The sequence below is a fragment of the Sphingomonas faeni genome (assembly GCF_040407565.1).
Lineage (GTDB): Bacteria > Pseudomonadota > Alphaproteobacteria > Sphingomonadales > Sphingomonadaceae > Sphingomonas > Sphingomonas faeni_F.
On the sequence record NZ_JAPZPR010000009.1, the window covers coordinates 1 to 57671 of the forward strand.

The window sequence follows — 57671 nt, forward strand, 5'->3', positions numbered from 1 at the left end:
ATTCCTTGCGCCAGCGGTAATAGGTTTGCTCGCTGACCGCGATCCGCCGACACGCCTCGGCGGTCGTCCCGCCCTGGCCCAGGACGATTTCAACTTCACGCAGCTTCCCGATGATCTCTTCCGGCTTGTGCTTTTTCGCAGGCATTCGTCGTCCCTTCCTTGATCCAGACTCTCATAGTCGATGGACCGCTCAGAAGGGGGCAGCTCACCGCTTACAGGACTCGAACCTGTGACCCCCGCATTACGAAGGCTAGTGACGAAACGAGAAAGATCGTGCTTTTACATATGATTATCACCCAATAGATCCTGCCCTGACGGCGGCACCCAGCCGCTTCCCAGTTTGGCATGAGACCGCGGATCAGCCGCTTCCTAGCGAAAGCGCTTTGGCTTGGGAAAAGCTGGAAAGCCGACCTGCGCTATACCTGCGTAGGAGGGCTGAAAGGTCGCTTCTGTCCGATCGTTATCGCCCCTGGAATGTCGGAGATGGGGAGGATAGCGGACCGTCCGCTTACCGGATGATGAGGAACATTTGTTGCAGCATGGACGACAGGTCCCTATCCCGGTCGGGCCGCACCGGAAGCTCCATTCGATCCCGAACGACGCTCGTAAGATAGTCGGCGATTTGCTCCACCGGCGCATCGGCTTTCAGCATTTCGAGCACCCGAGGCGCATACATGTCGTACTCGTCCGCAGCCTCTTTGATACCCCGCACGCCGATCGGGTCCCAAGCCCAGTGCAGGGCAACTTGGATCATTCGTAAGCTGATATCGTCGTTCATCACGCTATCCTACGATCTACGCCGAATGTCAGGAAGGGGAGGTTAGCGGACACTCCCTGAGCAGCCCACAAGGTCGAAGAAGTCCTTCCAGCCGAATGTTTTGTCCCCCGCCCCCGCCGAGTCTGGGAAAAGCATGTGAGACGGTGCAGCGTCGCCCGTTCGTGGAACGCGGTCGATCAAGTTGTAGGCGGCATCGAAGCCGATGTACTGCCTGTTCCCTTGGGGGCGAGGACCTTCGTCCTGATCGGGCGATTGCCACCCCTTCGCTGTAACATCCTCCGTTGAAGCTATGCTCTGAAGCCCGTCGGTTCCACCGTTCCATGGCAGCCACCACGACGTCTCTCCCGACCGTTGATCGTGTACCGCCAGCGCGAGATTGCTTGGCCAGTCTGGCCCGCTGTCGACCTGACGATAATGAGCCGTCCACCTAGAGTGGTGTCGCATCACATATTGAGCGTGCTCAACGGGGCACGGGGTGACCGACGATGCAGCAAGCGCAAATAGTCCAAGCATCACCACATGCCTCCCCGTTATCGCTTACCACCTAGCCTCGATCGGAATGTCCGCAAATAGGCGGAAGCGGAATGGCGTAAGCGGAATGGCGTAAGCGGAATGGTCACTTGGGAGAGGAAGGCGGACAGGCTGTTTTCGGGAAATGCCTCATAGTTAGCGGACGCTCTGCTCTATTCACCGCTCGTAGACATCGCCTTCGTAACGAGGTGCAAGACCGATGCCTCGTGCCCTCCTTTTCAGCCAACTTTCAATGCACGGATAGGACCCGAGATCGTCGTCAGTATAGAGATACCTGTACGAGAATGCGCTTTCCCCGACGCGGAATCGCCGAAACCCGCACTTTCTCGCTGCCGCTTTCACCAAACTCAACTGAACATGGGTTCCTGCGGCCAGCGGCATCTGGGGCGCTGCTTGCAGAGTTGACGAAGAGACTGCGACAAAAGCGACAAATCCGGATGTCGACTGGCGTAGCGCTCTTGTGATGGTCATCATCCACATAAACTAGCGGCTGCTTTCGGGGAGCGCCACCGGGCAACTGAATGTCCATAAATGGGCGAAAGCGGAATGGCCGCTTTGGGAGGTTAGCTGCCGTTCGATGGTGGCGCGACTGCACCAGCATCAACACGGACGGCAATTTTCACCGTCTTGAACCCGGCCCGAATTGCTGAGCGCTGCGCGAGCTTAACGCACTTTCGCGGAGTATTTGCGGCATGAGAAATGAAAATTCCCCGCCTGCTGTCAAACCTCTCGGCTAAGTCACGTTCAAACTGTCGAGCCGTTAATCCAACATCTCCTGTCCAAAACCAGCACTCGCCTTCTCTGTAGTTGACGGATGCGCCATAGAAGCCCGCGTCACCTCGTTGTTCTTCAAGCGGCAATGCGCTCCAACTTAACGCCATGATGAATGGTAAAATGGTGGATATTCCCATCCCTGCAGGTTGCGCTCGGTTGGCGATGTCCGCAAGTGGGCGAAAGCGGAATGGCCGCAATGGGCAGGAATGCGGATCGTCTGCTTTAGCGGAGGAATTTTCGTAAGCGGAAATTCGTTCAGGCAGAAGCTGCCGGCTCGAACGCCCGCCGGTGGCGCTCGGTAGCGCGTTCGCCTTTTGGTGTAAGCCAACGTAACTACACCTTCGGTCCCGGAGCTGAAAATGAAATCGAACGGTTACCGAAAGTAGCTAGCGACTCGCTGGGGTGACAAAAATGCTGCTGAGTCAGAAGTTAAGCTAGACACTTCGACTGCCAATTAATTGAGATTATCAGGAGCGTGGGCTCCGGATTGTCTGATCAGGAAGATTATAATGCCCTGGCGGCATCCGCTTTAATAGTTCGTGGGTGTCAGACGCGTTCGCAGCCTTACCGAATAGATACCCTTGCGCATACTGGCATCCGAGAGCCTTGAGAGTGTCCTGCACTGAGGCTGTTTCGACGCCTTCCGCGACCACACTCAGCTTCAAACCTTCTGCCAGCCTTATAATCCCAGCTACCATTCGGTACGCGGCTTCATCGGAGTCCGCGTTGTGAACAAAAGAACGATCAATCTTTAGCTTGTCAAATGGCAGCATGCGGAGGTGTTGGATAGAAGAGAACCCTGTTCCAAAGTCGTCAAGGGCGAGACCCACGCCTTGATTCTTTAAAGATTCGATAATTCGTCGCGCGGCAGTCGCATCCGCGATCAAGGTGTTTTCAGTAATTTCAAAGCAGATCCGTCTCGCGGGAAAACCCTGCCGCGTAAGAACGGCCAGAATTTTTTCCGCGAGCCCCGGATCGCGAAACTGGACCGGCGACAGGTTGATAGCAATGGTCAATTCCGGCGACCAACTCTCTGCGTCTATGCAAGCCTGCTCGAGAAGTTGCAGCATCAATTCGTCAATGAGCCCGCATTCCTCCATTATCGGAATAAAGCGGCTGGGTTCGCCCATCGTACCGTTAGCACGTCTCCACCTAGCCAACATCTCAAACCCGACGATTCGGCCAGACGGTAGATCCACGATTGGCTGGTAGAAAGGTTGGAAGGCGTCGGGACCGAAATCTACGCGGATCTCCCGCTCAAGTTCTGCACGAGCAACGAGCGCCAGCCCCATGCTGGGAGCGTACATGCGGTGGCGCGATCGACCACGCGACTTCGCATCATACATAGCAATATCCGCGTGTTGTAGCAGTTCTTCGCGGCTCGCGGCATCGTTGGGGAGACACGAGACTCCGATGCTGGCGCTAATATGATGCGAGAACCGGCCGATAGAAAACGGTGCCGCGATTTCCCGAACCAGCTGATCCGCAATCGTGTTCGCTACGCCGTTGGAACTCTCGTCAGATTGAAGCGTGATGGCAAACTCATCACCACCTAGTCGGTAGACTTCGCCAGTCTGTTCGACGATCGAACCGAGCCGACGCGCAACCGCTTTCAGTAGGTGATCTCCTGCGCCATGACCGTAAGTATCGTTCACCCCTTTAAACAGATCTAGATCGAGCAGGAGTAGATACAGTTCCCCACGGGGTTCATGGGCAGAGAGAAACGAATCGATCCTCTCGCTGAGGGCCCGCCGGTTGGCTAAGCCGGTCAACGGATCTCGATAAGCAAGCTTCTGCGCAGCGAGTTCTGCCGCTTGCGCGCGCTTTTGCTCTGCTAGCATGTCAGATCTCGACTGAAGAACCTGTTTGAAGCCAGCGTGGTTGGTAGCCAATGTGCGCAATATCAGTATTGCGACAATAAGAAAGTTAGCGCCTATGCTAAAAAGTGACCACTGGGACGCCATAAAAAGACGGATCGTAACCGGTAGAACGCCAAATAGCAGCACGAGATAGCCTGCGCTAGGCAAAGCTTGCAGGCAAAAGCAGCAACTTATTGCTCCTACAAAAACGTACAGCGAGATCGAGACGCTACGGATCGGTTCTGATTCAGAGAATAGCAGCGAGCCCCACGTGCCAAATACTATGCTAAGGAGCGTCGCTGTAATTATGGTGCCGCGCATATAGCGTCGGATTTGTTCAGGCTGGGCAACAAAGGATCGACGGCGCACCCATAGAAACGCCCTGACCATAATCGCTAACGACAGCAGGATCGGTATGCCGAAGCTCATTCCGAACGGAACGTCACGGAATGACTCGATGCCTAAAAACAGCACGTTAATGAACATTAGCGCGTACATCAGCGGAATCTGACGGCGTAGCGTGGTATATTGCTCGAGCAAAAACGCATCGGATTGCGGCAGCCGGCGCGATTTGAGTTCAGACAGCCAATTGAACATAACTAAAGGTTCCTTGGCAGCAGTCCTTATCCGCAGTGTGTTCACAACAGGTTGAGAGTGACCGCTGACTATCGCTTTACGGCCGGTGCGTGAGTTTCCAATTCCGTGAACCTGCCGACGGCTTGGGGCTCTCGGGAAGATCCAACTTAACCGATGACTGCTATCAGGTGCCCGAATCGTCAGTTCGAGCGGCCGCTTATGGGCGTAAGCGGAATGACCGGAATGGGAAGGATAACGGACTGGCGGCTTTTGGCGTTGGACGGCATGAAAGCTGCCACTGTGACGAGGAGCGCCGGATGACTATCGATAAGAGCGCCCTGTTCGAAGCCACGAAGGCTCTATGGCCCCAAATCGTGAGGGTATCTGACAACTCGAACGCCACTAACGAGATATATCAGGCGAACGAGAAGGCAGTTCCGCAGGGAGACGACTGGCGGCAACTGGCCCTTTGGGCATTTCATCAGGCCTTAGGAGTGCTTGAAAAGCGAGCGCTGGCGAAGGGTCTGCCGCTTTATCCCCATGAGGTCGCCTTTGATGAGTTCGACACCCGGATGCGAGCCAACCTAAACGGCGTGGACTGCTGGTTGGACGAGCGAGCAGAATACGAGAGTAGCTGAACGGATGACCGTTCTCGGGCAACGGCAACGTTCCCCAGAAAGGCAGAAAATGGGCGAAAGCGGAATGTCTGGACTGGGAAGGAAAGCGGACGGGCGGCTTTCGGGCGACGTGTCCTCGATAGGTGCCGTTCGATCGGGTACGGTCATGCGACGTAAGGTTCGCCGGTCTGCCGATCAAATATCCGAAAAGCCCTTGAACCCAGCCCGCGCCGACAAAGGCGCAGCTCAACTAGGGCTCCCTGGATCGACAAGCGTAATGCCACCGTTGTCCATGCAAACGGCAAGCCGATATCGGCGATCTCCACCGCGTATCTCAGATTCGATAGTTCGGCCATCATTGCACCTTAGGATTCGATGTCCAACCTAACCCGACAGACGCGTTGGAGATGGCCGTGGCATAAAGCGAATATTCGCCGCTTGGAAAGTGTCTGGGACGGGGAGGGAAGCGAACCGGCCGCGCTGCAGGCCACGCCCCTTAAAACCGACCACTGAACGGGTATCCCAGATGCATCAGTATTTTACATTGCCAGAGCCCTAGGTTTCCTGCCGTTCTTCAGCTGATGCGAAGGCCGTGAATTTCGCATCATAAGTGAGCAGGACGTGTGCTTTAGCTACCCTTTCCGCCCCCGGTGGGGGGAGCGACTTGGCCGTTTGGCAGGAGCGCAACATCTCCACGACCAGTGCGTATGATCACACCTTCGCTTTTAGTGACAACGACATCATTAGGCTGGGCGGGAAGCGGGATACGTCGAACAAGCCGTGAAGCCTTCAAATCCAGTTCCCACAATTCACCTTTGTCCAAGCCAAGGTGTCGTAAGCCCGAGAGAACGTATAAGTAGCCCCGAGAAGTAAAGCCACCAATGACATTGCCCTGGGCCAACATGATCCGCTTGCCGGGTCTGGCAATATACAGGGCCCCGCCCCACTCACCGTTATTAGTACCAACTAACCAACCGTCATGCCAGCGGGCGAGGAGAGTGACCGTTCCACCGCCGTCTGCAAAGGGGATTACGGCGGCTTTGGGTACGGGGCCTTTGGGACCGGGCAAAACGAGACGACGTGCACCTTTGCCTACCGTCGGTAAGGGAACCAAAGGCGAATCTACAATCAGTTCCGGGCCACTTAAACTTCCACGCCAGGTCAGTTGGTCGCTTGGGGCTGGCTGATAGCTCTGGGCTGAGACGGTAGCCGTTGCAGCGATTAGAACAAAAAAGGCATGAAGCAGCGGAGCGACGGTCATGTCAGCATCATCTCTTATTCGCTCCGCGTGTGCAATTCGATAACGCCATACTGCTCAGCACCTCCATTCCATTTGATGCAAAACGTTTGATTTTTTGCATCATCGATAGTGGCGATGAACGAATATCCGCTTTCGAGCCTGCGAGCTGCCGATTGGAACAGCCGGGTGTGGGCGTGAGCAGACGTAAGATTTACGCAGGCAAATCGATTTTTACGGGCTGGGTTGTGACCTGCGTAGGGGTGAGCAGGAATACCGCTGCGCTTACTAAGCCGACAACGCCCGAGACATACTTTCGATTACGGATGTCGATTACAGCCTTAGTCAGGCAGTAGATCGCCGCCGCTAGAGCTGCGAATGTCCAAAGGAAGAAAGTCCACATGAGCCCACGCTAGAAGAGGCGATGAGCAGCGGCAACGGGCGGCGACGGAAAGGTAGTTGTAATCCGACGTCGGTGGAGAACGGTCTTTCAATCTAGCTACGCAGTGGTGATCGTATGGTAAGCATTGCGGTGAAGTCCGGGTCTTCCACGGCCTCATTCTCGTCAGCTAATTGGTAGATGCCGGGGCTCGCCGCCTCGATAGCCTCAAGCGCCGGGGCGATCACAAATTCCTCGTTATTGGCTTGCCGGATCACGATGCCAGCGCGACTATCGACAGATAACACGGTTCCAAAGAGTTGTTGTCGCCGGAGCAATCGGTCCTCGTGATCGACATACGTCAGACCGACTAGCAGCGTGCATCCGACTAGGTCGCTCGCAAAATCGCTGTCCCAGTCGTCGCCGCCGTCTAAGCTCTCGAATTCTTCCATGCCCAACCATGCCGGCTTGGTGGAATATCCGCCAGTGCCCTCTGCCACGATGATCTCGGACGGTACAATCGCTTTTATCAAAGCGGCAAACAAAGCTGCCCCGCCTCGAAAACCATCGGTTGATACGAGGCGCTATATACGTGCTCTGCAACTTCCCGTCGTGCGTCCGCAGCTCATCCGCTCGTGTGGCACCGTAAGCCCCACAAGCGCCCAACCTGGGGCCCGCTCGATCAGGTCCGCGATCCATTCGGCGGTGATCACGTTTGCCACCGTTGTCGGGCGGATAGAACTCTGAACCAGCGCCGCCTGGCGACGGCATATTGCGCCGAACAACGAACCGGGCTTAGGCTTTCGTGATGGAAAACACTGCACCGTCGCTCGACTTGTTCACCCGCCTGGAGATCGCGCTGGAAGAGCGCAACGAAGCCGCGGACGCCTTCGACATGTTCAAGCAGGACGCCGTCATGGCACATGCACCGGCGCCGGGTGACGAGCCAGCCGTCACCAGCGAAGACGCTGCAGACGCGGCTGCTGGGGAAGTCGATGAATTTAGCGCCGAAGTCAGGGGCCTGTTGAACGGTGCATCGGACGCGGACCTAGCCAGCGCCTACGAGCCGTCGGGCGGCGAGGTTGGACATCCGGTGGCCGAAGCGCTGCTCGGCGAGATCAAGCGTCGCGGTCTCGGGATCTGACCGATGTGTAATCGTGCTCGGTTCGACGGCGAGCCGGAGACCATCACAGAACGGTTCGGTGCGGAATGGCTTGCCGACAAGCCGATGGACAACCGGTTCGATCCGAAGGAACTGCGCCCGTTCGGTCGGGCGTACGTCGTCCGGAACGAAGCTGATCGTCGCGGGCTCGATGTGATGGAATGGGACGTCCTTGCGGGACAAGCGAAACAAGCGGGTCGCAAAGTTGCACAGACCAACGTGCGCACTCTCCATCTGCCGCAATGGCGGTCGCTCGTCAGCGATCCGGCAAACCGCTGCCTGATCCCGCTGACGGAGTTTTGTGAATGGGCGCGCGAGTCCACCGACCTCGGCGACGGCAAGAAGCCGATCAAGGGGGAGATGTGGTTCGGGGTGACCGACCAACCCGTGTTCGCGATCGCGGGCTTCTGGCGACAGGTCGGCGATGGGCGCTACTTCGCAATGGTCACCTGCGACGCGAACGAACTGGTGGCGCCGATACATCCCAAGGCGATGATCACGATCCTGCAGGCTAGTGACCACGAGCGGTGGCTGACCGGAAGTTATGACGACGTGCTGGCGCTGCAGCGGCCCTACCCAGCGGACCGGATGACGGTGCGGGGGCCAGTGTTTCCGACACGCACGACGACCCCTCTGCTGATTTAAAGATGGTCAGGCAGGAGGGCTCACGTTTTCGCCAAACCGGGCTGAGCCGGGTCAATCTCCACCTCCGTGTCGCTGGGTTCGAAGCGGATCGTCCAACGGGGATACCCTTCCGGCGAAACTTCAATATCGGGTAAGCCGATCGGATCGGTACCTGTTTCCACCCAGCCCGCCCCGTGGCACCGATCGCATGCCGTTCGTTTGCACCGAAAGCTGACGAGATCAAACTCGGTATTCCACTGCCCGCGGCCCTTGCAGAGCGGGCACATGGCATCGAGGCCGCCATTACGCGGTTGAAGGGGCACGACGTCGAACGCGTGGGGACTGTTGGGTCCCTCGTAGAGAAAGATGTTGCTGACGTGATTCATGGCCGCCTCCTCGTTCTGAACTTAGGCGAACGCAAGACGTCAAAACCTCCAAACACATCTCGCTCGACCGGTCGGCGACGCCGCCGTTATGCCGGTACGGAGCTCGAATTTAGTCGACAGTCAGAACGCGAAGTTCCGCTACGCGCGCCGTCGTTACGCAGTGAGTAAGAAGTCCTCTGTCGTACATTGAATGCCTGGAGGCGTCTGATCGTCAGGTTGCCAAGATAGTTTATCGGCACAATCGGTTGGTATACGTAAAAGACCTCCGCAACCATTACAGCTGTACCGCTCGACGCAGAGATTTGATTAGTCGATGGCCCCATGCCCGATAGAAATGACTTAGTTTCTACGGCCCCATGATCGTCGTTCGCGGTGCTCCCAATGTCAGTGACGGCCGCGCCATTCAGGTCCAGTGGCAAGCCGTAGCTTGAAGAAACTTTTAGAGCGCCCGCACATCTCTGCCAGCGGATCCACTGGCGGTAGCCGTTTGGGTTAGTAGGGGTGCTGGTCCCAGCTCCACCGGCGACATTGGTTCGCTGCTCAAGATCTGATAGAATAACACGTCCGTTTTCGGCAAAGTCAATTGGCTCGCCGATCTTCTTCGCACCGATCATGAGCTCGTTGATGTCGGCTTCGTCGATCGAGGTTCGGATTCTTCCAGCGTTGTCGGCAACCGTCATCGCGATCTGTGAAAGCCGCAGATTAGCGCCCACGTAATTAGCGAGTTCGAGGCCACCCAACCCTAAGAGAAGCAGAACCGGCGTAACGATGGCGAATTCAGTGAGCGCGACCGCACGTTGATCATGAACGACGCGACCAAAGGTTCGCACTACGTCGGGCGTCACGAACATATCACTGCAGGGTCCGCCTGAGATGCGTAAGGCTGATTCTTCATCATGGCAGTACCGGTGACCGTCTCGGTTGCCGACCAACCGATCAGTCTCCGCATCGGAACGATTTCCGGATACGTGACGGTAGCCGTGTAGTACACGATGTCATCAGATCCCCCGGTTCCGTTTAATCCAGAATCGGCGTCCCAAACACCGTTGCCATTCTCATCTTCGAAGCAATCGCCCTTGTTGTAGGCGCCGATCGGCACCGTATCGGTCGTGATGGGTTCCGGCTTACCTACTTTGGAGAATGCATCGTAGCTTATTGAGATGACGTTGACCGTCGCGCCTGGAAGAATAGTTCTCATGCGCGTTGTCACCGACGTTTTGATCGTTGCGACAGTAGTCACGGTTCCTACGGTAACCTGCCGGGCGGACTGGTCTAGTGCGTCGGCAAGCTGAATGCTCATGTATTCCCGAAAGCCAAGATCAAACAGCGCCATCATCATAATGGTCAAAGGCATCAGTACTATCGCGAATTCGACGATCGTGGCGCCGCGCCGATCTTGACGTATATGCTTAAAGTTGCCGATTTTCAACGCTCTCACTGCACACATTCCGACATACTGACCGACGCAGTGCACAATACGTGCATAATCGCATCGCCGCCATCAGTAACGGTAGAAGCACAAGGAACGAAATCCCAAGAGGAGATTGTATCGAAAGGCATCTTAGTCCACATATCATTAAATCATTAATAAACTATCACCTCGAAACAGCACCGATCGTCCGCTGAGCCAGCAGTGTTTCGCGATACGTCTAAATTAGCATTCCAGCGTGCATTGCGTCACAAGGCTTATCGATGCACGAAGGAATTACTAACTCTCTAGAGAATTGAAAGCGTACCGCTGTCGAACCCTATCAAAATCTAGGGAAATATTTCCATCATCTATAAAAGCGAACTTTTGACGTATATTTGAGATATGAGTTCTGCATATATTGATCGACCTATCAGTCACATCGTGCCCAAGAAGCGCGAGTATGTCAGCGGTACTGAATCCCGCAATGCCGGCATCAATTATGGCTTTAACAATTTTAGCCTCGGCTATCGTGAAGTTGACGGTCGCACTTTTTGAACGGATGAATTGGCCTGATGCCTCTAGCAAAAGGTTGTTGAAAGGCTGCGATTGCAATCGGCAGTGAACGATTTTGGTCATTCCATCACCCCGCAAATGCTCCTCGTCGTTTACTGGAATGTTGCGTACCGACACCGTCACTGGGTCAACCGAAGAGCGCCAATGTTCTTACCAATCTCGACGAACTTTGCCAGCAGAGCGTCCGAATTGGCGGACGTCGATGCTTGGCCCGCATTGCTAGCGCAATTAGTTAAGCTCGTATCAAGTTGCTGCGCGAAGCCCACCACCCATACCGAGTAGCCCATCGTCTTCGCTTTTGAGCATAGCAAGTTAAATCGCTGCTTGTGGCGTGCAAGCTGATCATTTTCATTTGAATTACCACCCCCCGGCGTCACTCTTGCGTCGAGTTGTTCTACACCGTACCCTGAATAAAGGCTCGAATATCCGGTATCGAAAAGGCCATCAGTCATGAATATAATATACTTTTTAACCGGCATATTGTTGTACGTATCTGGGTTGTTGCTTCCAAATATACCTCGGGACGAAGCCCAACGGGCGCCCCACATCATACCGAAGTCATGATACGTCCCCCCATCCGGCGTTAACGTATTTAGATAGCTTGAGAGCGCATCACGCGTCCATGTAGTCATGGTCGCCGCCGGAGCCGGACAGGCAACCTGAGGCTTGCGAACTTCCGAATTCCCGCCCCAATCGTAGGGAAGATACTCCACCTCCGGCCAGTAGGGCCTCCAACGCGTATCTTCGGAATTCGGTATGCGATCTATATCCAAGTCGTACGCGCTCGGATCAATACTCGTTGCATCGGCAGCCATCTGCGATGTCTGCCGCTCCTCCGTGCAGCCAGCCCAAGCAGCGGAATATCGGCTAGATGTGTAATAATCTGCAACAGGCGTCCTCCCGCTATTAAACTTGCTGACATCGGATGTTCCTACCTTCGCGTTCGCGTCCCCGTCGCGTCCCGCAATCCGGACGAGCTGACCATTTACATACGGACCAACGTCTATTTTTCGGGAGCCATACGTAAAGTATTCGCAGATCCCACTCCCGGCGTCCCACGTTCCAAATCTTGCGTTGCACGTCTGCTGATTAGTGTAGGCATATGTCTGATTTCGAGTTTGATACGTCGCTTGCGAAACCATATAGGACGTGTTCGCTGCTCGAATCGATGCACCGACATTTACAGTACTAGCGTATGGTACGACGCCATAGCGTAGCCGCATACCAGCTGCCTGAAGGTTAGTCTGCACCGTTGCAAGCTGATCGTAAAGTGCCAGAACAGCCTTCCGAAGGCCTACGATCTTTGTGTCGGCATCGGTGGATGTTGCCTTTTCACGCATTGACCCGGTCGTGTCGAGAACTAAGACGACGTCGGTACTAACAAAGTCTTGCTTTGCGTTGCAGGTCACGCGGATTGGAATAGACGAGAACCCGAAGATCTTCATGATCGTGGTTGGTGACATCGTTTCAGCACTGAGGACGACAGTCTGGCTTGAGCCGCTCGTACTGCCGATAACCGGGGTGAAGGAGGTCGTCCCAAATGTTCCCTGCGGATAATTGAAGTTGAAGAATTTCAGCGTCTCTGCGGTAACGGCGCTGTCGATAGAACCGCTGGTCATAGCTCGACGACCTGCGAGAACTGCCGCATCGCAGGCGTTCTGAAGCGTTGTTCTAGCCGCGTACGCGCGACCCATATCAACGCCCGAGCCGATAACGGCCAACAAAACCAGAATGTAGAAGGCTGTTAGCGTGAGGACGTTGCCGCGGACGTCCCTGCGGATTTTGCGAATCGCACATAAGACCGGGTTCGAATGCGGAGGATTGATCATGGCGTATCAGGGTACCTTTGCCGCCGTCGAATGCAGCACCTCAAGCACGTAAGCAAAGATGGTTGCGGCAAGGTAAACGATAGAGAGAACAGGGTGCACCCTGTCCGCTGTTCTATCCAAACCCGCTACGTTCAACACCTCGAACCTGCGTTAAGCCCTCACTGTCGGTACCTGAGCGATGTCTGTCGTCCATGCCGGCGACCGCATCTCCGACCGCATTTTCCTCTCGCGCTTGAACCCCTGCGCCGCCGTGACCGCTGTCCATGTGCCGAACTTGCCATTGATCGGGTCTGACCTGCTCCCCGTTTTCAGGCCACTGATAACTTAGCTTCGGTGTTGACGCCCCCCCCCCTGTTTTTTAGTCCACTTTGAGCGAGAGTTTTCCGGCCTTGTGAGGGTCCCCCGGTTTCTCATCCAACCTGAAGGTGAGTTTCCGGCGTTCGCCGATCAAATCTGCGTGAGCGGCTCGACCACGATATCCTCAGATATTGGAGGAAACAGACGGAGAACACGGCAGCCCGATTTTGCAAAAATGACGGTCGCACTCACGGTGTCACCGGTTCGGCAGCAGGACCGCATGCCGATCTTTTATGGCTTGATACACCGGACTTTGCATGACGCCGCGTTCCGTCCAAACGGTATCATGCTTAATTTCAATCGAACCGTTACCAGTGCCAAATTTCGACGCAACGTTTTGACACATAGAAATCCAGATTGGCTCGATCATCTTAGTGTTCCCACCCATTACAGCTTCTGTAGTACCCAAAAATTCCCAACGAGAAAATCGTTCAACCGCCGCCGTCTCAAATACCCAGATATTATCCGTTGGGGGCTTAACGTGCGCATGTATGAGGTCGGCCTGACTCGGTTTAAAGTCGGATATTCTACCGATCCAAAATGATCTGCGCCCGGCTAAAAAATGATGTTGATTTACGAAGACTGCGTAATCGCAAAGTTTGTCGATCAGCTGAGCCTCGAACTTCCGAGCGTCCTCAGCGACATCTACCGCACGATTTTCAACCCAGCGAACGATATCATCGATTATGTCGTTTGATCTCGACGGGTCACGGCGATTTATGCGGTTGCGCGCTTCCCGTAGCTTTTTCCCGTCATTCGTCAAATACACACGGGCCATCCTGCGGACGGCGCGATCCTCTGGCGATTCATAATTCCGCTTGAGCGTTTGCGCAGTGAAGGAGTGAGCGGTCGCCGGCACGGGCAGCCCCACACTATCGATGTGCAGTGGCGGAAGTGTGAAGTTAGCAAAGTCGTCAAACCCCACCCGTGAGAACGGCTTTATTCTCGCTACCCCTGTGAAAGCTAACGTGGGACGAGTTTTCCAGGTTTTTGCCTCGGGCACGACACTCGCACCGCCACTCCCCAATAGGTCATGCATCATCGCAAGCAACCCACTACCATTCGGCAACACGCGGTTATGCGGAACGGTTATGAAAACCCTAAAATAGTTAAGGTGCCAGGGGCCTGCGCCGTCTCTAACGGGTAGTTCCGAAAAGTTCTCCACGTCTTTTACTCTCCAAAGCCTTAACGTTGGCCGTTGCTAGCTAGAGGCTGGACGACACCAACGCTCGACACAAGCCATGTGGGTAATAATGAACGTTCGAGGACGCTGATAGCTACCTGCTGGCGTTATGCCCCCAAATCGGAATGGGGAGGCCGAAAACCTCCCCTGTCCGTTAGTGTCTTTCCGCAGAAATATGATACGGAACAGAGCCAATTCGGTTTACGCGGTTTCACGCGCAAGACAGTCTTTTCGAACAACGCTGGACATGCGCCTGCCATTGGAGTCAGCGCTGACCACGCCCGCATAAATGGGCACCTCGTCGAGAATGTCCATACCCAATCAACGAATTATCAAAAGGCGCCGGAGGGCGGCCGAACCACTTGCCTTACGCGGCGGCGGCCGGCGCTATTTCCCGGGGACTCCGCGCTACTTAAGCTGTGACGAACTAGATAGTTTTCAAGCGACGCGATCTAGAGACGCAGACGCTGAGCAGTATCGCGCCTGCCTAAGCAACACCTCCAATTAATCTAACGCTCCGAAAGCGTTAAATCGGCCACAAGGTAGCGCTTTGCCAAGCCAATAACAGGGGAAGAGTAGTTTGACACAATTTGCACCTCCTGCAATGGTGACGAAATGGTGTTCGGCATATTTTGTGCCGCGCGCTATCTGTTTGCGTTAAGTCTATACCTGTCGATTAACCAACTACGGGAATTTGCTGCAGGATCAGGCGGCCGTGATCTTGGTAGCCCGGGATTAGCGCCACCGACCTGTCAGGCATTTGCCGCAAGGAGAACAGTTTATGAAGCGTCTCGCAATCATTCTACCAACCGTCGCCCTGCTGTCGGCGTGTAATTCGAGCCCGACCGTCAAGGGCGAGAATGCTTCCGTTGCCGAAGTCGCCGCTGCTACCAAGGATGCGGTAAAGCTTGAACCCGGCAAGTGGGAGACGACGGTTGCGATCTTGTCGGTTGAAGGCCCTGGCCTGCCGCCCGGCATGGCGGACGCGATGAAGCAGCAGGCGAAGTCCCAGAAGGTGCAGACCTGCCTGACACCGGAACAGGCTGCTAAGCCCCCGCAGGACATGCTCGGCGCGGCTAAAAACTGCACGTATGAGAAGTTCAAAATGGGCGGCGGCAAAATCGACGGCACGTTGGTGTGTAAGAACATGCCGGGCATGCCGTCCGGTGAGATGCGCGCCACAACGTCGGGGAAGTTCGCTAGCACGAGCTATGACGTTGTCAGCGAGGCAACGATGGATATGCCGGCTATGGGCGGCGCCCAGAAGGGTGGCAAGGTCATTACAAAGACCCAGGTTTCCGGCAAACGTCTCGGGGAATGCGACGCACCAAAGGCCGGATAATGTTCTGGGACCGATCGACGTATGTCGTTTGAGACCAGGTTTTCGCCATAGCGACGATCAGCACGGGTTCGAAGTGCAGGTCCGCTTGAGATAATCTTGAATCCAACGACGCGAAGGTTGATCGGTCCTCGACACCAGATCGGATAGCGCCCGAGCGCGTAGAATGCGCTAAAACGTTCACAGCCTCGGTCGCAGGGCCATCCTTTGCAGTACCTAGGGAGCGCAACAGCGAACTCCTCGTAAGCAGCGCGGCGCTTTTCTGTGTGCGGCATTAATTTTGACCGCGTCGTAGCGAACACTGGGCCCGCTGGCTCGAAAATTGCTGCCTCAGGGCGAGGCTTGAGCGTCTTGCCAACGTGCAAGCACAGGCAACGAGGAACAGCTATCCCTCCTGCAGTGCGTTTGTTACCGCTCCAAGGCTTCCCTTAACGACGATGTAGTTGCCCTTCTCGAAGTTAACGGCGCTGGCATCATTCCCACCCCTGAAACGGCGCACGTAGTTCACACGATCCACGTTCACGACGATCGGATCACCCTCAAGGGTTTGAAATTCCACATAGCCGTTCATTCGTATCCCCCGATTAAGTGTTCGACGCCGTAGCGTCCGGGGATCTCGCGACGATAAGCGAGGCAATCTCGGCTTCGTCGATCGTCCGGTTTTCCCATGTGTCCTCGACCGCGATTAATTTCTCGTCGTCGCGCATTGCGATCATCTCGGCGGCGGTGGCAAGGGCCTCGTCGAAACTGTTCCGGTGAACACCCAGCGTAGACATCTCGCCGTCTTTACGGATTACGTAGCGCATGGCGATAACTCCTAGTGAGTTATCTCCCTAACCCGGCTGCCCCAAAATCACCATGCACTAGTCATGATCGGTAGCGACAGCCGCCGAGGACCAAGCTGCTCGGTCATGCCCCCGCTGATCGATTGGGCGTGACCGTATCGGATCAAGTCCTCACTTCGAGAATGCTTTTGGACTTATCGGCAGTTGATTGCCGGTCTTTGCGCCAGTGCGCTGTCCAGACCCGACCAAACTCCATACCTGCTTGGGCGAGGGTAAGGCGGTGAAGGACTGGAAGGCTGATACCGTCCCTTCGACGTCCTCCAGCGAAACCGAATAAACTCCGGTTTTGTTGATCTGCCCCATAATGGACGGATATACGCTGACGACACGACCGGCGTCATACAACGCGAGCACGTAGCTGCTGGAAGCGCCGTCCGATCGATACATTCCGTATTCCGTGCGCGCGTCCCCGTCGCGACACCAAGTCGTATGAACCGCAGGCTCCGACTTCGTCTCCGTCTTTTTCTTAGCCGCTAGACTGCTACCCATCAGGGACATCAGCAGATCGGCCCCGTCCGGCTTGGCAAGCTTCGCTTTACCGAACGTCAGGGGTGTCGCGCATACTTTCAACGGCGCGGCGGCGGGCGCTTCGGTGCCAACGTCGGTCGGCCAACGAATGGCGGCGATCACCTGCTGAAGACGAGCGTCCAGTTGCACCGCCGTCAAAGCCTTCGCGCTCATACGAACGCTGACGATCCAATCACCGACCGGCACTACCGCCAGCGCCGTGCTGCGGTATTGACCCGCAGGAGTCGCATAGACCTGACGCAACGACGACGCAGCCTTGGCGCCACCCACGGCGAAAGCGACCGGATCGGCGGTGGCGGGCGATGCGTTCTTGAAGATTTCTCGTGTTTCGAGGGCCGTTTGCGATCGGTCGAACCAGAGACTGACGTCGGCTATCGCGGGGTGAAACAGGTAGATGGTTGCAAAGGCGCTCTTATCTGGCGTGTCATACTGCGCGGCGACGTCGTGCTCAGTCTGCGTCGTATCGGTGAGCGCGGTACGCGACATTCCAGCCAGTTGTGGCATCAGGATCAATCCTGTTTCGGCGTGCTTCCAGCCCTTGTCCGGCGGCACCGCTAAGTCCCGGGCCGATACCGGCATTGCGAGCCCCAACGCGACAGCCACCACCAACCATTTCATGCGCGCCCTCCCCCTGTAGATCGTGATCATGATCGACACTTTCGAGGACGACAAGCACCACCTGAAGCTCGTGCGGCCTCGCGCCCTGCTCCAAGATCATAGCGGCAGGGGCAGTTGTCCCGTCTCGACATTCAGCGGCTGGTACAGCGCGCTGTAGACGTGTTCTGCAACCTCGCGTCGTGCGTCGGCCCTCAAGCGCTCCTGCGGCACCGTGAGCCCCGCCAGAGCCCAGCCTGGAGCCTGCTCGATCAGGTCTGCGATGCGTTCGGCGGTGATCACGCTCGCCATCAACCGAACGTCATTGCATGGGGCGATAGGCCGCGCTTAGCGAACTCCGCTTCGATCGGTCCCAGCAGGCTTTCGGGACCGTCCTCCATGCACTGGAAGTAGACCGTCTGCATCTCGGCTGGCCGCAGCTCGGGCAAGATCTCCGCGATCAGATGGTGCGTCTGAGACAGCGGTTCAGCGTCATTGCGCATCGACTCGAGTGCGTTCTTCATGGGAACAAAAGTGGAACAAGACAGCGATGGAGTCAATATGAGGGTGGTCGCGACCGTCGGATAATAAACGAGTTTATGGTCGATAATAAGGTCATGGGGTCGGAAATCCTCAGGATCGTTTTACAGAAGCGGCCTTTTTGGCAGCGGCGACGATATCCTTCGGTGCATTCATAGGCGGCTTGTACCGATCAATTAACGCCCACTTCAGCTCCTCAATTTCCTCACGGGCGATCGGAGAATTCATGATGATGATGTAAGCTTCGACGCTATTGCCCGCGGCCCTGACCGACTTCATCCCGTACGACGTGTTGCCTGTTTGATCTTTGAGACGTGCTCGAGCCAAACCAGCGCGTAGCCCGCCGGATATTTGAACCGCAGCACCAATGTACATTACGCGACCCCCCTCTCTAGCAGCAAATATACCCCGTTCCGATCTCAGTTGGGATTGGAGGCTATTGAAACCATTGGGAACATAATCCCAACTATTGTCCCATTCTTGTACAGACTTCCCACCTATGATTTGATCGGTCGATTCTAAGGTTTCATCGTTATTCATCTGCGATCATCCCTAGACGGATTGGACATGCTTGAGCATTCTTAGCGCGACATCGGGTGGTGACGGCTACAACTACCTCTACCGCTTGAGAAACGCTCGGCAAATTCCAACAACGTCAGTCGCCCAAAAAAAAATTATATGAAAGTGGCCCGCCCCACGGACCAGCCGAAGCCAGTGCGTGGAGCGGAGCAAGATAGAGGCGACAGCAAATTACATGGATGTCGCCGAGCTTAGATTAAGCCTCGCGGCGCCCGCATCTACAGCAGCCAACAAGGTATCGTTCGCTAGATGAGAGTAGCGGGCAGTGCTTGAAACGTTCGCATGACCCAGAACCTTGCCGACAGCGTATAGATCTATTCCTGCACCTACCATCGCTGACGCTGCGGAATGACGAAGGTCGTGTAAATGGAGTTTATCAAGCCCAGCTGCCTTTCGCGCCGACTGAAAGGCATGCTTGATTGTTGTCAGATGTCGAGAAGAATTGCGCGGGTTTGGAAACAGGAATGTCGCCCCGTCTAGTCTCGACAGCGTTCCAATAACGTCAAGCGCCGCTCGACTCAGCGGCACGTGCCGTGCCCGCCCTGATTTCGAGGTTGGAACAAACAGCGTTCGCCGTTCGACGTCGAGATCTTGCCACCGGGACGCCAGCAATTCTGAAACTCGCATACCTGTCAGGAGCAACAGCTCGAGAATAGCTGGCAGCTGCGGATTTTTGGTCTTGGCAGCCGCAGCGAGAAGCCGCCCCGCCTGATCCGCATCGAGGTATACCTGTCGCGAATTATTCAGTGGAGGCAGCCGAACGCCACTACACGGATTACGCTCGCAGCCCGGAATGCCCCACTGCGCGCCGAGAGCGAAACTGCGTCCCATTATAGCTTTAAGCTTGACCACCGTGGCAGGCGCCAAGCCTTCGGCGCGTTTCGCAGCAAGCCAGCTCGCAACGGCCCGGCCGTCAATGTCAGCAATGCGCATCTTACCCCATTTCGGCAAGATGTGCAGCCGCATGTAGCCATCGGTCGTATCATAGGACCGCTGCGTAAGTTTGGCATCTGACAAATGTTGAGCAGCCAAGTCCGCATAGACCGGAACCGCTTTAACAGCTGCCTTTGCCGCGCCAGGATCACCGCCCATTACTACCTCTGATCGAAGCTTCTGAGCCGTCTTTTTTGCAGCGGCGAAAGTGATGTCCTCGTACCGGCCAATCTTGTGCTGCTTCTGCCGCCCAGCAGCATCTTCATAACGGAGGTAGTAAGTGCGCCCGCCAGTGGAGCGGCATTCAAGCACGAATCCAGTCACAGTTTGATCGTACCAGTCGGTCTTCTTTTTGCCCTCTTCGCACTGGGCGGTGAGAGCAAACACGTGATCGAGTTTTGCCTTGGGCATTTGGATATCCTTCTAAAAGGGTGACTGAGTCGCGCCGCCATAGCGGCCCGAGGGCACGCACGACGGACGCAGCATGAGGTCGGGACCGGCGGCACCGGATCAGTGCCCGGTGGAGTCCCAGGGGCAGCGGCGGACGTGGCCGCGTTCTGCGGTCACGACGCGGCGGGCGGCAGGAGGCAGGGGGCGGCAGGCCCGGCAACTTTCGTCGCAGGCTTTATCACCCCATCCAGAGTTTGGATTTCTGCTACCCCCTGCCCCCTCGAGAGGCCTCCGCCGTGGGGCTGATCCACGGCGACAGCGGCTTCGTCAGAACACGTCTTCAGCCGGTGCTGGCGGCAAGCCCGGCACATCCGAGACGATTTTCGTTTCCGGCTTGACCCAGGCCGCCGGGTCAGCGCTCTTCAACCTGACGTTCCACTTCATCAGGCTGTCGCGCTTTCGGGGTTCGCCGTAGAGCTCCCTCAGCGCAGCACCGCATTCCTTCGCCTGCGCATTGGTCGGTTGCTTATATCCGATGCGTCGCAGGACGTCGCTGGCCGTCATGAACTCCCGGGGCTCCTTACTGGTGGCGGAGGTATCGACAGCACCCGCCACCTGTTCGCCGATTGCGCTGATCGACCTGTGCCTTGCGTTCCAGGCTTCCAGCGCACGCTCCTCGTCGTCGGTTAGCCACCACGTTGCGTCCTCATCGAGAATGCCAGCTAGCTGCGCGAACAGCTGCTGGGTGTCGACGTTGTGGAGATAGTCGAGGCGTTCGACTGCCAGCGTCCACCAGCGCGTGTTGCCGGTTGGGTCGATTAGGAAGCTGGCATCGTTTACAGTGGCGGCAAACACCGTCCGGCGCGGATAGACGGATTCTCGCCGATCGTAAGGGCGCCTGACCTTGTCGACATCCGCCGTGACGAAGCTCTTCAGCGGCGGCAGTTCACGCCTTAGCGTCCCTTCCAACTCCCCCAGCTCGACGATCCAGTTGTTGACGGCGCCCAGCAGCGAGTCCTTGTTCGCCCAGTCCATGTGATGGTCGAGGCGGACTACCTCGTCTCGCAGGGTTACGTCCGATACCAGCCGCTTAATCCAGCTGGTCTTTCCGATACCCTGGCTGCCCTGAAGCACCAGCACCCCGCGAGCTTTGAATGCGTTCGATTTGAGGGCGCCCGCCGCGGCACTTAGAAGCCACTTGGTGAGCAGCGTGGCCTTCAACGCCGCCGGGTAGTCGTCTGCCGTTGTGATCGTCGCCAGCATTGCCGGAAGACGATCACATCCATCCCACGGCTTGCTGGCGATCCATTCGGCAACGGGATTGTAGGCATGCGCATCGCCAATCGCCTGGACGTACTCCGCAAGGTGCCGAGTCGACAAACCGTGCTGAGCGGCACGGCTGAAGATCCGCGACATGCGTACGTTGTCACGGTTATCCGGTGTGCCGGGCTCGCCGGGGATCGTGATCTCCATATCTTTCTTGATAATATTGTAGCGGACCTCGATACCTCCGTGGCCCAGCATGTGCTCAACGTTGGCTATCGTAGTGGGGACGCGATTGGACCCCGGCGGCGGACCATCAGGCCAACCGGTGATCGGATTTGTCGTGGACATGTTATGCTCTCATGGGCGACCGCTCCTATTGGAACCAGTCGACTCCGCACGCTCAATGACGCGCGTTATGATCCCGCGGAGGATGCTTCCGCGGCTCTGGGTCGTGTTGTTTGGTGTATTGTTGATGCGGCCGGTTCAGGCCCTGCCCAGCTGAGCGTGCCTTAGCTGCGCTCGTCCGGGTGGATGCCATGTTACGAGCCTTTCACCGGGCATGCCGGTTTTCCTACGCAGCGGCCGTTCAGCTTGATGTGCAGGCATCTCTGCTGAGCGCCTTATTGTTTGCGCACAGCTATTAATCAAACGGGGTCCAAGTCGCTGTTATGACTGGCTATTATACGTCAGCGTCACTGTCCTAGATCGTTGCCGGAAAACCTTCGACCTCAATTTGGCCTTCGTTCACGCTACCTTCGCTCATCCGTAAAGGCGGTAGGTCTTGTCGCTGTCCACCCACCAGAGCCCGCGTCCCCGCCGCGCTCCCCGACCTGCGTTGAGCGTCGCCGTGATGAACGCCTCGTCGAACTCGGTCGGTATAGAGCTGTAGTCCCTCCCGGAATCGATGGAGCACTGCACCGCCTCATGGTTCGCGGCCAGCTCCACTGCCTCGAGAATGCCTGCGCGCCTATTGATTCCAGTGGCTATGGCGGCTTGGATCAGGAAGCGTACGAATTCCGCGCGTCCCATGAGCCCGCGGTGTTCGTCAGCTAGGCCGGCAACCTCGTCCCGCCGCTGGTGATACGCCGCAAAATAGTCGTCAGTATGCTCGACGATCTCCCAAGCGCCTACCGCTGACCGGTAACGCACGTGGAGCGGGCGGCCCTTGATCCGGTATGGTCCGAACAGTTGATCATCGTTGCCCTCCTGCTGCTCAGCCAGCTTGAAGGTACGCATCATCCATTCGAGGAGCTCGGGATTGTCCACCCTGCTGTACATCTCGCTTCCCCTGCCCCCCGAAGTCCTAGCCGTGATGTGGAGAGACAGGCCGCGCAACTCAAAACATCCAGCGAGACTGCCCAACGTAGGTATTATGACGACGTCACGTTCGATCGCCGAGCGTGACCACTTGAGAAAGCGGTAGCGTCTCACCCGGCCGCCTTACTCGATTGACTATCGCGACAGTCACCCCGATCGCCCCCAGCGCGGCGGCGCAAACAGCAGGAGCGTTAAGCACAAGCATCAGCATGCCAAAGCATAACGCGAAGCCGAGCGTCTCACGCGGATGGGTAATCGCGGCCATCAGCGCCAACATCAAAAGCACGATGCCCAAGGCGGTTGTCAGGATCTGAGCGATTGCGAGTATCACAAGTGCCGTCAGTAGTTTCAAGGTCACGTTCACTATATGTTCTCCTAGTGGGTTAGGCCGTGTAATGTCGGCAGAGAGTGAGCAGGTCGGGGAGAACGCCGTCGGTGTCGCTGATAAAAAGGACGTAGGCGAAGGCTGAGCCAAAACTGATCGACAGCTCGAACCAGCCCCCGTGATCCACTAGATGATCCCAGAAGGGGCCGAAGCCAGGTGCGTCGAACCGGACTTCGTCAACGGGTTCAACGAGTGGGGAAAAGCCGACTTGCCGGATGATGTCGGACTCGGCGTCGCCCGCCACGATGACCAAAATTTCGGTCACGTCGATCAGATCTTCGAGATCCTCGATGCGGCGGCGCAGCAGAGCAAGGAGGGTTGGGTCGAGGTCGAGCGTCAGCGCATGTGCCATAGCGGCGCGATCGTTTAGCAGCAGCATGAGTGTTTTCCTTCCAGACATAAAAATGCCGTCCGAAGCGAGCTGCTTGGACGGTGCGGTCATTTGGGTAAGGGGCTTCGATTAGACGGGCGTCATGTGACTTCTGCACAGGTCGAGAAGGCGCTGGTCGATGCCCTGCCGATCGGGGACGAAAAGTACGTGCCCGAGGCCCCCGTCTGTCAGCACGAAGGCCAGTTCGAAGTAGCCGCCGTGATGCTCGATCCACTCCCAAGAGGGGACGAAGTCGGGATCGCCAAAGCAACGTTCATCCACGAAGTTGATATCGACGGCGAAGCCGAGCGCCCCCTTTACCTCTTTCAATCCGTCTCCCGGCTCGACCGCATGGAAGTGCGCAAGGTCGCCGAGTTCAACGTCGGGCTCAGTGTCGTCTTCGAGCTGCCGGGCGCGGAGGGCGAGCAGGTCCCGCAGGGCGGGGTCGAGGGCAGCGGCGTTGATGGCCGCTTCGACGGCGGCGCGGTTGGTGAGTGACAGCATGAAAGCGATCTCCAATAAAAAAGGCCCCCGCGAACTGGTCGCAGAGGCCTTGGGGGATGGTTTTGGTGGTGTTCGTTAAACGAGCGCTTCGAGAGGTGCCGCCGGGCAGTGCAAAACGGGCAACTGCGCCCGCTAACGATATTCCTCAGCGGTAAGAACGCGGAGGTTGATCAGGTTATCTGCAGGTCCGCAGATATGGTCAGACTGCGTCCCGTGGTTCGAACAGCGCGGGGTAGTCCCGACGAAGCTCGGCTCGATACTTTTTGTTGGTGACGGTAAGACGCCAAACGCTGAACCCGAACATAGCTGCACCGAGAATTGGAACGACGAGCAATGTCGCGACCGCCATTCCTCCAATGCCGAAAATCAGAAGGCTTTCTTCAGGTGTCCATCGCTCACGCGCAGCACGGTTGATCATTCGATTGACCTTTCCTTGCCGCATACCTGCGCGATCAATCTTGGCCGGCTTGCGCTCCTCCTGAAGAACGACGTCGTCGCCTTCGCGTTTGATCTTGACGCCTGCGGCGTTGGCATCGCCGAACAGGCCGTCGAAGATACCTTCCGTAGCCGCCGCTTGTCGCAACCGATCTTTTTCATCGGCGGCAGCGTTCGCTTCGCGTTGCACCTTGGCTGTTTCGCCAGCGGCTGCTTTCGCCTGTCGCTCTTCTCGTTCCAGCTCTGCTCGACGCGCGGCGACGCGTTCATTCATATCCATGTCGTGTCTCCCTGCTATTCGTTGGAAAAGATGGTGGCGATGGCAGCGGCCCCGATACCAAGCCCGACAGCCCCGGCGGCGGCCCTCCGGCCAGTGCGCTTGGCACCGTCCTCTGCCGCGATGACGTCGTCGATGACGCGCGCAGCACGGGCCTCCCGTTGATCCTCGGGAACGCGTCGTTCGAAGGTGACCATCAGCGTCTCGCGATCGCTGGTCAGCATGTAGCGTTGCTGGACCTTCTCCATGAACACCATGCGCCACCCTTCGGCAGCCAGGGCATTGATGTAGGCCTGGAGCACCGCCGTCTCGATGCGACCGTCGCCGAGCAGCACGGAGCTGATCGCGCCATCCGCGACGTCGATGACCTTGTACTCGTACTCCATGTGGTTCTCCCGAATGTTGGTTGTTGTGGATGATCGTTCCCCGCCTCGATCGGCAGGGCAAGCGAAATTGACACGTCTGGTCTACAGACCCGGACGCGGGTCTCCGGTCACACCCAAGTATGGATGTGGTGCAGCTTCTCGGCGCGAACGTGCGCCATCATCGGAAGCTGAAGGGTATGTCGCAGGAGCGGTTGGCGCTCGATGCGGGTATGGAACGCAGCTACGTGAGCGACCTCGAACGCGGCACTAGGAACCCGTCTGTGCGAGCACTGGGGCGATTGGCGGACGCGCTTGGGATCGAACCGAAGCTGTTATTGGAATCGCCCGTAGGTGGGCTTTCCATATAAGATACCCGGGTTTGCGCACTGGAACGTGGGGGTTAGAATTTCCACGGATTGAGCAGGCCGTAGCATGGCTTGCTCGGCCTAGGTCTGTTTGACGAAGGCGTTTGCAATACGAACCAGTAGACTTACAATCGAACTATCCAGGCACGAGTCCGGACTACTGTAGAGGCAGAGCGCTTGGACACTGTTCATAACCCCGACCGTTTCATGGCTGATTTTCGCCAGATACTATCGCAGGGCCGCAAACGTATCGGAATCTTGATTGGGGCCGGTGCACCATTGTCGGTCAGGGTCGATGCGACGGGCGCGCTTTCCTCAAGCGGATCTCCTCTTATCCCGGGCGTTGATCAACTCACCGACTTAGTGGTCGGGACGCTTACGGGCGCGGAGGCTACAGCATCTGCAGCTATCCGTGCTGGCCTTCCTGGCGGCGGAAATATTGAGACGATCCTTTCGAAAGTGCGGCTTTTACAAAACGCAATTGGTACAACTCCTGTAAATGGCTTAGACAGTACCGGTTATGCTGCCTTGGGTAGCAACATATGCTCTGCAATCGGAGCTGTCGTAGGAGCAAAGCTTCCAGCGGAGAGATGTGCTTATAACGAGATTGTATCCTGGATCAGCGGCACGCAGCGACCGCATGCCATAGAAATCTTCACGACAAACTATGATCTCCTTGTTGAAGAAGCATTTGAGGCAGCAAAAGCACCGTACTTCGATGGCTTTACGGGAGGCAATGCGCCCTTCTTTGATCCAGTGACGGTCGCTGGCGATGACCTTCCGCCGCGTTGGTCGCGATTGTGGAAGTTGCATGGTTCATTAGGATGGAAAATTGAGAAAGATGTTGTCATTCGATCGGGTGGATTGAGCTCTTCGGAGCTAGTCTACCCGGATCATCTGAAATACGATCTTACGCAGAAACAGCCATACTCGGCACTTTTCGAACGGTTAAAAGATTTTTTACTGACCCCCGATACACTTCTTCTAACGGCTGGCTTTTCGTTCCGTGACGCTCACATTTGCGCAGTACTCGATGAAACCTTAGCCATGAACTCAAACTCGGCGGTATTTGCGTTTCAATACCAAAATCTTGCTGAGGAACAGCCAGCCTGTGAACTTGCCCTGAGCCACCCAAACATGTCGGTCTATGCTGCAGATGGTGCTGTAATCAGCAGTGTAGCAGGAAAATGGAGGCCAGGAGACCCGCCGAAAAACTGGGCTGAGATTCGGAAGAGTTTTTGGGGGCAGCGATTTGGCGTTGGCGAGCCACAATTTTTACTCGGAGACTTTACCAGCTTTTGCCGCTTCTGCGCCATGTCGCACTCGGCAGATATTGCGCAGTCACCACCACTTCCGGGCTCCTCCGCCACTGCCGCGTTAGCCGCAGCTACGGCAGCCATAGCTGCGGCAATCGTAGCGTGAGCGGCAAAGATCCTACCTACCTTGGCCGGGTAAGTGGCGTCTCCGGATCGTCGATAATGGTGAAGTTGGCTCAGTCGATCTCGTCGGGCCTCGCAATTATAGCAGGGCATACGTACCGAGTGGGCCAGGTCGGTAGCTTTGTACGCATTCCACTCGGCTACCAAGACCTGTTCGGCGTTGTGGCCGAGGTAGGAGCCAATGCGGCACCTGAAGATGCCGGTGTAAAGGAGGTCGACACCGGCCGATGGATGCGTGTTGAACTCGCTGGCGAGGCGATCGGCGAACGGTTCGAACGTGGATTGAGTCAGCACCCGAACATCCACGACAGCGTCCATATCGTGACCGAAGCAGACCTCCGCCGTATATATGGCGGAGATGAGGACGACCAGATTGCGATCGGTACACTGTCCAGCGCGGAAAACATCGTTGTACGGCTTTCTCTCGACGCGCTGGTCACTCGCCACTCGGCAATCTTGGGCTCAACGGGCGCCGGTAAATCGACAACCGTTGCAAGCATCGTTCGCTCGATCGTCGCCCCCTCTGATGCCAAGGGATCGAAAGGGGCACGAGTACTTCTTCTCGATATCCATGGCGAGTATTCGTCCGCTCTGTCAGATCTCGCCAAGGTATTTAGCGCCACTCCCCAACCCGGAGAAGAACCTTTATACGTCCCCTATTGGGCGTTGGAAGCGGGAGAATTGCTAGATTTTGTTACAGGCCCGCTGAACGATAATCAGCTTACAGCAATAACTGATAAAATCCAAGAAATGAAAGGCGAGAGTCTAGCCAACTCCTCGCTCGCTGGCTTGGACCTGCAATCACTGACGGTCGACAGCCCTGTTCCATTTTCTCTTCGGCAACTATGGTATGACCTGACAGACTTTGAGACGGCAACGTTCTCGGGGCCGCAACGCGACACCCCGTGCCTTGAGACACCGGGCGATGCGCAAACACTCACAGCCCCTCGCTACCAACCTCACGCCATGGGCTCCGCCGGGCCATTCCTTAATTCAGCCGCGAGAGGCATCCGGCGTCAGTTGAATCTGTTACGGTCGCGCCTGCTTGACCGGCGCTATGATTTCATTCTGCATCCAGGTCCTTGGGAACCGGAACTTGACGGGACCACTAGTGAAGATCTTGATACGCTTCTTGAGGGTTGGTTGGGTCATGATAGGCCGCTCACCGTCTTGGATCTGTCCGGCGTACCGAGTTCTGTCCTAGTTCGCCTCATCGGATCCATCTTAAGGATTGTTTACGAGGCATTATACTGGAGTCGCGAAAAGACCGAAGGCGGTGTCCTTCGGCCGTTGCTCATCGTTATGGAAGAAGCCCATCGCTACGTAAGTCCAGAGAGCGGAAATGTTGCCGCAGAAGTGGTAAAGCGCATTGCCAAAGAAGGGCGGAAATATGGGGTCGGCGCCATGCTCGTTTCACAGAGACCTGCCGAGATTGACGAAACTGTACTTTCACAGTGTGGAACCTTGATAGCTTTACGCCTTTCAAACCCCACGGATCGCGGTAGAGTTAAGGGCGCCTTGCCGGACAACTTGTCAGGTCTCATGGATTTGCTTCCAGTACTTCGGACTGGCGAAGCCATTATCGCAGGCGAGGCAGCGCGCCTTCCAGTTAGGACGAGGATATTTCTCCCTGCCGCTGAGCACCAGCCACGTAGTTCGGACCCCAAGGTCAGCGCAGCATGGAAGACGCGCCGTCTCGCTGAAGGATATGACAGAGTTGTTGCATCCTGGCGGGCACAGCGCACGACTGCGGTCGTCAATGACGTTCAGATTCCCAGAAGCCCTGTTACCGACGAAAGCGTTCCCGAATGAACAGAGATCCCGTAGCTTCAACGAACATTGTATCACTAGGCTATGACGATCCAAGCGAAACGCTTGAAGTTGAGTTTAGCAGTGGGTCAGTCTACCAATACTACAATGTTCCGCCATCAATTTGGACCGAGCTATTTGCAGCGCCGTCCAAGGGACAGTTTTTGAACGCATATATAAAGAATGCCTATCCGTTTTCGCGTGTCGGCTAAACTCATACGGCCTGCCTAATGCTGCGCGTGCAACTCGTTGGGCCGCACCCGTCACATTGACGCATACGCATGACGTTAGGCGCCACAAAGAAGTTGGCCAAATACGAGTATGATAACAGTCAGCCCCGAACGCGTTTCACCGTCGCCGACGCACTGCCAAGTTCGACCTCCAGCATATCCGCCTTTGCGTCCAAGGCCCTTGCCTGGAAATTGAACGGCTCGACGTCGCTCGGGTAGTAGGTGAAGCGGTAGCTGTTCGGTCCGCCGGGTTTCATGAAGAACGTCGCCAACCGCTTGCTGTCGGCTTCTCGCTCGACGCTCACCTGTCCGGTAACTGGCCCCTCTTCCAGCCTCGCCTCGTTCTTGCCGTCGCTCATGTAGAATAGACCGGTCGCGTTGGGCCACGTCACCGCAAGGCCTTCAGCGGGCGAAAGCGCCCCAAGCAGGAGTTAAACGGCTGCCCAGCCGAACGGCATTTCAGCGCCTGCTGCCGCCGTTCTCTTGTGCAAGTGCCATAAAGAAGGTGGTGCCGCCTACAGGATCAGGTAGCCGTAAACAGGAAGGCCGCAGCTTCGATTTCGTCTTGTTAAATCCATCCCTTCTGCGGATACCTCTGTCACTGCAGACAATAGGAGCAGGGGTTTGCCTGAGATTGAGCTGACATTACGACGGTTCTATTCCGAAAAGGGGCGGACCTCCATTGGGCGGATGATCGTCGTTATATTGGTCGCAAGCGTCATTTTTTATATCTGTGGGCAAACAAGCTGGGAGTACGGTCGGGTTGCGGCCGCCGCCGTTGGAGCAATCGCGGGAGCGGCGCTGGCCAAATTGACCGTTGAAGGCATCCGTCGACTGCGTGACGCCGGAATTGACACGCGCATGGCCGCTTGGGGCCTTCTTTTACTGGGCGTACTGACAATTGCTGCATTCGGGTCGTTCTTCGTGGCGTCTCCACAGGTGGGCAGGACGCTCCTTTCCGTTTTGAAATGGCTCGTTCCCATAGCAGTCATCCTACCGCTGCTGCTTCCGCCTCGGGACAGCACAGCGGGACACGAACCTAACGACAAGGGTTTTCGCTTTGCGGTCGCTTGTACGGTTGGCGGTGCGGTAGTTGCTCTTTTGCTCAGTTCTTTGTCGATCGGTATGGACGAAACCAACCGCCGAGGCATGGCAACCCAGACTGAGGTGCGAGGATGAACCGTATCACGTCGCCCTACCTGCCTAGAGCCAAGATACTTTTAGATGCTTTCGCAAACGCTGGCACTTCAGGAGCGGCACGCCTCTCACCTGGGGATGAGGCTGTACGGCAACGGAGTCCTGCAGGCTGGTCTGTTCCCCGTAATAGGCTGGTCGCCGAACTCCGGGATCGCTTAGATGGAAAAACGCTGCCCCACCAACGCGGCACGTCATATTGCGGCTGCTCTGCCTTCCTATACTGCGTGCTCGAAGATCGGCCGGATTGGTACGTCGCTTACGCAACAGCTCTTTGGCGAGGTGTGCCGTTCACGTTCAAAGGAGCGAGCGACCAGACCCTTGTCTCTGTTGATACTGAAACGCGGAATTCGCTGACACAAATACAAAGCGGGAAAGCCCGAGGCTCGTCTATCTCTGATCTGGATTGGATGACCATGGCAAGCCTCAGCGCCGCCACCCGGTGGTCCGGATCGACGCCCGCCGCAGCTCATCCAACGGATCGCGGTGCAGCCATTACTTGGCCTTGGATGGTGAAACAGTGGTTCGCGTCGGTTGGCGCCCCTGCGAAAATTGATTCGGTGGGCGTTGGTTTATTTAACAGCAGTCTCGAAGACGCACTGGCGCTTCTCGATCGCTGGGTCGGTTACTGGCTGGTAATTCAGATAGATGCTAGTTTGCTTAGCGGCGGTTCCACCTCGATCCAGCAACGTCATTGGGTGGTTATCGATCCCGAGACACCCCCGGCAATCCAGGCGGCTGACCAAGCCGCTTGGTTCGACCCTAAGTCGTTTGGCCGCCTCCGCGCTGATCGCCGCAAAGCTGCACTCGGCCCGGTTCATGACGCTTACTCGGGAGCCGCAGTAGCCAAAGGCGAGGACAGTCAGGACCATCGTAGCCCGATTCGGTTGCGAGTTGTCAGTTGGGGTGACGAGCATCACCCCATTCGCGATGCGACCATCGGCAATTTCGCGGATCGCTTTTACGGAGGATATGCCTTCCCGCGGTTCAACCGCTAACTTCGATGATGCAGAGCGGACTGCAGCTATCATGATCCGACGCGACCCAGAGTACTGGCAGCGGCTGCGCAAGGACCGTCGCTCAGGAATAGCGGTCCTTCTCACCGCCGTCGCTGCGGTGGTGGCTGCCGTCGCTCTCACCATGGTCGCGATACCCGGAACGCAATGGGAGGCGCGTGCGTCACCGATCTACTGGGTTATCCTTATGCCCGTGGCATGGTGGATAAACGGTCTTGCAGCCTACGAACCTTGGGCAGTTCGCAGTTGGAAACCGGCTCTAGCTACGCTCTGTATCATCCACGCTATCTGCCTTACCCTTGCAATACTCGCGACACAGAATGTGATGCTGACGGCTGCTGGATTTGCACTGACGATGGCGTTTGCCGCTGCTGCGCTGGCTACCCACCGGGGCAGTTTGGTCGCTTGCGAGGGTCCGGCACGGTGAGTTTGAACCCTATATTTATCATATCGGGATACGTCTCTCAGATCACACCCGAGTATCAATGTAGACGTACGAATGCCCACACTACCTTCGACGCTGTAGACGGCGGTGCTGTCCGCGTTCAGGCTGACGTCAACCGCGATGCCCTCCTCTTCAAAGTGCCACTTGTCCACCAAGAGCTGCCGATCAGGCGCAGGCACAGTTTGGGACGATGCGGGGGCCACAGCCAACAGTCCAGCCAACGCAGAGGCACAGATCAAGCGAAGCATAGCCACGACTCCGGGGTAAACACACCGCCTTTTATTTACCGACCGCTTGAAGCACTAGCCGATACTATACTGTCCTTTAGGGAACGGGCCTGAAGCAATATATCTTCGATTGCCGCCATGCCCGCTCCGGAGAGCGTAAGTTCGTCGTTAAGATTACCGTCGCCATCCCCGATAAGGAGGCCTTCAACTGACAGATGCCTAAGCCAACGCGACATTACGTTTGCATGCGTACCGCTTCGTTCGGCGGCGATATTACCGGTCATTGGAATACCGGCGGCATCAGCAACGAACACCTCCAACAACAGCTCCCAGGCTGGCTCGCCAAAAATTGCCGCCGACAAAGCGCGCGATCTGTAACGCCGAAATGACAGGATGGCACTCGCGATCTGCGCGGCCTCGTCGTTGTTCGTCATACCTGTCCCCAACCTTTACGGTTGCAATGACCAACCTATTCCGTAGCGGAAGGCAACCCCTGTGAGGCTTCGATAATTACATTTAGCCGGTTAAGCGCATCTGAAAGCCACGCCCCTAGGACGTACTCTTGGTGACCGTCCGCGAACGCGATCATACGCTCCAGCTGACTTGCAAATACCGTCGGGTCGGCTTGATCCATTGCTCTAATCCTCAATCGCGCAACGCTACTGCTGCTCAAGAACCAATGTACCAGCAGCGCCTTTCGAACTTACGTCTCGGTTTCATGACAAAACAGTCACGTTTAAGAACGATTGCCGCCTGTGGCGAAGGAGTTGGCTACCGGTCGCCTGCTGATTCCGGAAGCCGCGCTCCTGCCACAGGGCGGCAGTCATGCTCGGGCACGGATCGGAGGGCAGTCGCCTTTCATCTCAACAACACATGGCCAACGCGAAATGCTGATCGGGCACGGACGCGCATTCTTATGATGCGGGGGCCACAGCCAGCAGTCCAGCCAACGCAGAGGCACAGATCAAGCGAAGCATAACCACGACTTCCTACCCAAAGCGCCCCACGTAGGACCCAAACGAATAGCCTAGCTAGACCGCCTCCAGTAGGAAACGTACTGCTGACCAACGTTATATAACTCAAAGAAGGGTGGTGCCGCTTACAGGACTCGAACCTGTGACCCCCGCATTACGAACGAAGCCGTTAGCCCGGACTTCTAACGTTCTTGCGGGGGAAACTCTAGAGCCCCGCACCTTCTAGCCCGCAGAAATCCGTGATCGAAAGCGGACTGCACCGGAAACGCACCGGAGGCGAGACCATCGACATCGAGCCCCGCAATCCCGGCTCCACCGCCGGCCGATTGCCTGCCATCGACTTCCTTCGGGAGCCGACACGATGTCGAATTCACTGCCCGCTGCCACGTTCCCCCGCGCATCCTCCGGCGCGAGCAATATCGCCCGCTCGTTTAGCGAAGTCACCACCGGCATCCGCGACCGCGCACGCTCCGGTCAACCAGTTCGGCGTAACAGTCAGAATGCGGGCGGCGCGGAAGTCGCGCTATGGCGTGCGCACAATACATTTTCTGCAACGGAGCATAACGCGCGCATGCGCGCCGCGGAGGAATTCGATCACGAAACGAAGCTCCCCGGCAAACGCAACGGCGCACTGGGCGCGGTCGGGCTGGAAGTATTGCGCCTCATGCTCCGGATGCGCGGGCGCAAGACGGGGCGTCTCGATCTCAGCTACCAGCAGATTGCCGACAAGATACATCGCTCACGTAGCGCCGTCGGTGACGCACTCGATCGTCTGAAGAAGTGCGGCTTCCTCGACTGGATCCGGCGTTGCCAGCATGTTGAAGACGCCCTGCCCGACGAGCAGCAAACAGAGCAGATCCCGAACGCCTACATCCTACTACAGCCCCCCACCGTCCGTGAATGTGTAAGGCGCATGCTGCGTCGGCCGAGCGAGTTCGTGCGCGCCGTCGCGGAGAAGCTCGCGCGGCAGAAGAAGATCGACACCGCGACGGTCGACGACGTGATCGCCGACGTCCAGAATCCCGAGCTGCGCGCCCTGCTCGCTAAGGTCCGCCTTTCTGTGGATAGTGCAAATCCGTTGAGCGGTCAGACAGAGGCCCTGTAAGAACTAAATATATAAGGAACGCCTATGGCGTGCGCAGTTTGAAGCTTCATCAAGCCCCCGAGGCCCCGAACCCCACGGGTTCAACATCCAGCGACCGCTGGTGAGCGTGCCGGCTTGCGCCGTCCGGTGCATCCTAGGGAGGATGCGCAAATTCGGTGCCATTCTTGCAATTCACGTCGCCCCCGTTGCGAGGCCGCGATCTGCACCGAACTGCACCGGCGTATGAGCCCCAAATACCGCGACGCGGCCTAGGACTTGGGCCAGTTTCTGCAGGTCGTTTGATCGCACCTTTTGCGACACGAAAAGACCGCGGGCGAGGCGGGGGGAAAAGCGTGTTGAATGGGGTCGCGAAATTGGGCCATCCCAGACCCCGCCCGGCGCGATGCCCGCCGCCCCGATAGCTGCCGGACTAAAAGAGCTACCCGCCGGGGACGATGATTAGCAGCTCCCGTGATACCCTTGGTGCTGCCATGGGGGTGACACAGGGGGCGACAACTTTATCGCGCCGCTGCGCGATAAAGGTGGGTTAGTTGAGCCAATTTCAGACATTCACCCGTCGTTCCGCCTTCGCCAACTTCAGACATCCGTTCATAACTGCTCGACACCCCAACGAGCGGTCGTGGGGTGCCAGGAAGTGGTAAGGGACGAGCCGAACGGATTTGCAGCACTGACAGCCAAATGGAGGCAACCTCCAGCGGCTCAATGGATCCCTTAACTCGCAGCCCATCCCGACCCGCGGCCGGATCTTTGCGTAAGTGGCCGATCCCCCTCTCAGCAACACGACGCAATTCGAGCGTAAGTCCGATGATGGCAGAGCTAAAAAGATTGATTACCACGACTCAACATGTGAAAAGACTTCTCAATATACGACCAACTGCGAATAGCGTAGCGGTGGAATGTACGGGAGAGTGAGATGCCTCGCGGATTCGGTTGTGCAGCGATCATATTTGCCGGCCTGGCATTCTCCTCCGCCGCTATCCCAGCCGAACGTCAGATAACTGCTCTGTCCGACGACTGGCATTTCCTGCAAGGCGATCCCGAGGGCGCCGAACGCGCGGATACAAGCACGCAAGGCTGGCGCACCGTCTCCGTCCCCCATGACTGGGCGATCGCCGGCCCGGTCTCGCCCGACGCGAAAGCCGGCGGCGAGAACGGCTTTTTCCCGAGCGGCGTCGCCTGGTATCGTCGCGACCTGCATATCGTACCGGCCCCGAACCGCCGCTATTTCGTCGAGTTCGACGGCATCATGGAACGCAGCGGGGTCTGGGTGAACGGCCATCATGTCGGCTACCGACCGATGGGCTATGTCTCGCTGCGCTATGACATCACGCGCCATCTGCGCCGCGACGGACCGAACGTCATCGCGGTGCGCACAGACACGGCGGCGGCACCGTCGTCGCGCTGGTACACCGGGTCGGGCATCTATCGGCATGTCCGCCTGATCGAAACCGGCGACGTTCATGTGCCGCAGGGTGGCGCGTTCGTGCGCACGTCGTCGATCACCACGGATGCCGCCACGCTTTCGGTTTCGACCGAAATCGACAATGCGGGCGCTGCATCGCGCGGCGCGATAGTGGACGTCGTCGTGACCGGTCCCGACGGCCGCGAAGCCGGACGCGCGAGATCGCCGCTGACGCGGGTGGACGCGGACCGGACACAGCTCGTGACGCGCGAGATCCGGCTCGTATCGCCGCGTCGGTGGAACCTCAACGATCCCGCGATGTACCGCGCGGCGATCCGCATCCTCGACGAGCGCGGCGACGTGCTCGACAGCGAAACCGTGCCGTTCGGCGTGCGGGAGGCCGAGTTCAGGGCGGACACCGGGTTCTGGCTGAACGGACGCAACCTCAAGCTGAAGGGCGTGGCGGTCCATCACGACGGCGGCGCAGTCGGCGCGGCGGTACCCATCGCGGTGTGGCGCCAGCGGCTCACCGCGCTGAAGGCCCTGGGCGTCAACGCCATCCGCACGGCGCACAACGTGCCCAGCCCCGAACTACTGGACCTCGCCGACGAACTCGGCCTGCTGGTGATGGACGAGTGGTTCGACCAGTGGAACGTCGCGAAGACGCCGGAGGACTACCACCTGTTCTTCAGCGACTGGCACAAGCGCGACGCGACCGACATGATCCGGCGCGACCGCAATCACCCCAGCATCGTGCTGTGGAGCGCAGGCAACGAAATCCACGACACCGCCTATCCCGTACAAGCCAAGGCGGCGCTGCGCTCGCTGCTCGACATTGCCCATGCGAACGATCCGACCCGTCCGGTGACGATGGGTCTGTTCCGCCCTAATGTGACGGGCGACTACGCAAACGGCCTGGCCGACATGCTCGACGTGGTCGGCCAGAACTATCGCGAGACCGAACTCGAAGCGGCACATCGTCAAAACCCGCGCCGCCGGATCGTCGGTACGGAGAACGGGCACAACCGGGTCAACTGGCTGCCCGTGCGCGACAATCCGGCCTATGCCGGCATGTTCCTGTGGACCGGCATCGATTACATGGGCGAAGCGAACCGCGCCGGCTGGCCGTTCATCAGCCGCTACACCGGCCTGCTCGACCGGACGGGTGCACCGCACATCCGCGGGCTGGAGCGGGCGAGCTGGTGGTCGGACAAGCCCGTCATCCACGTCGTGCGCAACGCCATTCCGACGGCGGCCGGACCGGCGACCGATGGTGCCGGCGGACCGAACCAGCCGGCCCTGCCGACGATGATCGCGGTGGCGACGCCCCAGCCGCCGGTGGCACTCTTCGACGACTGGACCCCTACGAACCCGAAACCACATCCCGAAACGATCGAAGTCTACAGCAATTGCCGTCAGGTCGAGGCGTTCATCAACGGTCGTTCGCTCGGCAGCCTGCCAATCAACGCGGATGCGTCGCCGCGTCGCTGGGCGGTCACCTATGCGCCCGGAGACGTGCGCGCGGTGTGCCGCGACCAGGGCGCCGGCAGTATTTCCGATCGGCTTGTCACTGCCGGACGCGCCGCTGCGATCCGGCTGTCGTCCGATGCCGGGACGGTTGGATCCGACTTCGACAGCATGATCTATGTCCGCGCGCAGGTGGTCGATGCGAAGGGCGTGACCGTGCCGGGTGCACAGCATCTTCTGCACTTCTCGGTCCAAGGTGCCGGCGAACTGATCGCCACCGACAACGGATCGGTCACCGACCACCGGCCCTTTGCCTCGCCGGATCGGCAGCCGCGCGACGGTAACGCGGTCGCGCTGGTCCGCGGCGCCGGGGAAGGACGTTTCACTGTACGCGTCAGCGCGCAGGGGCTGAAACCGGGTTCGATCGCGCTTCAGGCACGACGAAAATGACGCGGACCAGCTCGAACGGCCGTTGCGCCTCGTTTCCGACCACGCCCGTTTGCCATGACCGGAGCCGTACCATGCTGCGTCGCCTGCTGACCCTGCCCTTGATCCTTGCCACCGGACTGGCGCACGCCCAGACCAGCGGCCCGAGCATCGGGAGCCGGCCGGCGCTACCCGCGCCGTACACCACCAAGTCGGTCGTCAACACGCCGGACACGACGCCCTTTCACGACGGTGCGAGCCTGAAGGTGGCGGACGGCCTTGCCGTCAACGTCTTTGCTGACGGGCTCGATTCCCCGCGCAATGCAGTGGTGCTGCGCAATGGCGACGTGCTGGTCGCCGAGGCGACGACCGAGCGGAAGAGCAACGATCCGAACTATCGCGCGGTCGGGCGCAACCGCATTCTGCTACTGCGCGACACGGACGGCGATGGTCGCGCCGACGTGCGCGAGACGCTGATCCGGGGGCTCAGCCAGCCGTACGGAATGCAGCTGATCGGCGGCAAGCTGTACATTGCCAACGCGAACGGCGTGTTCTGGACGCCCTACAAGCTCGGCATCACTCACATTGCCGACGATGCGCCGCGGACCTGGATTACCCGCTTCGATCCGACCGGCTACAACAATCACTGGACGCGCAATCTGCTGGCCAGCCGCGACGAGCGCACCCTGTTCATCGCCGTGGGGTCAGCTAGCAACGCAGGCGAGTTCGGCATGGCCAAGGAGTCGCGCCGTGCCGCGATCCTGGCGATCGATCTGGCGAGCGGGCGTGAGCGCATCTTCGCCGATGGCATCCGCAATCCGGTCGGCATGGCGCTGGAACCCCGGACCGGCCGGCTGTGGACTTCGGTCAACGAGCGTGACGAACTGGGCGACGATCTGGTCCCCGACTATATCGTCGGCGTGAAAGAGGGCGGCTTCTACGGCTGGCCGTATAGCTATTGGGGTCAGAATCCTGATCCGCGGTTGAAGGGACAACGGCCCGAACTCGTAGCCAAGGCCCTCACGCCCGATTTCGCGGTCGGGGCGCATGCTTCGGCGCTCGGAATTGCGTTCGGCGCAAACACGTCGCTGCCCGCACGGTTCAAAGACGGCGCGTTCGTCGCACGACATGGCTCATGGAATCGCTCGACCCTACTCGGATATGACGTGGTATTCGTTCCGTTCCGTGGCGGGAAGGCTGTGGGCCCAATGCAGCCAGTGCTGACCGGCTTCACGGATGGGCCGGGACATGTCCATGGCCGTCCACGCGCGTTGGCAACCGCGCGTGATGGGTCAGTGCTGGTTGTGGATGATAAGGGCGGCAGGATTTGGCGCATCGCCGCTGCTCCACTCGTCCGGTAAGCTGATGGAGTGCATGCGCCCCCCTACGACCAACGACATCGCGAGGTTCTAGTAACGGAGCGCGGTATCCGGTGAACTCCGCAGTCCGCGTTGGCCTCATTCAGTACGTCCAGCACGCATATCCTAGCGCTCCACTAAATGCATTCAGTCCATCAGCCGCGCTCGCAACCGCTGCTATCAAGGCAGTGAAACAGGTGGTCGGCAGCGGCGATCGCGAATGGCGAAAGTAGGTCGCAATTTGTCTAGCAAGCTGTGGTGCGTATGACCCAGTTGCGGTCGTTCGCGCCCCGTATTGCGCTTCCCAACTTGAGACGCTTGTTCATGAAGGGTCGAACGCGTTCCAGACGCCCTAGTCAACCGAAGATCTATGTTGCGTAGCCTACAAAACGCGATCCGTGTCCTCTGGACGTGGCAGCCAGCAGCTGGCCCGTCTCCCGAATAGGCGGTAACGGTTGCGTGCGACCCAGCGATATAATGGATCGCGCAAACTGCGCGGCACTGGCCGAGCCGCGGCGACGATCCGCCACGGCCAACCGAGCCCAGCATAGATCGCCAGCACCGCGTCGCTGTCGCGCAGCGCGCGGTCGCCCTCGACGACAATGATGGTATCGGGATTTGCTGAGTCGATCCCGAACCGTCGACACAGCGCGGCGCCGACCTCGCCCTGCATCGCAGCGAGCCGGAAGCGGCGCGCGCGGTCGTGCGTCAGGACGAACTGGGCGTTCGTTGAGCACAGCACACATTCGGCGTCGAAGAGGATGATCGGATGCTCAGTCATCGATTCTCTCCAACCGGCCTCGATAATGAATGACCCGGCCGAACAGCGGAAGGTCGACGGGAATGTCGAACCTAAACTCGCGGTCTTGCCCCTGCTCGACAGCATGGCATGCCGGCCGCGCCCATCGCGGAAGAGGTACGCCGAGGAACCGGAAGCCCACTAAGTCCATATGCAGCGCTCCATCGACGACCGAGACGTCGAACGAGTTGGCCGCGGGCCCCATCCGTTCGATCAGGCGGCCGTTCCGAATTTGCAGGGTACTGTGGTACTGTCGATCGCCGAACCTGCGATGCCAATGCTCGGCGTCTCCGTGCCGTTCGAACCGAACAGTGACTGGCACGCCCGAGCCGCGCGCTGGCAGACGCATTATCCAGCACAGCAGCCGCGCAAACGGATTGTCGCTCGCCCGTATCTCAGCAAGGCCCTTCCAGACCTGATCGTCATCCTCGTCATGTACCGCGCGCAGGCTGGGCGCGAGGCCATCGATCGCGGGACCGAGCAACCGCCGGAATAGCGCGGTCACCACGCAAAGTCCGGCTTGGCGACCATCAACCAGAAGATCACGAGCACGCCGGCAAAGGCTGGCCAGCCGAGCGCGAACCAGGTTCGTGATAGCGTGAAATAGCGCGCTGGCAGTCCCTCGCCGTCGGCGAGCCGGTCGACGATCCGGCGCATCTCGATCTGGATGCCGACGACCGGCAGCCAGCAGGCGCCGACGAACAGGTACAGCACGATGGCAGCCGCCAACCAGCCGGTTGTCAGCGGATAGCCGGCGATCCGAGCGAGCCAAACGCCGGTCACCGGCTGCACGATCACCGCAGGAGTGGTGAACAGCCAGTCGGCAATCACGACGTTGCGATTGACGATCCGTCGCGCCGCAAGGTCGCCAGAGCGGTTGGCCATGAAGCCGTGGAACGCGGTGCCGAGGCCGGTCCCGAACAATAGAGTGGAAGACAGAATGTGCACGGTCTTGAGAAGCAGATACTTATCCATGGTCGTTCTCCAAGGCATGCACAGCGAGTGCCAGACCCAGGATAGCTACGTTCTTGACGAGCGCGCCGAACGGATCGGCCCAGAGCGCAGGCATCGTTGTGGCGAGGATGGCGGTATAGCCCAGCATCACGACGATCCCGGCCATCGCTGCTCGGCTCACACGAGCCAGCAGCGCCAGCCCGATCGCGATATCGAGCACGGCACCCGCAACGAGCGCGGCAATTGCGGGCGTGCCGGTCAGCCCGACCTGCGCCAACAGCGCTCGGTTCGTAGCCGCAGGCGTCAATACCAGCGGTACGATGCCACCGGCCAGCCAGACCACAGCAAGCAACCAGCGCAGCATCGGCGTCAGCGGCATCAGCCGAGCAGCCAGCCGGTCGGCGTCCGTCGCTGGCGTCCGCGCCAGCGCGACGCCCAACCTGGCGGGAACCAGGCCGGTCGCGGCGATCAGCGGATCAACGTCGCCGATGTTACCGGCCTCAAGCATCGTCAGGCTTTCGCGGGTCACCGGCCCGATCCCGAGCCGCGTCGCGGCAGCGAGCATCCATCGCGGCAACCGTACAACGGGCACAGGTGCCAGACCCAGCCAGTGTCGCACGCTGGCGGTCAGCGCGTCCGTGGTCATCGGCTCGGGTCCGACGACGTCGATCCGTGCCGCGATCGGCGCCTCCCGGAACAGCAGTCGCAAGATGCCCGCGATCAGGTCGTCGACATGGATTGGCTGCACGCGCCACCTACCCCGCCCCAGCCGTAGCGTAAGCGGCAGAGCGGCGAGCGCGCCGAACAGTGCGCTGCTCTGCCCGCCGCGGCCGATAATGAGCGACGGCCGCAGCACGACCCAGTCCATCCGGCTGCCGCTAGGATCGAGGTTAGCAAGATAATCGTCCGCGGCGCGCTTGCTGAGATGGTAGCGCGTCGTCGCGCCGGCATCCGCGCCGAGCGCAGAGACCTGAACCACGCGGCTGACGCCGCACGCATAGCATGCATCGAACAGCGACCGCGCACCCTGATCGTGGACCATGGCATACCGCCCTCCATCGCGGATTAGTCCGGCGCAGTTGACGACCGCATCCATTCCGCGCAGCCGCGGCAGCCAGTCGTCCGCGCTATCCCGCGCCAAGTCGCAGCGGATCGTCGAGACTCCGCACAGCGCCTGCGCGAGCCGCACCGGATCGCGCCCGGCGGCGGTGACGCTAACGCCATTCGCCACCAGCCGCCCTACCAGATGACGCCCGACGAAGCCGCCTGCGCCAATGACGAGGACATGCATCGTCGGGCCCTTATGCGTCAGCACGGGGGCTGCGGTTCCATACCGCGAAGCCCATGCCGACCAGCGCTAGCAACACTCCGAAGAGCGCGCTCGTAACGGTGCCCTGCACCAACTCGGTTGGATCGGTCGCGACGTAGCGCATCGACACGAGCAGCATTGGCGTGGCGATCATCATCACCATCGACCACACCGTCCAGAAGCGCGACCGCTCTTCGGTCCCGCACAGTTCGGCGAGCAGGATCGACAGCGGTCGCCACAGCGCGACGGCAGCGAAGATCGCGATCAATGCGGTCAGTGCATAGGTCAGTAGCAAGGCGGCTATGGGTAGCAGCATGGCGGAAATCTCCTTCGACGCCGTCCGGATATCGGCCAGCCGTCCGACACCTTGCGAATGGCATGCCAATTGCGAAAACCAACGAGAATGCGTGGTTTATGTCGGTTCGCCACCCCGCAGATGTTAACGTCGTGAACGGGACCGCGTGCTATGGTGTCAACGATGGATACGGCAATCGGCATCATCGCCTATGTCGGCGCGCTTGGTTTAACTACGGTCGCGAGCCTCATGCTCGCGCTGTTCGTCGCGACGCGCGCGCGCGCGCTACCGGGTTCGGCGTTGCTCGCGCTGTTCCTGGTCGGCGTCGCGAGTTGGAGCATCGCGCAGGCGATCCCCGCGATCGTCGGGCCGGCCGCGACGCCATTCACCGCGACGCTGATCGCGCTGTCCCCCCTGCCCGCCGCGGCGTTTGTCCACTTGGTTTTTGCGTTCGCGCTGTGCGGCACGCTGCGGCCCGTCGCGATCGCGAGCTACGCGATCTCCGGGTTTGCTACGACCGTAGGCCTGATATTCGGAGTGGGTGAGGTCGTGCCGTGGCACGGCTTCCCTGGCATGTTCGTGCCGTCGATCGTTGGCTGGGGCGTGCTGGGTCTCGCCGGCCTGTTGTCGGTGATCGGCCATCTCCGTCTCGCGCAGACCTGGGTGCAGCAGCAAGGGCAGCATCGCCGCCAAGCCGGCGCGGTATTCGTCTCCAGCCTGATCGGTCTCGTCGCACTCACCGGCTTTACCTTCCCCGCGCTTGGGATCGACGCCTATCCCTGGCCAGTCCTGCTGCTACCGCTTTACTCGGTCGCCTTGGTCTACGGAATCCTGCGGTATCGCTTCATGGCGACGGATCTTTGGGCTCGGCGCGGGCTCGTCTGGATTCTGCTCGTGGCGCTGGCGGGAGCGGTCAGCGCAGGCATCGCCACGGTGCCGCTCGTGCTGGCCGGCCGGCCGGCTGGCCTGTTAGCGACCTGGGCAGCGCTCGCCGCGACGCTTGCGCTCGGCATCCTCGTGCTCGCCCCGCTCAAGCGGCTGGCTGATGCGGTCGTGTTTCCCGGCGGCCGGGTCAGCGACGCCGACGTCGCCGGCTGGCGCGACCAGCTAGCCGGAGCGACCGACACGACGGAACTCGCGACGATCGCCAATGTGTTGCTCGCACTGCGGTTGAACTTGCCCGTCGTCGACGACGGTCCGTCATTGGCGGTCGCCGGCGAAACGGTGACCCTGCGTGGCTGGAACGATGCGCCGCCAGCGACACGCCACGTCGTCGACCGATTCGCCGGGCTCGTCGGGGAAACTGCGCGCCGCCTTGCAGCCACGCACCGGCTGGTTGATGCCGAACGCCAAGCCAGGATGATCGAACTGGGCGAACTGGCCGCGACCGTCGCGCACGATCTGCGCAACCCTCTCGGGATCGTGACAATGGCAGCAACGGGTGCCCCGTCCGAGGTGCGCGCCGAAATCAGCGAACAGGTCGCGCGGATGAATCACCTCGTCAGCGACATCCTCGATTATTCGCGTGCCTGGACGGTGGTGCCGCAGCCCATCCGCCTGATCGAGCTCGTCGGGCAGATGGGTGTTGGACTCGAAGTGCCTGAGGACCTGAGAGTCATGGCTGACCGCCGGGCGCTCGTCCGAGTGCTCACCAACCTCGTGGACAACGCGCGCGCGCTCGGCACGAACGTCACCATCGTTGCCGCAGAGGGCCCCCCTGTGATCATCGACGTCTGCGACGACGGGCCCGGCATCGCTCCCGAGATCGTCGACAACCTCTTCCGCCCGTTCGTTTCGCGCCGTCCCGGAGGCACCGGCCTGGGCCTCGCCATCGTCCGCCGCATCATGGAGGCGCATGGCGGAACCGTTACGCTCGCTCGACGGCCTGGCTGGTCGACCTGCTTCCGTCTTACCTTCGGAGATTTGTAATGAGCGGCATCCTGCTGGCCGACGACGAACCCGCCTTCCAGCGCCTCACCGGCGCGTGGCTGCGCGGTCTCGGCCATGACGTCCGCGTGGTCGGCGATGGCGACGCCGCCCGTGCCGCCTTTACCGAGGCACCCGCCGACCTCGTCCTGCTTGATCTCGCGATGCCACCGCACCATGATCCAGAGGCCGGGCTGGCGCTGATCGCCAGCTTCGCACCTGCGCCCGTCATAGTCATGACCGGCCATGCCGACCACGCGCTTGCGCTGAAGGCGATTGATGCCGGCGCATGGGATTTCCTTGCCAAACCCGTCGACCCCGACATCCTGCGCATCGTCGTCGCCCGCGCGATGGAACGCGCGGGCCTCGCGCGCGAACTCGCCGCGCTCAAAGCTCGCGACACCGGTGCCGAGGACATGGGACTTATCGGCACTACGCCGGTGATGGCCGCATTGCGCGACCTGATCCGCCGGATCGCACCGACCCGTCTGCCCGTTCTGGTGCTCGGTCCAAGCGGTACCGGCAAGGAACTGGTCGCCCGTGCGCTCCACTGTGCCTCCCCACGCGCCGACCGGAAGCTCGTGCCTGTCCATTGCGGTGCGATCCCGCCCGAGCTGCTCGAAAGCGAACTGTTCGGCCATCTCAAAGGCAGTTTCACCGGCGCGACGAGCGACCGTCCCGGGCTCGTCGAGACCGCAGCTGGCGGCACGCTGTTCCTCGACGAAATCGGCGAGATGCCCGCGGCCATGCAGGTCAAGCTGCTCCGCTTCCTGGCCGACGGCAGCTTCCAGCCAGTGGGCGCGCGCGAGCCGCGTATCGCGGACGTCCGTATCGTCGCCGCGACCCACCGCGACCTCGCTGCCTGCGTTGCCGACGGCAGCTTCCGCGAAGACCTGTATTACCGACTGAAGGGCGTCGTTCTGCGCACGCCGTCACTCGACGAACGCCCGACCGACGTGTCCCTGCTCGCCTCTATTTTCCTACGCCGCGCCAGCGACGGCACCGGCCAGTTCACACCGGACGCGCTGGACTGGCTGGCGAAACGGCGCTGGCCCGGCAACGTCCGTGAACTGCGCGCGGCCGTCGAATGTGCGGCTGCGTTGGCCCCTCGATCGGCAACCGGCGTCGATGTCGGCGCAGCCGATCTCGCCTTCGCCGTCGGCGACGCTGTCGCGGACCTGCCAACCATCGGCACGCCACAGACGCTCGAGGGCGAGATAGCAGCGCTTGAGTACCGCCGTATCACCGAGGCGCTGGTACTGACCGGCCATAACCACACTCACACCGCCCGCAACCTCGGCCTTTCGCGGGTCGGCCTGCTGAAAAAGCTAGATCGGATGGGACTACGCTAGGTTCGTCGACTGTCAGTCCATAGGCGCTGAACAGAGTACGGCAGTTTTCACCTTGCCCGATACTGAGACCCAGAACGCGACATTCAGACCGCCAGCCTGGCTTCCCGGAAGCCGACATTTGTTAATGTGATCTGTCGGTGCTCACAGCGACCAGATATTTCACGCCAAACGGCGAGATGTGGGACTTTTCGGCCGTCCCGGGCACACCCGTTGAATGGCAGCTATTGTCAGGACCAGACATCCGGCGCTGGACGACACAGTATCGCGGAATGAGCAAGACTGACTCATTGTGTTCCGGCAGCTATCGAGCGTCCCCGCGGCGATATTGACGGACAGAACGTCGATGACTTCACCCATTCTCATCCCTACACCAACCTCTCGGGGGCGACACAGTACACAGGGGGATGCGTGGTGTCAGAAGCACTTGCGATCATGAGTAGTGGGGCCAACTTCCGTCGCGTCTTGCACATCCACGCGAGGCGTTCGACCGCCGTGCTGCCGTCTATGGGATCGCCGCCCGTGGTTGACAGACCCGCCGCCCCACAAAAATCGGAAGCGCGATAGGATGCCGTCAATCCGCCCCTCGGTGTTCAACCAGCGCGTACGCGCCGACGGTGGCCCGTTCTTGATCATCGAACCTTGCGAGGAGCATGAAGGCTTCAGCATCGACGTGATCTTCACCGATACGCCGCCCGCCGAACGGACTGGCGATTATCCGTGCGAACGGATCCTCAACGTGTCCCCCGACCTGTTGCAGATCTACCCGATCAACGTCCGTGCCGACCGCCCGGATTATCTCAAGCCGCGCTATGGCACGCTCGAGACGATCGCGCTCGGCCGGCGGCTCGACGAACCCTATCCGATCCCAACAACACCCGAGGAGGTCGAGGGTCTGTTGGAGCTGCTGCCTGACGGCTTCGCTAGGGACTTCCGGCTAGGTCTCGGGCTGCTCTGGGAATATCGTTCGATCTGCGAAGCGCTCGGCGCGCAGGGCCATGTCAAATTGTTGGTGCTGCATGGGGGGCATGAGGCGACGTTCGACCCGCCAATGTTCGTTCTTGGGATCCGCCGCTTCCATGAGATGCGCAAGGAGATCAACCGAATCAGCAACCGCTATCAGCGCGATGCGCGGCGCGACAAGCAGCTGCACGCCTATCACGAGCTGTTCCACGCGGCCGATCCCGCGCTGTTCCCCCAGCAGAAGAAGACGCTGCGCGCCGATGCGATCGCCGACGCGACAGGCGGCGGCCGCGATCGCGTCGTACTGTCGAAGCGTGATCGCCGCGCGACGGTCGGTCTCCTGCGCTCGAACCTCGAGGCGCTGGCCGAATCCGAACCCGACGCACTATTGTCGCTCAAGACCGAGATCGAGGAGGTCACGCTCGAGCAGTTGATTTTGCGGTTCACGGAGATGCTCGAGAAGGCGTTGCCCGAGGCAAAATGGCAGAGCTTCCTCACGCAGAACCCGTTCATTCTCAGCCTTGCGTTCTCGGTGCCGGCGCTCCTAGTCGAAGAGCAGGCCTATGCTGGCGGTAAGCGCCTGAGCGGACGCGGCGGGGTAGTGACGGACTTCATCTTGGCGTCGGCCTCGACCGGCAATCTCGCCATCGTCGAAATCAAGCGGCCGACGACGGAGCTGCTCGGCGCCAAGCCCTATCGTCAGGACGTGTACGCAGCGTCGGCCGAACTGTCGGGCACTATCGCGCAGGTGCTCGACCAGCGCGTGAAACTGCAACGCCAGCTTCCGATGCTGAAGGAAGACAGCGGTCGCGGCGATATTCAGGATTACGGGATCCGCTGCATCATTGTCGCCGGCCGAACGCCCGACAACGGCCCGCAGCGCCGCTCGTTCGAACTGGTCCGCAGCACGATGACCGGAGTCACGGTGATCACGTTCGACGAGTTGTTGGGGCGGCTTCAGGAGATCCGCGCAGCGCTCGGGGCGAGGATTGAGCCACCGGCACTAGGCTCCACGCCCTGGAACCGCTCATGAGTGGTTCTCCCACCATACGCGCGGCGCTACCCGAGGACTGCAGCGATACGGAGCGCGAGCGCTTCTTCGACTTGGTCGTGGAAGGCGGCGAGGTTGGCGGCGCTGTGCTGGCAACCAATATCGCCGAAGCGCGCATCTTGGTGATGCTGATCGGTGCTGGGGATGTATGCGGCATCGCCGCACTCAAGCGCCCACGCAAAAGCTACCGTGACAAGACGTCCGCCAAATCAGAGGTAAATCTTGACGCGGCGGCTTTCCCCTACGAGCTGGGGTATGTCTATGTCCTGCCCGCGCTCCAAGGACAAGGTCATTCCCACCGTCTGATTGCGGCGGCGCTCGACCATAGCGCAGGCGTGGGCGTCTTCGCCACGGTCCGGATGGACAATGGCCGGATGTGCGCCACACTTGAAAAGGCCGGTTTCGTGGCCGCTGGCAAACGCTATCCGGGACGTCATAAGCAGCCGATCGGCGCCCTGCTACGCCCGGCCGCCTAGTTATTCGCGCAGCAAGGCTCACTAGCGATCTTTGTCATCCGCTGACCCAACAGCATCATTATTTGCCTCAATTCTACCAGCGTCGCTGGACCGGCGCTGACGGGAAATTGATCGTCTTAACCATCTGACATCTGTGAACCCTACGCTTTAAGATAAGGGCTCCAGGGTGATGACCCAACGCCTTCTGTTAGCGGCGGATTAAAACCATCGGGAAAGCGGACGCCGGTTCAGACGCAGCCGGGGTTGATTGCAGCCGAGCTTTGACCGAATTGAAGACGTGCTCAACGAAGATCATAGGCGCCGCGTGGCTCGGCTACTGCGAGGCGAACGTCGGGTGACTGATCTTGATCGATTGTTTGCTGATTTACGAATGGCGACGCCAGGACGAGCAAGCGTGCAGGAGATTGGACACTTCGCAGCGCATCGCGGGGAGAGGGATACGGGAATCAGTCTTCAACGCGCTAACTATATTCAGACGAGCGCACGATTGTGGCAGCGGCAGATGAACGGAGAGCGGCCGAGCATCGAGGCCATCGGGGAAGCAGGTCGTGCGAACTTCGCCATCATGCCGGATTCTAAGATTCGTGAAAAGGTCGGCCTCTCACGTCAGACCGCCACCCAATCGTTCTCGAAAGGCCTAAGAAAGCTGTCAGCTGGAAAGCCGTTAAAAGCGCGCGAAGCCGACGTGGTGCAGGTCTTTGGCCTTAGTATGATGTGGCAATATGCTCTCGATGATGCGCTGCTCGTCAACGATTTTACCGACTTGCTGGTTGCCGACGGAGCGTTAGCCTCAGACTCCCGAACCGACTTTGAGAAGGTTCACACTTTCATTAGCCTGTATGCACTCTCCATCATGCATGGGTCAAAACTTAAGCTGATAGACGGCGAACTCGCCCAACTGCGACTAGCTACATCCGACGCAGGTCTCCTCCGTATAACGGCCGAAATACCTTTCGTTCAAACGCCCATTCCCATGATGACGATCGTTCCGCTCTTCGAGTCTTCTTTGGCTGCCTCTCAGCATTGTGATCCGAGCTTGTTGGTTACGCAGGTCAGCCCATTACCAGTCGACATTGAGGACGGTCGTTTGATCGCGTTGGCATAGTTATATGATGATTATACCGGAATCGGAGACTTGAAGAATGGACGGCTGGTCGAGTCTTAATGCCAATGCTTGATAAGCTGTTGTGGCGTCGCCGCATGACCCACAACCGGACGCTTAGGCGCCATCACCGCTCACCCAACTTCGGCCGCTTGTTAATGCGGATCGGCGTTAAGTTGGGGGGCGTTGAGTGTTCCCCAAGAACGAACCCAAGAGGCTCAGCGCATCGGCGCCCAAGCCAGTAGCCCGGAACACGTCAGTGCAGTCGAACTGCTCAATAAACGCCTTGCAACATGCCGCCGCGCTGAGGCGGCAGTACTTGAGTTGGTCGTTTCTGAGCTGGCAGGCTGACCAGCATCGTGGCTGCAGGGGAAAGTTCGAAAACGGCCAACGTTCTCACACGCTATCACCGGCGAAGGACGGGAGCTGTCGCGCAGATAGACGCCCGGCTTTCGCAGTCAGAGCGTCCCGGTTAGCACGGCGCTCACACCGGGATGCGGGCCGGCTAGCTCTGAAGACATTCTGAGGTTCGAGGCATGCAGCGGACGGCAAAAGATTGCGTTAGCCAACCTTCCCCATGAAAGAACAAATAAAGAACTTTTATTCTACTAGGTATCTTGCCATCTGGGTCAAATCACGACACCTTGTCAAAAATCGCCCCAGAGGATATTCATGCATAACGAGCTTTCAGCCCTTCGTATACAGGCCGGCCTCTCCATCGAGGAGCTGGCTCTGATGACCGGCTACAGCGCCCGGCAGGTTTACCGATGGGAAAACGGCGAGGGCAAACCACGGGAGGCAGCGCTTGGCATTTTGCGGTCTATGGCAGCAGCCGCACCTGTGGAGAAAAGCCGGTTCAATTTCATCGACCTATTCGCCGGCATCGGCGGCCTTCGTAAGGGTTTCGACGCGATCGGCGGCCACTGCGTCTTCACCTCCGAGTGGAACAAATACGCGCAGCAGACCTATACCGCGAACCTTCGCGACAATCACCCGCTGCACGGCGACATCACCGAGATCCATGCCGCGGATATCCCTGAGCATGACGTGTTGCTGGCGGGGTTCCCGTGTCAGCCCTTTTCGCTTGCCGGCGTATCGAAGAAGAATTCGCTCGGCCGCCTGCACGGCTTCCTCGATGAGACGCAGGGGACGCTGTTCTTCGATGTCGCACGAATCCTCAAGGCTAGACGTCCCGCTGCTTTCATGCTGGAAAATGTCAAAAACCTCACCAGCCACGACAAGGGCCGGACGTTCGAGGTCATCATTAAGACGCTGACCGAGGAGCTTGGCTACAAGGTCTGGCACCGTGTCATCGACGCCAAACATTTCGTGCCGCAGCATCGCGAGCGGATCGTGATCGTCGGTTTCCGTGACGACGTTCCCTTCTCGTGGGACGATCTCAATTTGCCTGCGAAAGGCAGCAGGCTGCTCAAAGACATTCTGCATCCGGGCGACGGATCCGAAAAACCGGAGGGCGCCTACACGCTCGGCGAAGATGCGATCGTGAACGGTAAATACACGCTGACCGACAAGCTCTGGCAGTATCTGCAGGGCTATGCCGATAAGCATAAGGCTGCCGGAAACGGCTTTGGCTTCGGACTAGTCACCGGCAACGATGTCGCGCGAACGCTCTCCGCCCGTTATTATAAGGACGGGTCTGAAATCCTGATCAGCCAGGGTAAGAAGATCAACCCGCGTCGGCTGACGCCTCGGGAATGCGCGCGCCTGATGGGGTATGGCGATGATTTCCGCATTCCGGTCTCCGATACCCAAGCGTATAAGCAGTTCGGAAATTCGGTCGCGGTGCCAGTCTTTCAGGAAGTCGCGCGTATCATGCAGCCGCATATTCAGGCGCTGGTCGACGCCGCTGACCTGCGCGAAGCCGCCTGACGCTTGGCGGACGTTCACGATGCCGCAACCCGGAGCCGGAACATGGCGGCCATCAGGGGCAGCCACACCAAGCCCGAGCTACTGGTAAGACGCGCATTGCATGCAGCCGGGCTGCGCTACCGGCTGCATGCAAAGGATCTGCCGGGTAAGCCTGATCTAGTCTTTCCGCGACACCGGGCCGTCGTGTTCATCAACGGATGCTTCTGGCACCAGCACGACTGCCATCTGTTCAGATGGCCCGCGACGCGCGAAGAATTCTGGCGGACGAAAATTGGGCGGAACGTAGACAATGATGCGAAAGCCGTCGCCATCCTGCGGGAAGCAGGCTGGCGTGTGGCTACGGTCTGGGAATGTGCGCTGAAGGGCCGGACCAGACCGGACTTCTCTGTAGCAATGCTCGACCTCGCGACATGGATAAGAAGCAGCGAAAACATGATAACGCTGCGTGGTGCTTAGCGCCGTTTCACCGTGCCTTTAGGGTTGTCCGTTTTCGCCTGCCCTTGCAACTACGAGGACTTTCTCAGCACCCGGGACCGGCTGCAATCTGCCGTGGTCCTCCAGTTGCGCCTGCCCCGAGCCTGAACGGCGTGTCGCCAGCCTTCCGGAACGATTCGGCTCTACCGGCCGGAAAGCCCCGCCTTTCTTCCAAATAGCCACAGGTAATAAGGTCAGTATCTGCACCGAAAAGTGATGCGGATCGAGGGAGATTGGTTACACTCGTGCGCTAACGAAAGTAGCTGAGATCGGGGGACGGGTGGCGGATAATCTTCTCGAATGGATGAATGCCTATGCCGGCGGCGATCGCGTCTGGTACGTGAAGCGTCTCTCCGGGAACGATACGCTGGCCAATCACAGCCATCAGGCGGGTCCGTATATTCCGCGCGATTTCCTGTTTGGCATTTTCCCGGAGCTAAACCGCCCCGATTTGAAAAATCCCGACATCAGATTCGACCTGTCGGTAGATTCGCATCCGGACAGCCGGACAGTGCGCGCAATCTGGTACAATAACCGCTTCCACGGCACGGCAGCGAAGCGCGGGCGCGACGAAACGCGTGTGACCGGTTTCGGCGGTGCCGCATCGGCGTTGCTCGATCCCGAGAATACAGGTGCGCTGACCGTCTTCGCGTTCAGCGTAGCCGGGCAGGCGACGCCGTCCGACTGTCATGTTTGGGTGTGCCGCGACGCGGCCGAAGAGGATCTCGTCGAGGAGCGCGTCGGACCGGTCGAGCCTGGCCGCTGGCTGATCTGGCCGGCCGCCCAAGCCGAACTTTTTCCCGTAACTTCTCTTGTCCGGACAAGCTGCTGGCTTGAGGACACCGAGATTCCGGAGGCGTGGCGGCTCAGGTTCCCGGCCGGCGCCGACATCATCCGCAAAGTCAGCGAAATGCGGGACGACACCCGTCTCGCCCCCGACAACCGCCTGCTGCGTCGGCGCGAGTGCGAATTCGAAATATTCCGGAGCGTCGAACAGGCGATTGAGCTGCCGCATATCCTGGCCGGGTTCACAACGATCGGTGCCTTTCTCGCACGGGCGCAAACGGTTCTGCAGCGCAGAAAAGCCAGATCCGGGAATTCGCTTGAACTCCATGCGCGCTCGATCTTTCTCGAAGAGGGTCTGTCCGAAGGCCTGCAGTTCTCGCATCAGCCGGAATCGGAGCCGGGTAAGAAGCCCGATTTCCTTTTTCCCTCGGCCGAAGCCTATCGCGATGCGTCGTTCCCGGCGGTGCAGCTCCGCATGCTGGCGGTCAAAACGACCTGCCGCGACCGGTGGCGTCAGATACTCAATGAAGCCGACCGGATTCCGACGAAGCATCTGCTGACGTTGCAGGAGGGGGTGTCCGAGGCACAGTTCGCAGAGATGACGAATGCCGGTGTGCGCCTCGTGGTGCCCGCAGGACTGACCGCAAAATTCCCAAAATCCGTCCAGCCAGCGCTGCAGACTCTTGAGAGTTTTATCGGCGACGTTCGCGGCCTGGACGAGGTCAGCACAAACGGTCACCCCGCACACCCGTCGAAGCGAGCCGTTTCCGGCGAACGGTCCGGTGCGTAAGTGGCGACTGTCGCTAACATGAATCCGTTATTTCGTATGGCACTCCTGAAGGGGTCGCTGACCTCGGTGCTTCTGCATGTCCGGCGCGGGACGCCGCTCGACAGCCGTGACGACAAAGGTATGACTCCGCTCATGCTGGCGGCCGCGGCGGGACGGGCCGAGATCTGCCGGCTGCTGCTCGAAGAAGGTGCTGATCTCACGGCAGATCATAGCGGTCGCACCGCTGCCGACCTAGCGCTGCACGCCGGGCACCCGCATCTGGCCGAGGTACTCACGGTTCCGTCGCCCCGCGCCGTACCCGCGGTAGTCGCCGCGCAGAATAAAACCTTGAGCGAACAGCCGTATGACGAAGGCGATACCTGGGAAGCCGAGGAGGTCTTCGAAGCCGCTGCGGCAGATGCCACCGTTTTCAGTCAGCTGATCGAGACACAGGCCGCGATCTCCTCCGCCAGAGCGCTCAACCCGGATGCCGACTGGCAAGACATCGCGATCGAGCTGCCTGCCATAGCGCCCCTGACTGGCAGCGGGGCCAGCGCGCGGGCCCTGCGGATGATCGGGGAAGCGGTGCGCGATCCTCTCGTCGGATGGCCGAACCTTGCGGAAGTGGCCCGGCGCTTCGCGGGCCTTGGAGCGCTGCTCGAAGATCTGGGTATCTCCACCGGAGCGACGGACTTCGAGACGGCACTGCTGGGCGGATCGGAGCCATTTCGCGCGCACCACGACGAAGCGGCTGCGATCTGGATCGCCGAAGCCGTCGAGGCACTCCGGATATGGCGGCCGGTCACCGAGCTTTACCAGCTCGAAGTGTCGCAACTTCCCGTCCCCGACCGCAACGCCGAACAGTCGATGTTCAGAGCACTGCGCGAGGCGAAGCGTCAGGTGATCGGTGCGCTGCTTCAGGCGCTTCCGTTCGCCGGACACTGCCTTGGCGCAGCTGAAGCCGGCCACGATGACGAAGCGGAGTGGTCTGCAGAGGATGGCCCGGCTGAGCTTTCCGCGGACGATGTGGACGATGCGCCGGAGCAGAGCCTTGCAGCCGCGCTGAAGGCGGTGCGCGACGGCACGCGCAAAGCTGATGCCGGGGCCATGATAGATCTCGACCTCGATCCTCATCTGGTCGCCATGTTCGTGACGGCGCTGGCCGGAGATGTCGGGGGGGGCGCGTTACGGAGCCAGCTGATGGCCCTGACCGCTAAGTATCTCGGCATTCGCGACCGGGTGACCGAAGCTAATCTGTTTCTCGTAATCCGCTATGCAGGCCGGTCGATGCGCCCGGGCGTCCTGCTTGAGGATCTGGTGCAGGATGGCAGCATCGGGCTGATGCGCGCGGTCGAGCGCTTCGACGTCGGCCGGGGTAATCGCTTCATGACCTATGCAATCTGGTGGATCCGCCAGGCGTGTTCGCGAACCGCTGAGGATCACGCCCGCACTATCCGCATCCCGGTTCATATGAATGAGCAGGTCCAGCGCGTCGCCCGCGCCCGGACAAGGCTGAACGAAAGCCTCGGGCGTCGGCCGCGCACGGACGAACTGGCCACGGCGATCGGCGTGTCGCCACAGAGAGCCGCACTGCTGGACGGTCTGCGGCACCGCACGATCAGTATCGAATCGGCTGGCGTCGGCACGATCATGAGCCGGCTGGTGCACGAAGATGAAGCGACTCCGTTCGATGCCGCCGTTGCGAAGGAACATCGGAGGATAATTGCCCGCACGCTGGAAACGCTGACGCCGCGCCAGGAACACGTCATCCGGAGCCGGTTCGGTTTCTCAGGACTGGAAGAAAAGACGCTTGAAGAGGTTGGAACCATGATGTCCGTGACCCGCGAGCGAATTCGTCAGATTGAAAGCAAGGCTCTGAAAGTTCTGGAAAAACGGTCGTCGGCGACGACGCCGCCACTGCGAGTACTGTTTCGATGACCACCCGTCCTAGCTCAAGGAATGCCCCGCCGCGTGCGAGTGCGATGGTCGAAGCCCTGCGCGGGCTTGGCTATTCGCCGGCCACGGCGATTGCCGACATCATCGACAACAGCATTTCGGCCGGCGCCCGGACGGTCTCGATCGGGTTCCGCTGGTCGGGGGCCGACAGCTCGGTTCTGATCACCGACGACGGTCGCGGTATGACCAAAAGTGAACTCGATCTCGCGATGCGGCTCGGCGAACGCAGTCCGCTTGAAACGCGCGGCGTCTCCGATCTTGGACGTTTTGGACTGGGCCTGAAGACTGCTTCCTTCTCCCAGTGTCGCCGGCTGACAGTCGTCAGCCGGCGCGACGGAAAGACCAGCGCGCTGCGCTGGGACCTCGATGTACTGCTCGCCGACACTAAAGGTCGCTGGTCGCTGCTGGAAGGCGTGCACCCGGGATCGGAGGAACGGCTCGCACCGTTCGGGGGACAGCAGGCAGGGACGGCAGTGCTCTGGGAAATCCCCGACCGCATCGTTTCCGCGACACATAACGAGCAGGAATTTCTCGATGTCATGGACGCGGTCGAACGCCATCTCGGCATGGTTTTCCATCGCTTTCTCGACAGCCGCAAACTCCGGATCCTGATCAACGAACAGCCTGTTCGTCCTTGGGATCCGTTCCTTGAAGCCCGGCTCGATACATGGCGATCGGGAGAGGATCGGTTCACCATCAACGGCCACCCGATCCGGGTGCAGGGTTTCGTGCTACCGCATCGCGACCGGCTGGACGCGAAAACCTGGGAGAGTGCGGCAGGGCCCCATGGCTGGACGACGCAGCAGGGCTTTTACGTCTATCGCAACGACCGGTTGCTGCTGGCGGGAAGCTGGCTTGGTCTCGGCCGCGGCCGTTCCTGGACGAAGGACGAACCTTACCGGCTTGCCCGGATCCGGATCGATATCCCCAACGCTGCCGATGCCGACTGGAAGATCGACATCCGCAAATCGACGGCACGACCGCCGCTCGAGGCGCGCCTGCGCCTGACGGTTCTGGCAGAAGACGTGCGCGCAAGGGCGCGGCGCGTCTTCGCCTTCCGCGGAAAGCCGCAGGCGATTGGCAAACGCGAGCCGCTGGTTCAGGCATGGCACGCCGACCGGACCAGAGACGGGATCCGGTACAGGATCGATACGACCCACCCCGCGATTGCAGCCGTTCTCGAAGATGCCGGCGCCTCGGCCGGCGCGCTGCGCGCGATGCTTCGTGTCATCGAAGAAACCGTGCCGGTGCAGCAGATCTGGCTGGATACGGCTGAAGCCCGCGACACACCGCCGGTCGCGGTTCCGGACAGCCCGCCGGAAGACGTCCACCGCCTCATGCAGCGCGTGCTGTCCGGGTTCGTTCGCCGCAAAGGCCTGTCGCTCGACTCCGCACGCGCGCAGCTGGCGCGAACCGAGCCGTTCGACAGCTGGCCCGCTTATATCGCAACCCTCGAAATCAGCCCGGAGACATCAGCGTGAGCACCGAAAAGGTCGTCAAATTCGCACAGGAACTCCTGCTCGAAGATGATCCGCAGACGATCAGTCCGGCCCTGATCAGCGAACGAATCGACGAGATACTCGCAAGCTTTCCGCGCTACCGCGAGAGTTACAACCGCGATGCCGCCATCGGCGAACTGGTGCGACGGTTCAGCGTGTGGATCGGCAGCGACAAGACCATCCAGAGCGATGTCGGTCACGTCGCGTGGCTCGACTCCGAGCGCAAGAACGACTGGCGGTACTGGCGGCGGTACAGCGAAATGCTCGAGGGCAGGATGTCGTGGACAGCTGTCGACGCGCTCGACAAATCGACCGACACGATCCTTGGCCTGCTGGAGGATCCCCGGCGTGAGGGACCGTGGGACAGGCGCGGACTCGTGGTGGGCCATGTCCAGTCGGGCAAAACCGGAAGCTATACCGGCCTGATTTGCAAGGCCGCTGACGCCGGCTACAAAATCGTCATCGTGCTCGCCGGTCTGCACAACAACCTGCGGTCGCAGACCCAGATGCGGCTCGACGAAGGATTTCTCGGTTACGAAACCCATCCGGTCGCAGCGGATATCCGGGCAATTGGCGTCGGAATGATCGACAAGGATCCTGCGATCCGGCCGAACTATGTCACCAACCGTACGGATAAGGGGGACTTCAACGCGACCCGCGCCGCCTCGCTCGGAATTTCGCCCGAGCAGCGTCCGTGGCTGTTCGTGGTCAAGAAGAACAAGACCGTTCTCAACCGGCTGCTACGCTGGATGCACGATCATGTTGCCGACGCCCAGGAAAAGGAGACCGGCCGGAAGATCGTGACGCATCTGCCGCTGCTGCTGATCGACGACGAGGCCGATCATGCGTCGGTCGACACGGGCGAGCAGCTTTATGACGAAGACGGTATTCCGGACGAAGAGCATCAGCCGACGGCGATCAACAGCGCGGTGCGGCGGATTCTGCACGGGTTCACGCGTTCCGCCTATGTCGGATATACGGCGACGCCCTTCGCGAACATTTTCATCCACGAGCAGAATGAGACGAAGCTCGAGGGACCGGATCTTTTCCCGAGCTCGTTCATCGTCAACCTTGCCGCACCCTCCAGCTATGTAGGGCCGGCACAGGTGTTCGGGCTGATGTCCCCGGAAGGGCGGACCGCAGGCCTGCCGCTGTACCGCGAGGTTGACGATCACGCCTCGGAGGACGGCAAGTCCGGCTGGATGCCGCATTCGCATAAGAACGGCCATCATCCCGGGGCGATGCCGCAATCGCTGCAGGAGGCGATCGACTCGTTTTTCCTGACGCTCGCGACGCGTAAACTGCGCGGCCAGGGCGACGATCACGCATCGATGCTGATCCATGTAACCCGGTTCACCTCGGTTCAGAAAGCCGTGCACGGCCAGGTCGAGGAATATGTCAAAGCACTGAAGCAGCGCCTATCACGCCGCGTTGGCCATGAGGCGGCGGAAGCGCAGATGCGCCGGCTGTGGGAGAAGGATTTCATTCCGACCAGCACGATTGCCCGCGAAGATTTTCCGGTCTTCGGCGAGATTGCCGATCTGCCGGCGTTTGCGGAAGTTCTCGAGGTTCTGCCCGATGTGATCGCCGACACCGATGTGCGGATGATCAACGGCACCGCCAAAGATGCACTCGATTATGCCGATCACAGTGGAAAGGGCCTCAAGGTCATT

57 protein-coding genes (1 of these 57 running past the window's edge) are annotated in these 57671 nt (G+C 59.5%); 24 read left to right on the forward strand and 33 right to left on the reverse strand.

Annotated features, from left to right (window positions below):
- From O6Y00_RS17580 to O6Y00_RS17595, 4 genes are all read right to left on the reverse strand, one after another.
- Positions 1-145: transposase (locus O6Y00_RS17580; protein ID WP_332783971.1), on the reverse strand; the 145-nt coding region annotated here is incomplete at its 3' end.
- Positions 146-508: 363 nt separating this feature from the next.
- Positions 509-778, reverse strand: a complete 270-nt coding sequence (locus O6Y00_RS17585; RefSeq protein WP_353443863.1) for a hypothetical protein — start codon at positions 776-778, stop codon at positions 509-511.
- 1094 nt (positions 779-1872) lie between these two features.
- Positions 1873-2220 carry a hypothetical protein gene (locus O6Y00_RS17590; protein WP_353443864.1) on the reverse strand — a complete coding sequence of 116 codons (348 nt, stop codon included), beginning with the start codon at positions 2218-2220 and terminating at the stop codon, positions 1873-1875.
- 330 nt (positions 2221-2550) lie between these two features.
- Entirely contained in the window at positions 2551-4539 is a 1989-nt protein-coding gene (locus tag O6Y00_RS17595; RefSeq protein WP_353443865.1) for a putative bifunctional diguanylate cyclase/phosphodiesterase, read from the reverse strand.
- 296 nt (positions 4540-4835) lie between these two features.
- Here O6Y00_RS17595 and O6Y00_RS17600 point away from each other — a divergent pair, with 296 nt between their 5' ends.
- Entirely contained in the window at positions 4836-5156 is a 321-nt protein-coding gene (locus O6Y00_RS17600) for a hypothetical protein (RefSeq protein WP_353443866.1), read from the forward strand.
- A 1711-nt stretch (positions 5157-6867) separates the two neighbouring features.
- Here O6Y00_RS17600 and O6Y00_RS17605 read toward each other — a convergent pair.
- Both O6Y00_RS17605 and O6Y00_RS17610 read right to left on the reverse strand, forming a co-directional pair.
- Positions 6868-7296 carry a hypothetical protein gene (locus O6Y00_RS17605; RefSeq protein WP_353443867.1) on the reverse strand — a complete coding sequence of 143 codons (429 nt, stop codon included), beginning with the start codon at positions 7294-7296 and terminating at the stop codon, positions 6868-6870.
- A gap of 39 nt (positions 7297-7335) precedes the next feature.
- On the reverse strand, positions 7336-7575 hold the full coding sequence (locus O6Y00_RS17610; protein WP_353443868.1) for a DUF6771 family protein: 240 nt from the start codon (positions 7573-7575) through the stop codon (positions 7336-7338).
- On the opposite strand from O6Y00_RS17610, the gene O6Y00_RS17615 reads away from it, so the two are divergent.
- Complete coding sequence (locus tag O6Y00_RS17615) at positions 7560-7895, forward strand: hypothetical protein (RefSeq protein ID WP_353443869.1); 336 nt, start codon at positions 7560-7562, stop codon at positions 7893-7895. The two genes, O6Y00_RS17610 and O6Y00_RS17615, sit on opposite strands and share 16 nt — an antisense overlap.
- 3 nt (positions 7896-7898) lie before the next feature.
- Complete coding sequence (locus tag O6Y00_RS17620; protein ID WP_353443870.1) at positions 7899-8558, forward strand: SOS response-associated peptidase family protein; 660 nt, start codon at positions 7899-7901, stop codon at positions 8556-8558.
- A gap of 20 nt (positions 8559-8578) precedes the next feature.
- On the opposite strand, the gene O6Y00_RS17625 is transcribed toward O6Y00_RS17620, so the two are convergent.
- From O6Y00_RS17625 to O6Y00_RS17650, 6 genes are all read right to left on the reverse strand, one after another.
- A complete protein-coding gene (locus O6Y00_RS17625) occupies positions 8579-8923 on the reverse strand; it encodes a hypothetical protein (protein ID WP_353443871.1) in 345 nt (114 codons plus the stop codon).
- A gap of 86 nt (positions 8924-9009) precedes the next feature.
- A complete protein-coding gene (locus O6Y00_RS17630; protein WP_353443872.1) occupies positions 9010-9774 on the reverse strand; it encodes a TadE/TadG family type IV pilus assembly protein in 765 nt (254 codons plus the stop codon).
- Positions 9765-10361 carry a TadE/TadG family type IV pilus assembly protein gene (locus tag O6Y00_RS17635; RefSeq protein WP_353443873.1) on the reverse strand — a complete coding sequence of 199 codons (597 nt, stop codon included), beginning with the start codon at positions 10359-10361 and terminating at the stop codon, positions 9765-9767. Before O6Y00_RS17635 ends, O6Y00_RS17630 begins: the two co-directional genes overlap by 10 nt.
- Before the next feature lie 665 nt (positions 10362-11026).
- Positions 11027-12736 carry a pilus assembly protein gene (locus tag O6Y00_RS17640; protein ID WP_353443874.1) on the reverse strand — a complete coding sequence of 570 codons (1710 nt, stop codon included), beginning with the start codon at positions 12734-12736 and terminating at the stop codon, positions 11027-11029.
- Positions 12737-12886: 150 nt separating this feature from the next.
- On the reverse strand, positions 12887-13057 hold the full coding sequence (locus O6Y00_RS17645; protein ID WP_353443982.1) for a DUF4113 domain-containing protein: 171 nt from the start codon (positions 13055-13057) through the stop codon (positions 12887-12889).
- Between the two features lie 232 nt (positions 13058-13289).
- The gene (locus O6Y00_RS17650; RefSeq protein ID WP_353443875.1) at positions 13290-14096 is read right to left on the reverse strand and encodes a hypothetical protein; all 807 of its coding nucleotides are present in this window, start codon (positions 14094-14096) and stop codon (positions 13290-13292) included.
- A 961-nt stretch (positions 14097-15057) separates the two neighbouring features.
- Between O6Y00_RS17650 and O6Y00_RS17655 the strand changes: the two genes are divergently transcribed.
- Positions 15058-15618 carry a DUF3617 domain-containing protein gene (locus O6Y00_RS17655; protein ID WP_353443876.1) on the forward strand — a complete coding sequence of 187 codons (561 nt, stop codon included), beginning with the start codon at positions 15058-15060 and terminating at the stop codon, positions 15616-15618.
- Positions 15619-16000: 382 nt separating this feature from the next.
- Here O6Y00_RS17655 and O6Y00_RS17660 read toward each other — a convergent pair whose 3' ends face one another.
- From O6Y00_RS17660 to O6Y00_RS17725, 14 genes are all read right to left on the reverse strand, one after another.
- Positions 16001-16186 (reverse strand): hypothetical protein, encoded by a 186-nt coding sequence (locus O6Y00_RS17660; RefSeq protein ID WP_353443877.1) that lies wholly within the window; start codon positions 16184-16186, stop codon positions 16001-16003.
- 13 nt (positions 16187-16199) lie between these two features.
- Entirely contained in the window at positions 16200-16421 is a 222-nt protein-coding gene (locus O6Y00_RS17665) for a hypothetical protein (RefSeq protein ID WP_353443878.1), read from the reverse strand.
- A 150-nt stretch (positions 16422-16571) separates the two neighbouring features.
- Entirely contained in the window at positions 16572-17636 is a 1065-nt protein-coding gene (locus O6Y00_RS17670) for a hypothetical protein (RefSeq protein ID WP_353443879.1), read from the reverse strand.
- 66 nt (positions 17637-17702) lie between these two features.
- Positions 17703-17885: a DUF6771 family protein gene (locus O6Y00_RS17675; RefSeq protein WP_353443880.1), complete on the reverse strand. Its 183-nt coding sequence runs from the start codon at positions 17883-17885 to the stop codon at positions 17703-17705.
- 8 nt (positions 17886-17893) lie between these two features.
- Positions 17894-18106: a hypothetical protein gene (locus O6Y00_RS17680; protein ID WP_353443881.1), complete on the reverse strand. Its 213-nt coding sequence runs from the start codon at positions 18104-18106 to the stop codon at positions 17894-17896.
- Positions 18107-18215: 109 nt separating this feature from the next.
- Positions 18216-18662 carry a hypothetical protein gene (locus O6Y00_RS17685; protein WP_353443882.1) on the reverse strand — a complete coding sequence of 149 codons (447 nt, stop codon included), beginning with the start codon at positions 18660-18662 and terminating at the stop codon, positions 18216-18218.
- A gap of 210 nt (positions 18663-18872) precedes the next feature.
- The gene (locus O6Y00_RS17690) at positions 18873-20045 is read right to left on the reverse strand and encodes a site-specific integrase (RefSeq protein WP_353443883.1); all 1173 of its coding nucleotides are present in this window, start codon (positions 20043-20045) and stop codon (positions 18873-18875) included.
- A gap of 306 nt (positions 20046-20351) precedes the next feature.
- Positions 20352-21638: a VapE domain-containing protein gene (locus O6Y00_RS17695; RefSeq protein WP_353443884.1), complete on the reverse strand. Its 1287-nt coding sequence runs from the start codon at positions 21636-21638 to the stop codon at positions 20352-20354.
- A 411-nt stretch (positions 21639-22049) separates the two neighbouring features.
- Complete coding sequence (locus O6Y00_RS17700; RefSeq protein WP_353443885.1) at positions 22050-22721, reverse strand: hypothetical protein; 672 nt, start codon at positions 22719-22721, stop codon at positions 22050-22052.
- Positions 22672-22971, reverse strand: coding sequence for a hypothetical protein (locus O6Y00_RS17705; protein WP_353443886.1), 300 nt, complete (start codon positions 22969-22971; stop codon positions 22672-22674). Before O6Y00_RS17705 ends, O6Y00_RS17700 begins: the two co-directional genes overlap by 50 nt.
- Before the next feature lie 19 nt (positions 22972-22990).
- Positions 22991-23434 carry a hypothetical protein gene (locus tag O6Y00_RS17710; protein ID WP_353443887.1) on the reverse strand — a complete coding sequence of 148 codons (444 nt, stop codon included), beginning with the start codon at positions 23432-23434 and terminating at the stop codon, positions 22991-22993.
- A gap of 18 nt (positions 23435-23452) precedes the next feature.
- Positions 23453-23866, reverse strand: coding sequence for a hypothetical protein (locus tag O6Y00_RS17715; RefSeq protein WP_353443888.1), 414 nt, complete (start codon positions 23864-23866; stop codon positions 23453-23455).
- 199 nt (positions 23867-24065) lie between these two features.
- A complete protein-coding gene (locus O6Y00_RS17720; protein ID WP_353443889.1) occupies positions 24066-24581 on the reverse strand; it encodes a hypothetical protein in 516 nt (171 codons plus the stop codon).
- Between the two features lie 14 nt (positions 24582-24595).
- Positions 24596-24964 (reverse strand): DUF4177 domain-containing protein, encoded by a 369-nt coding sequence (locus O6Y00_RS17725; RefSeq protein WP_353443890.1) that lies wholly within the window; start codon positions 24962-24964, stop codon positions 24596-24598.
- Between the two features lie 119 nt (positions 24965-25083).
- On the opposite strand from O6Y00_RS17725, the gene O6Y00_RS17730 reads away from it, so the two are divergent.
- The 4 genes from O6Y00_RS17730 to O6Y00_RS17745 all read left to right on the forward strand — a co-directional run bounded on the left by O6Y00_RS17730 (position 25084) and on the right by O6Y00_RS17745 (position 28768).
- Positions 25084-25311 (forward strand): helix-turn-helix domain-containing protein, encoded by a 228-nt coding sequence (locus O6Y00_RS17730; protein WP_353443891.1) that lies wholly within the window; start codon positions 25084-25086, stop codon positions 25309-25311.
- 174 nt (positions 25312-25485) lie between these two features.
- On the forward strand, positions 25486-26730 hold the full coding sequence (locus O6Y00_RS17735; RefSeq protein ID WP_353443892.1) for an SIR2 family protein: 1245 nt from the start codon (positions 25486-25488) through the stop codon (positions 26728-26730).
- Positions 26731-26786: 56 nt separating this feature from the next.
- On the forward strand, positions 26787-28559 hold the full coding sequence (locus O6Y00_RS17740; protein ID WP_353443893.1) for an ATP-binding protein: 1773 nt from the start codon (positions 26787-26789) through the stop codon (positions 28557-28559).
- The gene (locus O6Y00_RS17745; RefSeq protein ID WP_353443894.1) at positions 28556-28768 is read left to right on the forward strand and encodes a KTSC domain-containing protein; all 213 of its coding nucleotides are present in this window, start codon (positions 28556-28558) and stop codon (positions 28766-28768) included. The genes O6Y00_RS17740 and O6Y00_RS17745 overlap by 4 nt, the downstream gene beginning before the upstream one ends.
- 119 nt (positions 28769-28887) lie before the next feature.
- Here the strand turns inward: O6Y00_RS17745 and O6Y00_RS17750 are convergent, their stop codons facing one another.
- Positions 28888-29178 carry a hypothetical protein gene (locus O6Y00_RS17750; protein WP_353443895.1) on the reverse strand — a complete coding sequence of 97 codons (291 nt, stop codon included), beginning with the start codon at positions 29176-29178 and terminating at the stop codon, positions 28888-28890.
- Between the two features lie 232 nt (positions 29179-29410).
- Between O6Y00_RS17750 and O6Y00_RS17755 the strand changes: the two genes are divergently transcribed.
- Together O6Y00_RS17755 and O6Y00_RS17760 are read left to right on the forward strand one after the other, a co-directional pair.
- On the forward strand, positions 29411-29965 hold the full coding sequence (locus tag O6Y00_RS17755) for a hypothetical protein (protein WP_353443896.1): 555 nt from the start codon (positions 29411-29413) through the stop codon (positions 29963-29965).
- A gap of 242 nt (positions 29966-30207) precedes the next feature.
- Positions 30208-30978, forward strand: coding sequence for a hypothetical protein (locus tag O6Y00_RS17760; protein WP_353443897.1), 771 nt, complete (start codon positions 30208-30210; stop codon positions 30976-30978).
- Positions 30979-31724: 746 nt separating this feature from the next.
- Here O6Y00_RS17760 and O6Y00_RS17765 read toward each other — a convergent pair.
- Positions 31725-32102 carry a hypothetical protein gene (locus tag O6Y00_RS17765; RefSeq protein ID WP_353443898.1) on the reverse strand — a complete coding sequence of 126 codons (378 nt, stop codon included), beginning with the start codon at positions 32100-32102 and terminating at the stop codon, positions 31725-31727.
- Between the two features lie 901 nt (positions 32103-33003).
- On the opposite strand from O6Y00_RS17765, the gene O6Y00_RS17770 reads away from it, so the two are divergent.
- The 3 genes from O6Y00_RS17770 to O6Y00_RS17780 all read left to right on the forward strand — a co-directional run bounded on the left by O6Y00_RS17770 (position 33004) and on the right by O6Y00_RS17780 (position 38403).
- Complete coding sequence (locus O6Y00_RS17770; RefSeq protein ID WP_353443899.1) at positions 33004-33747, forward strand: hypothetical protein; 744 nt, start codon at positions 33004-33006, stop codon at positions 33745-33747.
- Between the two features lie 913 nt (positions 33748-34660).
- Positions 34661-37066, forward strand: a complete 2406-nt coding sequence (locus O6Y00_RS17775; protein WP_353443900.1) for a glycoside hydrolase family 2 TIM barrel-domain containing protein — start codon at positions 34661-34663, stop codon at positions 37064-37066.
- 71 nt (positions 37067-37137) lie between these two features.
- Complete coding sequence (locus tag O6Y00_RS17780) at positions 37138-38403, forward strand: PQQ-dependent sugar dehydrogenase (protein ID WP_353443901.1); 1266 nt, start codon at positions 37138-37140, stop codon at positions 38401-38403.
- Between the two features lie 379 nt (positions 38404-38782).
- On the opposite strand, the gene O6Y00_RS17785 is transcribed toward O6Y00_RS17780, so the two are convergent.
- Genes O6Y00_RS17785 through O6Y00_RS17805 form a run of 5 tightly spaced genes read right to left on the reverse strand, consistent with a single transcriptional unit; the run spans position 38783 to position 41778 of the window.
- The gene (locus tag O6Y00_RS17785; protein WP_353443902.1) at positions 38783-39181 is read right to left on the reverse strand and encodes a thiol-disulfide oxidoreductase DCC family protein; all 399 of its coding nucleotides are present in this window, start codon (positions 39179-39181) and stop codon (positions 38783-38785) included.
- Complete coding sequence (locus O6Y00_RS17790; RefSeq protein ID WP_353443903.1) at positions 39174-39704, reverse strand: DUF4166 domain-containing protein; 531 nt, start codon at positions 39702-39704, stop codon at positions 39174-39176. The genes O6Y00_RS17785 and O6Y00_RS17790 overlap by 8 nt, the downstream gene beginning before the upstream one ends.
- Entirely contained in the window at positions 39701-40174 is a 474-nt protein-coding gene (locus tag O6Y00_RS17795; RefSeq protein WP_353443904.1) for a DUF2269 family protein, read from the reverse strand. The genes O6Y00_RS17790 and O6Y00_RS17795 overlap by 4 nt, the downstream gene beginning before the upstream one ends.
- Positions 40167-41468 carry an SDR family oxidoreductase gene (locus O6Y00_RS17800; protein ID WP_353443905.1) on the reverse strand — a complete coding sequence of 434 codons (1302 nt, stop codon included), beginning with the start codon at positions 41466-41468 and terminating at the stop codon, positions 40167-40169. Before O6Y00_RS17800 ends, O6Y00_RS17795 begins: the two co-directional genes overlap by 8 nt.
- Complete coding sequence (locus tag O6Y00_RS17805) at positions 41455-41778, reverse strand: hypothetical protein (RefSeq protein WP_353443906.1); 324 nt, start codon at positions 41776-41778, stop codon at positions 41455-41457. The genes O6Y00_RS17800 and O6Y00_RS17805 overlap by 14 nt, the downstream gene beginning before the upstream one ends.
- A gap of 162 nt (positions 41779-41940) precedes the next feature.
- Between O6Y00_RS17805 and O6Y00_RS17810 the strand changes: the two genes are divergently transcribed.
- From O6Y00_RS17810 to O6Y00_RS17860, 11 genes are all read left to right on the forward strand, one after another.
- On the forward strand, positions 41941-43686 hold the full coding sequence (locus tag O6Y00_RS17810; RefSeq protein ID WP_353443907.1) for a sensor histidine kinase: 1746 nt from the start codon (positions 41941-41943) through the stop codon (positions 43684-43686).
- A complete protein-coding gene (locus tag O6Y00_RS17815) occupies positions 43686-45035 on the forward strand; it encodes a sigma-54-dependent transcriptional regulator (RefSeq protein ID WP_353443908.1) in 1350 nt (449 codons plus the stop codon). Before O6Y00_RS17810 ends, O6Y00_RS17815 begins: the two co-directional genes overlap by 1 nt.
- Before the next feature lie 565 nt (positions 45036-45600).
- Positions 45601-47028, forward strand: coding sequence for a Shedu immune nuclease family protein (locus tag O6Y00_RS17820; protein WP_353443909.1), 1428 nt, complete (start codon positions 45601-45603; stop codon positions 47026-47028).
- Positions 47025-47522, forward strand: coding sequence for a GNAT family N-acetyltransferase (locus O6Y00_RS17825; protein WP_353443910.1), 498 nt, complete (start codon positions 47025-47027; stop codon positions 47520-47522). The genes O6Y00_RS17820 and O6Y00_RS17825 overlap by 4 nt, the downstream gene beginning before the upstream one ends.
- Positions 47523-47856: 334 nt before the next feature.
- Complete coding sequence (locus tag O6Y00_RS17830; RefSeq protein WP_353443911.1) at positions 47857-48627, forward strand: hypothetical protein; 771 nt, start codon at positions 47857-47859, stop codon at positions 48625-48627.
- A 669-nt stretch (positions 48628-49296) separates the two neighbouring features.
- Positions 49297-50514 (forward strand): DNA (cytosine-5-)-methyltransferase, encoded by a 1218-nt coding sequence (gene dcm / locus O6Y00_RS17835; protein ID WP_353443912.1) that lies wholly within the window; start codon positions 49297-49299, stop codon positions 50512-50514.
- A 3-nt stretch (positions 50515-50517) separates the two neighbouring features.
- Complete coding sequence (locus O6Y00_RS17840) at positions 50518-50970, forward strand: very short patch repair endonuclease (protein WP_353443913.1); 453 nt, start codon at positions 50518-50520, stop codon at positions 50968-50970.
- Positions 50971-51268: 298 nt separating this feature from the next.
- Positions 51269-52564, forward strand: coding sequence for a type II restriction endonuclease (locus O6Y00_RS17845; RefSeq protein ID WP_353443914.1), 1296 nt, complete (start codon positions 51269-51271; stop codon positions 52562-52564).
- 36 nt (positions 52565-52600) lie between these two features.
- On the forward strand, positions 52601-54481 hold the full coding sequence (locus tag O6Y00_RS17850) for a sigma-70 family RNA polymerase sigma factor (RefSeq protein ID WP_353443915.1): 1881 nt from the start codon (positions 52601-52603) through the stop codon (positions 54479-54481).
- A 44-nt stretch (positions 54482-54525) separates the two neighbouring features.
- Positions 54526-55980 carry an ATP-binding protein gene (locus O6Y00_RS17855; protein ID WP_353443916.1) on the forward strand — a complete coding sequence of 485 codons (1455 nt, stop codon included), beginning with the start codon at positions 54526-54528 and terminating at the stop codon, positions 55978-55980.
- A gap of 173 nt (positions 55981-56153) precedes the next feature.
- A protein-coding gene (locus O6Y00_RS17860; protein ID WP_353443917.1) for a Z1 domain-containing protein crosses the window boundary here: on the forward strand, positions 56154-57671 show its 5' portion. 1122 nt of this gene lie beyond the right edge of the window; the window shows 1518 of its 2640 coding nt (coding positions 1-1518); it begins with the start codon at positions 56154-56156; its stop codon lies off the right edge, out of view.

Bases quoted from the DNA above. Each gene is read 5' to 3' on its own strand.
- O6Y00_RS17780 (WP_353443901.1), top strand. From the start codon at position 37,138: ATGCTGCGTCGCCTGCTGACCCTGCCCTTGATCCTTGCCACCGGACTG.
- O6Y00_RS17815 (WP_353443908.1), top strand. From the start codon at position 43,686: ATGAGCGGCATCCTGCTGGCCGACGACGAACCCGCCTTCCAGCGCCTC.
- O6Y00_RS17795 (WP_353443904.1), bottom strand. From the start codon at position 40,174: ATGGATAAGTATCTGCTTCTCAAGACCGTGCACATTCTGTCTTCCACT.
- O6Y00_RS17740 (WP_353443893.1), top strand. From the start codon at position 26,787: ATGGTGAAGTTGGCTCAGTCGATCTCGTCGGGCCTCGCAATTATAGCA.
- O6Y00_RS17600 (WP_353443866.1), top strand. From the start codon at position 4,836: ATGACTATCGATAAGAGCGCCCTGTTCGAAGCCACGAAGGCTCTATGG.
- O6Y00_RS17625 (WP_353443871.1), bottom strand. From the start codon at position 8,923: ATGAATCACGTCAGCAACATCTTTCTCTACGAGGGACCCAACAGTCCC.
- O6Y00_RS17585 (WP_353443863.1), bottom strand. From the start codon at position 778: ATGAACGACGATATCAGCTTACGAATGATCCAAGTTGCCCTGCACTGG.
- O6Y00_RS17615 (WP_353443869.1), top strand. From the start codon at position 7,560: ATGGAAAACACTGCACCGTCGCTCGACTTGTTCACCCGCCTGGAGATC.
- O6Y00_RS17810 (WP_353443907.1), top strand. From the start codon at position 41,941: ATGGATACGGCAATCGGCATCATCGCCTATGTCGGCGCGCTTGGTTTA.
- O6Y00_RS17825 (WP_353443910.1), top strand. From the start codon at position 47,025: ATGAGTGGTTCTCCCACCATACGCGCGGCGCTACCCGAGGACTGCAGC.
- O6Y00_RS17660 (WP_353443877.1), bottom strand. From the start codon at position 16,186: ATGAACGGCTATGTGGAATTTCAAACCCTTGAGGGTGATCCGATCGTC.
- O6Y00_RS17695 (WP_353443884.1), bottom strand. From the start codon at position 21,638: ATGTCCACGACAAATCCGATCACCGGTTGGCCTGATGGTCCGCCGCCG.
- O6Y00_RS17765 (WP_353443898.1), bottom strand. From the start codon at position 32,102: ATGACGAACAACGACGAGGCCGCGCAGATCGCGAGTGCCATCCTGTCA.
- O6Y00_RS17620 (WP_353443870.1), top strand. From the start codon at position 7,899: ATGTGTAATCGTGCTCGGTTCGACGGCGAGCCGGAGACCATCACAGAA.
- O6Y00_RS17775 (WP_353443900.1), top strand. From the start codon at position 34,661: ATGCCTCGCGGATTCGGTTGTGCAGCGATCATATTTGCCGGCCTGGCA.
- O6Y00_RS17630 (WP_353443872.1), bottom strand. From the start codon at position 9,774: ATGTTCGTGACGCCCGACGTAGTGCGAACCTTTGGTCGCGTCGTTCAT.
- O6Y00_RS17770 (WP_353443899.1), top strand. From the start codon at position 33,004: ATGTCGAATTCACTGCCCGCTGCCACGTTCCCCCGCGCATCCTCCGGC.
- O6Y00_RS17820 (WP_353443909.1), top strand. From the start codon at position 45,601: ATGCCGTCAATCCGCCCCTCGGTGTTCAACCAGCGCGTACGCGCCGAC.
- O6Y00_RS17710 (WP_353443887.1), bottom strand. From the start codon at position 23,434: ATGACCGCACCGTCCAAGCAGCTCGCTTCGGACGGCATTTTTATGTCT.
- O6Y00_RS17785 (WP_353443902.1), bottom strand. From the start codon at position 39,181: ATGACTGAGCATCCGATCATCCTCTTCGACGCCGAATGTGTGCTGTGC.
- O6Y00_RS17590 (WP_353443864.1), bottom strand. From the start codon at position 2,220: ATGGGAATATCCACCATTTTACCATTCATCATGGCGTTAAGTTGGAGC.
- O6Y00_RS17715 (WP_353443888.1), bottom strand. From the start codon at position 23,866: ATGCTGTCACTCACCAACCGCGCCGCCGTCGAAGCGGCCATCAACGCC.
- O6Y00_RS17855 (WP_353443916.1), top strand. From the start codon at position 54,526: ATGGTCGAAGCCCTGCGCGGGCTTGGCTATTCGCCGGCCACGGCGATT.
- O6Y00_RS17730 (WP_353443891.1), top strand. From the start codon at position 25,084: ATGGATGTGGTGCAGCTTCTCGGCGCGAACGTGCGCCATCATCGGAAG.
- O6Y00_RS17850 (WP_353443915.1), top strand. From the start codon at position 52,601: ATGGCACTCCTGAAGGGGTCGCTGACCTCGGTGCTTCTGCATGTCCGG.
- O6Y00_RS17670 (WP_353443879.1), bottom strand. From the start codon at position 17,636: ATGATCACGATCTACAGGGGGAGGGCGCGCATGAAATGGTTGGTGGTG.
- O6Y00_RS17685 (WP_353443882.1), bottom strand. From the start codon at position 18,662: ATGAATAACGATGAAACCTTAGAATCGACCGATCAAATCATAGGTGGG.
- O6Y00_RS17595 (WP_353443865.1), bottom strand. From the start codon at position 4,539: ATGTTCAATTGGCTGTCTGAACTCAAATCGCGCCGGCTGCCGCAATCC.
- O6Y00_RS17720 (WP_353443889.1), bottom strand. From the start codon at position 24,581: ATGGATATGAATGAACGCGTCGCCGCGCGTCGAGCAGAGCTGGAACGA.
- O6Y00_RS17680 (WP_353443881.1), bottom strand. From the start codon at position 18,106: ATGAAGAACGCACTCGAGTCGATGCGCAATGACGCTGAACCGCTGTCT.
- O6Y00_RS17665 (WP_353443878.1), bottom strand. From the start codon at position 16,421: ATGCGCTACGTAATCCGTAAAGACGGCGAGATGTCTACGCTGGGTGTT.
- O6Y00_RS17805 (WP_353443906.1), bottom strand. From the start codon at position 41,778: ATGCTGCTACCCATAGCCGCCTTGCTACTGACCTATGCACTGACCGCA.
- O6Y00_RS17745 (WP_353443894.1), top strand. From the start codon at position 28,556: ATGAACAGAGATCCCGTAGCTTCAACGAACATTGTATCACTAGGCTAT.
- O6Y00_RS17690 (WP_353443883.1), bottom strand. From the start codon at position 20,045: ATGCCCAAGGCAAAACTCGATCACGTGTTTGCTCTCACCGCCCAGTGC.
- dcm (WP_353443912.1), top strand. From the start codon at position 49,297: ATGCATAACGAGCTTTCAGCCCTTCGTATACAGGCCGGCCTCTCCATC.
- O6Y00_RS17655 (WP_353443876.1), top strand. From the start codon at position 15,058: ATGAAGCGTCTCGCAATCATTCTACCAACCGTCGCCCTGCTGTCGGCG.
- O6Y00_RS17640 (WP_353443874.1), bottom strand. From the start codon at position 12,736: ATGATCAATCCTCCGCATTCGAACCCGGTCTTATGTGCGATTCGCAAA.
- O6Y00_RS17725 (WP_353443890.1), bottom strand. From the start codon at position 24,964: ATGGAGTACGAGTACAAGGTCATCGACGTCGCGGATGGCGCGATCAGC.